This window comes from Serratia sp. YC16 (assembly GCF_009707615.1).
Taxonomy (GTDB): Bacteria; Pseudomonadota; Gammaproteobacteria; order Enterobacterales; family Enterobacteriaceae; genus Serratia; species Serratia surfactantfaciens.
This window is the reverse complement of record NZ_WLYN01000012.1, coordinates 1-57,389: the sequence shown is the minus strand read 5'-3', so window position 1 is coordinate 57,389 and position 57,389 is coordinate 1. Positions and strand designations below refer to the sequence as shown.

Genomic DNA, 57,389 nt, shown 5'->3' with positions numbered 1-57,389 from the left:
GCGGTTGTAGGCATCACCGGCCGTTATCAGGCGGGCTTCTTCCCAATCATGATGTTCGGTCTGCCGGGTGCGGCGCTGGCCATTTATCACTGCGCGCGTCCTGAGAACAAAGCCAAAGTGGCGGGCATCATGCTGGCGGCCGCTTTCGCCGCCTTCTTTACCGGTATCACCGAACCGCTGGAATTCTCCTTCATGTTCGTGGCGCCGGTGCTGTACGTAATCCACGCCGTGCTGACCGGTATCTCGGTGTTCATCGCTGCCAGCATGCACTGGATCGCCGGTTTCGGCTTCAGCGCCGGGCTGGTGGATATGGTGTTGTCGTCCCGCAACCCGCTGGCGACCCACTGGTACATGCTGATCCCGCAAGGCCTGGTGTTCTTCGTTATCTACTATGTGGTGTTCCGCTTCACCATCAATAAGTTCAACCTGATGACCCCGGGCCGCGAACTGGCGGTTGCCGGTGACGAAACCGACGGCTACGACGTCAACGTCGACAGCAACGCCGGTAAAGACGAGAACGAAACCACCACGCTCGCCCGCCGTTACGTCGGCGCGATCGGCGGTTCCGACAACCTGACCGGCATCGATGCCTGCATCACCCGTCTGCGCCTGAACGTGAAAGACTCCGCGCTGGTGAATGACGCATTGGCGAAACGCCTCGGCGCATCCGGCGTTATCCGCCTGAACAAGCAAAGCGTGCAAGTGATCGTCGGCACTCGTGCCGAACTTATCGCCAGCGCGATGCGCAACGTGATCGCGGCCGGCCCGGTAGCGGCAGCGGCGGCTCCGGCGGCTGCGCCTGCAGCGGAAGCCAAACCGCAGGCGGTGCCGAACGCGCCGAAAGCCGCGTTTGAAACGCTGGTGGCACCGGTAACCGGTGAAGTGGTGGCGCTCGATCAGGTGCCGGACGAAGCCTTCGCCAGCAAGGCGGTGGGCGACGGCCTGGCAATTCGCCCGACCGATAGCATCGTCGTGGCGCCGGCTGACGGCACCGTGGTGAAAATCTTCAACACCAACCACGCATTCTGCCTGGAAACCGACAAGGGCGCCGAGATCGTGGTGCACATGGGGATCGACACCGTCGCGCTGGAAGGCCAGGGCTTCAAACGCTTGGTGGAAGAGGGCGCGGAAGTGAAAGCCGGTCAACCGATTCTGGAACTGGATCTGGATTATCTGAACGCCAACGCACGTTCGATGATAAGCCCGGTGGTGGTCAGCAACTCTGACGACTACGCCGGCCTGGCGGCACTGGCCAGCGGCTCGGTGGTCGCCGGTCAGACCAAGCTGTACGAGATCCAGAAATAAGGCTGTTTTTACCTGAGTAGTACCTGGGGCCGGTCACGCATCATGGCGGAGTTTGCCCCGACTTGGCGGGAAGAGAGCGATCTCTTCCCGCTTTTTTTATCCCGTTTCGCCCCACGACGGTGCGCTGCGCGTCGATGGTGCAATGCGCCGCATTTTTCGTGAAACAAACGGTTGTTTCCAGACGTGGCTTGTTGGATCATAGGCGGTTATGTGTAGCGCTTTGCATTGAGGAACAGTGAAATGAGTGAGGCTGAAGCCCGCCCAACCAATTTTATCCGTCAGATCGTCGATGAAGATCTGGCGTCGGGGAAACACACGTCGGTTCATACCCGCTTCCCGCCGGAGCCTAACGGCTACCTGCATATCGGTCACGCCAAGTCCATCTGCCTGAACTTCGGCATCGCCAAGGACTATCAGGGCCAGTGCAATCTTCGCTTCGATGACACCAACCCGGTGAAAGAAGACATCGAGTTCGTGGAGTCAATCAAGCATGACGTGGAGTGGCTGGGCTTTGAGTGGAGCGGCAACGTTCGTTACTCCTCAGACTATTTTGATCAGCTGCACCAGTATGCGGTTGAACTGATCACCAAGGGCCTGGCTTACGTCGACGAACTGTCGCCGGAGCAGATCCGTGAATATCGCGGCACCCTGACCGCGCCGGGCAAAGACAGCCCGTACCGCGGCCGCAGCGTGGAAGAGAACCTGGCGCTGTTCGAGAAGATGCGCAACGGCGAGTTCGCCGAGGGCGCCGCCTGCCTGCGCGCCAAGATCGATATGGCTTCGCCGTTTATCGTGATGCGCGATCCGGTGCTGTACCGCATCAAGTTCGCCGAACACCACCAGACCGGCAACAAATGGTGCATCTACCCGATGTACGATTTCACCCACTGCATTTCCGATGCGCTGGAAGGGATCACCCATTCGCTGTGCACCCTGGAATTCCAGGATAACCGCCGTCTGTATGACTGGGTGCTGGATAACATCACCATTCCTTGCCACCCGCGTCAGTACGAGTTTTCGCGTCTGAACCTCGAATACGCCATCATGTCGAAGCGCAAGCTGCACCAGCTGGTGGCCGAGAAGATCGTCGAAGGCTGGGATGACCCGCGCATGCCGACCGTTTCCGGGCTGCGTCGTCGCGGTTATACCGCCGCTTCGATTCGCGAGTTCTGCCTGCGCATCGGCGTGACCAAGCAAGACAACAACGTTGAAATGATGGCGCTGGAATCCTGCATTCGCGACGATCTGAACGAAAACGCGCCGCGCGCCATGGCGGTGCTGGATCCGGTGAAAATCGTTATCGAGAACATGGGCGACGCGGTGGAAATGGTCACCATGCCAAACCATCCGAACAAGCCGGAAATGGGCAGCCGTGATGTGCCGTTCAGCCGCGAGATCTATATCGATCGCGCCGACTTCCGCGAAGAAGCCAACAAGCAGTACAAGCGTCTGGTGTTGGGCAAGGAAGTGCGTCTGCGCAATGCGTACGTGATCAAGGCCGAGCGCGTCGAGAAAGACGAAGCGGGCGAGATCACCACCATCTTCTGCAGCTACGATGCGGAAACGCTGAGCAAGGATCCTGCCGACGGCCGCAAGGTGAAGGGCGTGATCCACTGGGTGTCTGCGGCGCACGCGCTGCCGGCGGAAATTCGCCTGTACGATCGCCTGTTCAGCGTGCCTAACCCGGGCGCGGCGGAGGATTTCCTCTCCACCATCAACCCGGAATCGCTGGTGATCAAGCACGGCTTCGTCGAGCCGAGCCTGGCGGCCGCACAGCCGGAGAAGGCCTATCAGTTCGAACGTGAAGGCTACTTCTGCGCCGACAGCCGTTACTCTTCGGCCGAACATTTGGTGTTTAACCGCACTGTCGGCCTGCGTGACACCTGGGCGAAAATCGAAGGCTAATCTTAATCGCCTCGAAAATTAATGTATCAGCGCGGCTTAGGCCGCGCTTTTTTATGCCTGCGATTGAGCAAACAACCCATTCCTCTCCCATTTTCTAGCGGGCGCTAAATTAATTACGGCGCGTTAACCAATAAGCTTCTTGATATTGGCCTTAATAGTATTAACTTTTTCTTATATATTCGTGATGCGAATTAATTTCATTTAGAGAGCGCTCTCAGATTTTATCTTCTGACTGACGAATTAGCTCAGGCTGAAACCATTAATCGTCTCTGGTTGACCTTATATCTGTGTTTATTCTGATTTAATTGAATTTTTTATTCGACACCCTCCATGATCACTGGCGTAACAAATTATCACTGATATGTGCTCCTTGTCATACTTTGACAAATCTTCCGCATTTTTCATTTGATAATTCGCGTCGCGAAAAATAGTCTGTCTGTAGCAATTAGTGCTGTGGGAATAACATCTCGTCGGCAATATTTTTTACCCGTTCGGGTTTTTTATTGGCAGTCGTGCAGGGCAGTGGTGAACACAGGCGGCTGCAACTTTTAAGTTAAGTCAAAGAGGAATTTCAATATGGGTACGCACGGTGCTCAGCGTAAAACGCTGGCGCTCGCAGTCGCGGGCGCGCTGTTGGGAACAGGGTTTGCCATGGCGCCTGAGGCGAAAGCCGCAGGGTTTATCGATGATTCCACGCTGACCGGCGGCATCTATTACTGGCAACGTGAGCGCGACCGTAAAGATCTCAATCCGGACAGCAAGGATTACAACCAGTACACCACCAACCTGTCGCACTCTACCGCCAACCTGAGCCTGGATTTCGCCTCGGGCTACGCCTGGGACATGTTCGGCCTGGATGTCGGCGCCTTCACCGCCATCGAACTGGCTGAATCCAGCGCCAGCGGCCACCCGAACGAGATCGCGTTCTCCTCGAAGAACCGTACCTACGACGAAGACTACTCCGGTGACAAAGGCGGCGTCAGCCTGTACAAAGCCGCCGCCAAGTTCAAATATGGCCCGGTCTGGGCGCGCGCCGGCTACATTCAGCCGAGCGGCCAAACCCTGCTGGCACCGCACTGGAGCTTTATGCCGGGCACCTATCAGGGCGCCGAGGCCGGCGCCAAGTTCGACTACGGCGATGCCGGCGCGTTGAGCTTCTCCTACATGTGGACCGACAAATACAAAGCGCCGTGGCATATCGAGATGGACGATTTCCGTCAGAACGATAAGAAAACCCGCGTCTCTTACCTGCACTCGCTGGGCGCCAAGTACGATTTCAAAAACGATCTGGTGCTGGAAGCCGCTTTCGGCCAGGCCCAGGGTTACGTGAATCAGTACTTCACCAAGGCGTCTTACAAATTCGATGTGCTGGGCAACCCGCTGACTACCAGTTACCAGTTCTACGGTGCGGAAGACCGCATCAGCAACAAGAACGATCCGAACAGCATCTACGACGGCCTGGCCTGGCTGCAGGCCCTGACCTTCGGTTACACCACCGGTCAGTTCAACTGGCGTCTGGAAGGCACCATGGTCAAGGCGGAAGGCAATCAGGGCTTCTTCCTGCAGCGCATGACCCCGACCTACGCTTCGTCTAACGGTCGGCTGGACGTGTGGTGGGACAACCGCTCCGACTTTAACGCCAACGGCGAGAAAGCGGTGTACGCCGGCGTGATGTATGACCTCAGCAACTGGAACCTGCCGGGCATGGCGGTCGGCGGCTCTTATGTCTACGCTTGGGACGCCAAGCCGAGCACCAACCCGATCTACGATCAGAGCCAGCGCCTGAAAGAGAGCGCCTGGAGCCTGGACGCGATGTACACCATCCAGGAAGGGCGCGCCAAGGGCACGCTGATCAAGCTGCACTACACCCAGTATGACAACCACACCAACATCCCGAGCTGGGGCGGCGGTTACGGCAACATCTTCCAGGACGAGAAAGACGTCAAGTTCATGGTCATCGCGCCATTCACCATCTTCTGATGCGTTCCCCGGCCTCGCGGCCGGGGGCAGTTAAGGGAATTCAACGATGAAAAAAATCATGCTGATGTTGGCGGCCGCCGCGGCCTTGAGCGCCTGCGCGCAACCCGCCGCGCCGCCGGAAGACGCCAAATTGAAGCAGGCTTACAGCGCCTGCATCAACACCGCCGAAGGTTCGCCGGAGCGTCTGCAGCCCTGCAAGGCGGTGCTGAACGTGTTGAAACAAGAGAAGCAGCACCAGCAGTTCGCCGCGCAGGAAACGGTGCGGGTGATGGATTATCAGAACTGCATTATGGCGGTGCACAGCGGTAACGGTCAGGCTTACGACGCCAAGTGCGGTAAGCTGTGGCAAGAAATTCGCGATAACAATAATTAAGAAGGACGAGAACATGAACGCATTCAAACTGAGCGCGCTTGCCGCCTTGACGGCAACGATGGGATTCCTGGGCGGCATGGGAAACGCCATGGCCGATCAACAGCTGGTGGATCAACTGAGCCAGCTGAAGCTGAACGTGAAAATGCTGGATAACCGCGCCGGCGAAAACGGCGTGGATTGCGCGGCGCTGGGCGCCGACTGGGCCTCTTGCAACCGGGTGTTGTTCACCCTCAGCAACGACGGCCAGGCGATCGACGGCAAGGACTGGGTCATTTATTTCCACAGTCCGCGCCAGACCCTGCGGGTGGATAACGATCAGTTCAAGATAGCCCACCTCACCGGCGATCTGTACAAGCTGGAGCCGACCGCCAAATTCAGCGGTTTCCCTGCCGGCAAGGCGGTGGAAATCCCGGTGGTCGCCGAATATTGGCAGCTGTTTAGAAATGACTTCCTGCCGCGCTGGTATGCCACGTCCGGCGACGCCAAACCGAAAATGCTGGCGAATACCGACACCGAAAACCTGGACCAGTTCGTGGCGCCGTTCACCGGCGATCAGTGGAAGCGCACCAAAGACGACAAAAACATTTTGATGACGCCGGCTTCGCGCTTTGTCAGCAATGCCGAGCTGCAGACGCTGCCCGCCGGCGCGCTGCGCGGCCAGATCGTGCCGACGCCGATGCAGGTGAAGGTCCACGCGCAGGACGCCGATCTGCGCAAAGGGGTCTCGCCGGATCTGAGCACGCTGGTCAAGCCGGCGGCGGACGTCGTCAACCAGCGCTTTGCGCTGCTGGGCGTGCCGGTTCAGGCCAACGGCTATCCGATCAAGACCGATATCCAGCCGGGCAAGTTTAAAGGCGCGATGGCGGTGCCGGGCGCCTATGAGCTGAAGATCGGCAAAAAAGAGGCGCGGGTGATCGGCTTCGATCAGGCCGGGGTATTCTATGGGTTGCAGTCGATCCTGTCGTTAGTGCCGACCGACGGCAGCGGCAAGATCGCTACATTGGACGCCAGCGACGCGCCGCGCTTCCAGTATCGCGGCATTTTCCTCGACGTGGCGCGCAACTTCCATAAGAAGGATGCGGTGTTGCGTCTGCTGGATCAGATGGCGGCCTACAAGCTCAACAAATTCCACTTCCACCTGAGCGATGATGAAGGTTGGCGTATCGAGATCCCCGGTTTGCCTGAGCTGACGGAAGTCGGCGGCCAGCGCTGCCACGATCTGAGCGAAACCACCTGCCTGCTGCCGCAGTACGGCCAGGGGCCGGGCGTCTACGGCGGTTTCTTCAGCCGTCAGGACTATATCGACATCATCAAATACGCCCAGGCGCGCCAGATTGAAGTGATCCCTGAGATCGACATGCCAGCGCACGCCCGCGCCGCGGTGGTGTCGATGGAGGCGCGCTATAAAAAGCTGCATGCCGCCGGAAAAGAGCAGGAGGCTAACGAATTCCGCCTGGTGGATCCGACCGATACCTCCAATACCACCTCCGTGCAGTTCTTTAACCGCCAGAGCTACCTGAACCCGTGCCTGGATTCTTCCCAGCGCTTTGTCGACAAGGTGATCGGCGAGATCGTCCAGATGCATAAAGAAGCCGGGCAGCCGATCAAAACCTGGCACTTCGGCGGCGACGAGGCGAAAAACATCCGCCTGGGCGCCGGCTATACCGACAAGGCGAAACCGGAGCCGGGTAAAGGCGTCATCGACCAGAGCAACGAAGACAAACCGTGGGCCAAGTCGCAGGTTTGCCAGACGATGATCAAAGAAGGCAAGGTGGCCGACATGGAGCACTTGCCGAGCTACTTCGGCCAGGAGGTCAGCAAGCTGGTGAAGGCGCACGGCATCGACAGAATGCAGGCCTGGCAGGACGGCCTGAAAGACGCCGAGAGCGCGAAGTCGTTCGCCACCTCGCGCGTGGGCGTCAACTTCTGGGATACCTTGTACTGGGGCGGTTTCGACAGCGTCAACGATTGGGCCAATAAAGGGTATGAAGTGGTGGTCTCCAACCCGGACTACGTCTACATGGACTTCCCTTACGAGGTGAACCCGGACGAGCGCGGTTACTACTGGGGCACCCGCTTCAGCGACGAGCGCAAGGTGTTCAGCTTCGCGCCGGACAACATGCCGCAGAACGCGGAAACCTCGGTCGATCGCGACGGCAACCACTTCAACGCCAAGAGCGACAAGCCGTGGCCGGGAGCCTACGGGTTGTCCGCTCAGCTGTGGAGCGAAACCCAGCGCACCGATCCGCAGATGGAATACATGATCTTCCCGCGCGCGCTGTCGGTGGCCGAACGCGCCTGGCACCGCGCCGGTTGGGAGCAGGACTATCGCGCCGGCCGCGAATACAAAGGCGGGGAGACCCACTTTGTCGACACCAAGGCGCTGGAGAAAGACTGGCTGCGCTTCGCCAATATCCTGGGCCAGCGTGAACTGGCCAAGCTGGACAAAGGCGGCGTCGCTTATCGTCTGCCGGTGCCCGGCGCACGCGTAGCGGGCGGCAAGCTGGAGGCGAATATCGCGCTGCCGGGATTGGGCATCGAGTACTCCACCGACGGCGGCAAGCAGTGGCAGCGTTATGACGCCAAGGCCAAGCCGGCGGTATCGGGTGAGGTGCAGGTGCGTTCGGTCAGTCCGGACGGTAAACGTTACAGCCGCGCCGAGAAGGTCTAAGCCCGGCGCATCGGCCTGTCGTCATGGCGGCGGGCCGCTTAACGAAGGGGGAATGCGTCCGCCTCTGCGCGTGTCGGCGTGAAGCGGACGTGAAAGTGAGAGCAGTACGTGGAGTCGCAGTGCCGCTGCAATTGTAGTATTTCATGACATGATCTTTCCCCGGCTGGTCCGGGGATTTTTTTGCTCGCCGTTCGGCAAGCATAAAAAAACCGCCTCAGGGTGAGGCGGTTTTTCATAACCGGTCAGGCTTACTTCTTGTCGTGCAGCGTTTCGTCTTCGCGGCAGTCACCGGTTTCACAGTGGCCGTACAGGTACAGGCTGTGGTTGGTGAGCTTGATGCCGTGCTGCTTGGCGATATCACGCTGGCGCACTTCGATGGATTCGTCACTGAATTCGATCACTTTGCCGCAGTCCAGGCAAATCAGGTGATCGTGGTGATGCTGTTGGGTCAGTTCGAACACGGACTTGCCGCCTTCGAAATTGTGACGTGTCACAATGCCCGCATCGTCAAACTGGTTCAGTACGCGATAAACCGTTGCCAGGCCGATCTCTTCGCCCATATCAATCAGTTTTTTGTACAAATCTTCCGCACTGACGTGATGGCATTCCGGATTTTGCAGTACTTCCAGGATTTTGAGTCGCGGAAGCGTGACTTTTAAGCCGGCCTTCTTCAATGCGATGTTGTTGTCGGTCATGCGAATTCAGTCCTGTTACTATGCTAATCAAGTTGAGGCGTACTCGCCTGTGGCATCGGTCGGCACAAAGAGTTAATGCGTCTCATTATAGAACCGGTTGTACTAAATGGAAACCGCCGGTTGTTAACAAAGATATAATTGCACTATTGCATGTTTTGCATGCAACGCCTTGATGGGTGGGATAAACCGATAACTCAGTCTACCTTGACGGGGTGGGAAGTTACAAATCTGTAGCTTCTATCGCAGCAATCCCTGCTGCCGATGATGGCCCTGTGCGCACACTATGCACTTTACAGGGCCTTTGTTCAACCTTTCGCCAGTTGCGGCGTTTAGCCGACGATATCGGCCAGGCTCAGCTCTTCGACGATCTGTTTGACCCAGGCATCGACGCGCTCGTTGGTCAGCTCCGGCTGGCGGTCTTCGTCGATCGCGAGACCAATGAAGTGGTTGTCGTCCGCCAGGCCTTTGGAGGCCTCGAAGTGGTAGCCTTTGGTCGGCCAGTGGCCCACGATGGCCGCGCCGCGCGGTTCAATGATGTCGCGGATGGTGCCCATCGCGTCACAGAAGTATTCCGCGTAGTCTTCCTGGTCGCCGCAGCCGAACAGCGCCACCAGTTTGCCGTTGAAATCGACTTCTTCCAGCGTCGGGAAGAAATCATCCCAGTCACACTGCGCTTCACCGTAGTACCAGGTCGGGATACCCAGCAGCAGGATATCGAACCCTTCCAGGTCTTCTTTGCTGCTTTTAGCGATGTCGTGTACTTCAGAGACGTCGTCGCCAAACTGTTTCTGGAGAATTTTCTGGATCATTTTGGCAATGTTTTCGGTATTGCCAGTGTCGCTGCCAAAGAAAATGCCTACAGTAGCCATATCGCGTATAACCTTTAAATTCAAGTAATTGCATTACTCGATGCCAGCACTGCCGCCGCTGACGCCGATTAAAATGATGCCATGACAAGAGCCTTTCGCCACGGAGGCGGGCGCCGACAGGCGCAGTCTCTTGCCGGTAAATGCGTATCATGCCAGAAAGTGGCGCCGGGGTTTTATCGCATTTATGCGATGCCGGAGAATGAAGAAAAGCGTGGTCGATCCGGCGTTGTCCTTAACGCCGCGCCGCGCGTGCGGCCGAAGAGATCAATGTTCCGGCTGTTCTTCCGCCAGTTGCGCCAACAGCATCTGCTCGATGAGTTCGCTGCGGCTAATGTTGCGCTGTTCCGCCAATTTGTTCAGGGCGTCCACCGCATCCGCGTTGATTTTCAGCTCTACGCGCCGCAATCCACGCACTTTATCGCGCCGTAACTGATTGCGCTTATTGATTCTAAGCTGTTCATCGCGGGAAAGCGGGTTGGTTTTCGGGCGCCCCGGACGGCGTTCATCTGCGAACAGATCCAGCGTCGTGCGATCCGTTTGTTCTTTTGCCATAGGTAGCGGTACTGCAAGGGAGTTTGCATCAAAAAGCGCTCGCACGCTTCCGGAGGCATCGGTTAACACACTTCGGGCCAATAAACCCTAACCCAAATTCACCCCCGAACCGGCGTTCGCGAACGCGCTGGCGCGGCGGCAAAATTATAGCGCGCCATATTACCCCAGCAGATGGAGCGGCGACAATGCCTAACTGCGGGCTAAACGCGCTAAGCCGTTATCTTTAGCGCGTTTTTTCGCCAGATGAGCGTATTTTTCAGGCTTCGTCGAGGAAACGGTGGATGGCGCGCAGCACCGCGTCCGGTTTTTCGGCGTGCACCCAATGGCCGGTGCCGGCGACGACATGGGCGCGGGCCTGCGGGAACTGGCGGGCGATGTCCGCACGATAGCTGTCCTGCACGTACGGCGACAGGCCGCCGCGAATGAACAGCGTCGGGTGCGGCCAGGCCGGCACGTCCTGCCAGCCGGTGATGTCTTCGTAGCGTTCGATCAGCACCGGCAGGTTGAAGCGCCATTCGCCATTGTGGAAGGACTTCAGCAGGAACTGGATCACGCCTTCTTCCTGCAGATAGTCGCGCATCAGCTGGGCGGCCGCCTGGCGTTGGGTGATGCCGGCGGCGCTGACGGCCTTCAGCGCGGCGAAGATCTCATCGTGGCGGCGAGTCTGGTAATCCACCGGCGCCACGTCGATGACGATCAGCTTAGCGATGCGCTCCGGCGCGATGGCGGTCAGCGCCATCGCCGCTTTACCGCCCATCGAATGGCCGATGACGATCGCTTTATCCAGCTGCAGTTCGTCGAGCAGCGCCAGCAGATCCTGCGCCATGGCGGGGTAGTTCATGTCGTCGGCGCGCGGGGAGAGGCCGTGGTTGCGCAGATCGACTTTGATCACGCTGTGCTGCTGGTGCAGATCGCGTGCCAGCACGCCCAGGTTGTCCAGATTACCGAACAGCCCGTGGATCAGCAGCACCGGCAGCGCATCTGACTCGGCGGCCAGCAGTTGATAATGTAATTTCATGGCGAAGTTCATACTGAGAGAGATTCAGATTAGGGTATCATGATTGAATCGCACGATGAATCATGCGGAATTTTCGCGGCGCGGGCTTGGCAGTGCCGGCTATAGGTATTAGTCTGCATTTGCCGTCCGGAGGCACATTGTTGTGTTCGCTCCAGCGCTTTTAACCTTATAATCCCATGGCTTGAATGCAGGATCTGGCTTCAGGTTCTAAGTAGAAAAAACAGTATTGGATAAAGATGAAAACTATTGAAGTCGACGAAGAGCTTTACCGTTATATTGCCAGCCACACGCAACACATCGGTGAAAGCGCGTCCGATATTTTACGCCGCATGTTGAAATTCACCGCCGGTCAGCCGGTGCGCGCGTTGCCTGCCGCCAGTGCGTCGCAGTCCGTCGAGCTGGAAAAGGCGGCCCCGGCGCAGCGTCCGCGCGATCGCGTGCGCGCCATGCGCGAACTGCTGCTGTCGGATGAATACGCCGAGCAGAACAAAGCGGTCAACCGTTTCATGCTGGTGCTGTCCACGCTGTACACCCTCGATGCCGCCGGTTTCGCCGCTGCCACCGAGGCGTTGACCGGCCGTACCCGCACCTATTTCGCCGGCGATCAGCAGACCCTGCTGGCCAACGGCACGCACACCAAGCCGAAGCATGTACCGGGCACCCCTTACTGGGTGATCACCAATACCAATACCGGCCGCAAACGCAGCATGATCGAACACATCATGCAGGCCATGCAGTTCCCGGCGGAACTGATCGAGAAAGTTTGCGGTACCGTCTAATTTAGCGAACAGCCCGTCATGATGGCCGTGCGCGACATATTGCCCGGTCACCGACAGGGATGAGGGAGATATGTCGATGGCGAATAATCCACGTGCCGGGCAGCCCGCCCGCCAAAGCGATCTGATCAACGTAGCCCAGCTGACGTCGCAGTACTATGTGCTGCAACCGGAAGCCGGCAATCCCGCACATGCGGTGAAATTTGGCACCTCCGGCCACCGCGGCAGCGCGCAGCGCCACAGCTTCAACGAAGCGCACATCCTCGCCATCGCCCAGGCGATCGCTGAAGTTCGTCATCAGCAGGGCACCACCGGCCCATGCTATGTGGGCAAGGACACCCATGCGCTGTCCGAACCGGCCTTCATTTCCGTGCTGGAAGTGCTGACCGCCAACGGCGTCGATGTGATCGTGCAGGAAAACAACGGCTTCACGCCAACGCCAGCGGTATCGCACGCCATTCTGTGCCACAACCGCCGTGGCGGCGCGCAAGCCGACGGCATCGTCATTACGCCGTCCCATAACCCACCGGAAGACGGCGGCATCAAGTATAACCCGCCGAACGGCGGCCCGGCCGACACCAACCTGACGTCGGTGATCGAAAAGCGCGCCAACGACCTGCTGGCGCAGCAGTTGAAGGGCGTTCAGCGCCAGTCGCTGGACAAGGCCTGGAACAGCGGCCATCTGCACGCCAAAGATCTGGTGCAGCCTTATGTCGAAGGGCTGGTTGAGGTGGTAGACATGCCGGCCATCCAACGCGCCGGTCTGAAGCTGGGCGTGGATCCGCTCGGCGGTTCCGGCATCGCCTATTGGCAACGTGTGGCGGAGCACTACAAGCTGGATCTGACGCTGGTGAACGATTCCATCGATCAGACGTTCCGCTTTATGCACCTGGACCACGACGGCATCATCCGCATGGACTGTTCGTCCGAGTCGGCGATGGCCGGCCTGCTGGCGCTGCGCGACAAATTCGATCTGGCGTTCGCCAACGATCCGGATTACGACCGCCACGGCATCGTCACGCCAAAAGGCCTGATGAACCCGAACCACTATCTGGCGGTGGCCATCAACTACCTGTTCCAGCACCGCCCGCAGTGGGGCGCCGATGTCGCGGTAGGTAAAACGCTGGTGTCCAGCGCGATGATCGACCGCGTGGTGGCCGATCTGGGCCGCAAGCTGGTGGAAGTGCCGGTCGGCTTCAAGTGGTTCGTGGACGGCCTGTTCGACGGCAGCCTGGGCTTCGGCGGCGAAGAGAGCGCCGGGGCCTCGTTCCTGCGCTTCAACGGCCAACCTTGGTCGACCGACAAAGACGGCATTATCATGTGTCTGCTGGCGGCTGAAATCACCGCGGTAACCGGTGAAAATCCACAGCATCACTATGACGATCTGGCCAAGCGCTTCGGTGCGCCAAGCTACAACCGCATCCAGGCGCCGGCGACGGCGGCGCAAAAAGCGGCGCTGTCCAAGCTGTCGCCGGAGATGGTTAAGGCCAATACCCTGGCGGGCGACCCGATCACCGCGCGTCTGACTGCTGCGCCGGGCAACGGCGCTTCGATCGGCGGCCTGAAAGTGATGACCGACAACGGCTGGTTCGCGGCCCGTCCTTCCGGTACCGAAGAGGCATACAAGATCTACTGCGAGAGCTTCCTCGGGGCGGAACACCGCGAGAAAATCGAGCACGAAGCGGTCGAAATCGTCAGCGAAGTGCTGGCTTCCGCCAAATAATCGCTGTTCTCGTCTGATAAAAAGCGCTGTTTTTACAGCGCTTTTTTTATGCCTGTAATTTAGATATATCTTTTTCTCGGCGCAGGCTTGCGCATTTAGATATATCGATCTAGATTAGCGTTATCGACGCTGTTTAGATATATCTAAACAACCTCGTATTGATGTTCACTGTTAAAGCGAGGTATCACACCATGTTTCATCGATTAGGTTTGCACCGGCATCACCACCACCACCATGAATGCGAAGCAGGCGATGGCCGCCATCATCGCGGCGGGCGCCATCACTTCGGCGGCGACGGCGAAGAGCATGGCCGAGGCGGGCGCGGTGGCCGCGGCGGGCGTCATCGCCTGTTCGAACACGGCGATCTGCGCCTGGTACTGCTGGCGCTGGTGGCGCGCAAGCCCAGCCACGGGTACGAATTGATCAAAGCGATCGAAGAAGCCTCTTCCGGCCTGTACGTGCCGAGCCCGGGGGTGATTTACCCCACGCTGACGCTGCTGGAAGAGCAGGACTTTCTCGAACCGCTCACCACCGGCAACGGCCGCAAAAGCTACCGCATCACCACGGCGGGCGAGGGCGAGCTGCAAAAGCATCAACAGGTAGTTGAAGTCATTCTGGCGCGTCTGGCGGGCGCCGGCCGCGAGCATCATCGGCACGGCAACCTGGCGGAAGGCATTTACGACGCCATGAACCGTCTGCGCAGTCTGCTGCGCGGCAACGTGATGCGCGCCGATCTTACGCCGCAGCAGGTGGAGCGCATCAACGCCGCGCTGTTGACCGCCGTGGCGTCGATCGAAAGCGAAATGCAAATTCAACCCACGCAGCAGGAGAAGAACTGATGCCCGGCCACCGTTTTAACATTACCGTTGAAGCCCTGAGCGATCGCCAGGGCAACCCCGTCGAGAAAACACCGCTGAGTTTTGAGGTGACTAACCACGACGATATTCTCGAGATCGTCGAGCGCATCCGGGCGCGTGACGATCTGAACTTCGGCCCTGAACAGAGCGCGGCCTTCGCCGTAGGATTGAAACTGTTCTCCGAAGTGATGATCGAAAACCGCAAACATCCGGTGTTCGCTCCGCTGCGCGAGGCGTTTAAAGAATTTATGGTTGGCTTGAAGAAGGGCCCGGTGGCGTAAAGGCGCGGCAAACCGCGCCCGTCGGGATTAAGGCATGAAACGGTAGCCGACGCCGGTTTCGGTCAGCAGATGTTTGGGCCGGGCCGGATCGGCTTCCAGCTTCTGTCGCAGATGGCCCATATAGATGCGCAGGTAGTGGCTGTGTTCCACGTAGTTCGGCCCCCAGACATGGCTCAACAGCTGGCGTTGGGTAATCACCTTGCCGGCGTTGGCCAGCAGTTCCGCTAACAGGCGAAACTCTATCGGCGTCAGGTGCAGATCTTCGTCGTTGCGTAGCACCCGGCGGTTGACCAGATCGACGGTGATTTCCGAAAAGCTCACTAGCGGGCTTTCCTGCTGGCTGGCGGAGTGACGGCGCAGCGCGACCCGCACCCGCGCCAACAGTTCGCCGATGCCGAACGGTTTGCTGAGATAGTCGTCGGCGCCGGCGTCCAGCGCGGCGATTTTGTCCTCTTCGGCGTTGCGCGCCGACAGCACGATCACCGGAATGGCGCTCCACTGCCGCAGATCGCGGATGTAGCTCAGCCCGTCGCCATCCGGTAAGCCCAAATCAAGGATGATCAGATCCGGTTTGCGCGTACCGGCCTCAATCAGCCCGCGTTGCAGGGTTTCACTTTCAAACACCCGCAGGCCTTCGCTCTCCAGCGCGGTGCGCACGAAGCGGCGGATCTCTTTTTCATCTTCAACAATCAGAATGTTGGTTGGCGTTATGCTCACGTTTCCCCTGCGTTGATTACAGATCGAAGGCGTCGCCGTCGATCTCGGGCGGTTTTTCCAGCGGCAGCACGAAGCGGAAGCTGGCGCCGCCGTTGGCGCCGTTTTCCGCCCAGATGCGGCCATCATGCACTTCAATAATGGCACGGCAAATGGCTAACCCCAAGCCGACGCCGGGGATCGCCGACTCTTTATTGCCGCGTGAAAACTTGTCGAAAATCAGCTGCAGCTGATCGGCCGGGATGCCGGGGCCGTTATCCCAGACCTCGACTTCCAGCCACTCGGGCAGCGTGCGCGCGCGAATGCCGATGGTGGCCTCGGCGCCGGCGTATTTATTGGCGTTTTCCAACAGGTTGGTGAACACCCGTTCCAGCAGGCTGCCGTCGCAGTTGACCAGGATCTGTTCCGGCGGCAGCTCGACCACGATCGGATGCTGGCTGAGCAGCGGCTCCAGCATGTGCAGCGAGGCGCCGACGATCTCTTCCAGCGACTGCCACTCTTTACGCAGGCTGAAACCGCCGGATTGGATGCGCGCCATATCCAGCAGGTTGTTCACCAGCCGGGTGGTACTCAGCACCTGCTGGCGGATCTGACTGGCCTGGGTGGCGTGATTGGAACCTTCGGCCGCCAGGTCCAGCGTGAGAATTTCCGCCTGGCCGAACAGCACCGTCAGCGGCGTGCGCAGATCGTGCGACAGCGCCGCCAGCAGCGAGTTGCGCAGCTGTTCGCGTTCGGCGTCCAGCTTGGCTTCTTCGGCGCTGCGCGCCAGGTGCAGCCGCTCCAGCGCGCTGGCGATCAGCACCGCGAAAGTCTGCAGCAGCCGCTGCTGTTCCGGCACCATCAGCTGGCGCAGGTTGTTGGGCTCGATCGCCAGCAGGCCGAAGGTCTGCTTGGGGGTATTGAGCGGCAGCAGCTGATAAGGCACGCCGGGCAGGGTGTCGGTGCCGGCGCCGGCCGGCAACCCCTTGTCGAAGCTCCAGCGCGCGATGGCCTCGTCTACCGACAGCAGGCCGCCTTCTTCGCCGACCATTTGCTGCAGCCGGCCGTCCTCCTGCGGCAGCAGCAGTACGGTTTTCGCCTGGAAGCTGCTGGAGAGGAAGTGGCGGCTGGTATTGGCGATGTCGGCCACGGTCAGCGCGCGGCTCAGCCCGCGCGACATTTCGTACAGGTGGCGCGCCCGCTGCTCGCGGTAGCGCGCTACCCGGGCCTGATAACGCACCCCGGCGGTCAGGTTGCCGATGATGATGCCGACGGCGAGCATCACGCCGAAGGTCAGCAGATATTGCATATCGCTGACGGCGAACGACCATTCGGGCTGGACGAAGAACAGATCGAAACTGGCGACGTTGATCACCGCCGCCAGCACCGATGGCCAACGGCCGAAGAACAGCGCGACGATCGCCACGCCGAGCAAATAGACCATCACCAGGTTGGCCTGATCGAAGCCCGGCAGCAGCCACTGGGAGAGCAGGGTAATCAGCGCGCACAGCGCCACGGCGACCGCGCAACCGCGCAGCTGCATGCGCCATTTCTCGTTGAAGCCGCGGCCGTCGTGCTCTTTGCCCGGCGGCGGCTGTGCGTTGTCGCTTTCCAGCGCGACGATCACCAGATCGAGATCCGGACCCAGCCGGCCGAGGCGATCGGCGAAGCTGCCGCGCAGCTTCCAGCGCTGCTCGCTGCGGCGGCCGATGATGATTTTGCCGAGGTTATGCTCGCGAGCGTAGCGCAGCACCGCCCGCTCTTCGGACGGATCGGCCAGGGTGGCGGTTTCAGCGCCCAGCTCCTGCGCCAACCGCAGCGCGCGCAGAATGGCGCGGCGCTGGTTTTCCGGCAGCCGGTGCAGCTTGGGGGTTTCCACATAGACTGCATGCCAGTGGCAGCCTAGCCGCGCCGCCAACCGGGCGGCGATGCGCACCAGCTTTTCGTTGCCGCTGTTGTGGCCGACGCACAGCAGAATGCTGTCGCGGGTGTGCCACACTTTCTCGCGCCCTTGCGTATCGCGAAACTCGCGCATCTGGTCATCGACCCGATCGGCGGTGCGACGCAGTGCCAACTCACGCAGGGCGATCAGGTTGCCTTTACGGAAGAAATGCTCGATGGCGCGCTCGGCCTGGCCGGGAATGTACACTTTGCCTTCGTGCAGCCGCCGGCGCAGATCGTCCGGCGGCAGATCGACCAGCACCACTTCGCTGGCCTCGTCAAACACGTGGTCAGGCACCGTTTCGCGCACCCGCACGCCGGTCACGCCGCCCACCACGTCGTTAAGGCTTTCCAGATGTTGTACGTTGACGGTCGTCAGCACGTCGATGCCGGCGTCCAGCAGTTCTTCCACATCCTGCCAGCGTTTGGGGTGACGCGAGCCGTGGGCGTTGCTGTGCGCCAGTTCGTCCATCAGGATCAGCGCCGGGTGGCGCGCCAGCGCGGCGTCGAGATCGAATTCATGCACCAGTCGGCCGCGATGCTGAATGCGTTTTTGCGGCAGCAGCGCCAGGCCGTCGAGCAGGGCGGCGGTCTCGCTGCGGCCGTGGGTTTCCACCACGCCGACCAGCACGTCCAGCCCCTGAGCGCGTAAGCGCTGGGCCTCCTGCAGCATGGCGTAGGTTTTACCCACGCCGGCGCAGGCGCCGAAGAATACCTTCAACCGTCCGCGCGGTTTTTCATTGGCCAGCGCCAGCAGGCTGTCGGGATCGGGACGCTGCTGTTCTTCTTCGACCATGACAATTCCTTGTGTTACCAAGCAAAAAGGGGTTCGGCACGCCGAACCCTATCACTATGCTGAATCCGACGCGTTACTTCAACGCATCCAGCGCCAGGTTCAGCTTCAGTACGTTGACCACCGATTCTCCCATGAAGTTGGGCGTGGCCCGATCGACGTTGTCGTCGATCAGTTTGGCGACCTGCTCCGGCGGCAGATGGCGCGCCGCCGCGACCCGCGCCAGCTGATACTGTGCGGCGGCGATCGAAATCTGCGGATCCAACCCGCTGCCGGAGGCGGTCAGCAGATCCACCGGGATCGGGCCGCTCATCGCCGGATTGGCCTGGCGCAGCTGCGCCGCGCGTTCGGCGATAGCCTTATCCAGCGCCGGGTTGGTGGCCGCCAGGTTGCTGCCGGCAGAGGCCAGTGGATTATAGGCCGAATCACCGGTGGCCGAAGGACGGCCCCAGAAATAGTCGGCGCGCGTGAAGTTCTGGCCGATCAGCGCGGAGCCGACCGCCTTGTCATCCCGGTACAGCAGCGAACCGTTGGCCGCGCCCGGAAACAGCAGCTGCGCCAGCCCGGTGGTCAGCAGCGGATAGGCGATGCCGGTGATCAGCGTCAGCAGGATCAGCATCACCAGCGCAGGTCGTAAATAAGTCATGTTCATTTCCCTCAATGGTTAACCGGCGACGTGCAGCGCGACCAGGATCAGGTCGATCAGTTTGATGCCGATGAACGGCACCAGCAGACCGCCGACCCCATACAACCACAGGTTGCGGCGCAGCAGGGCCGCGGCGCTCATCGGTTTGTAGCTCACCCCTTTCAGCGCCAGCGGGATCAGGAACACGATCACCAGAGCGTTGAAGATCACCGCCGACATGATGGCGGAGGCCGGGGAGTGCAGGTGCATCACGTTCAGCGCGTTCAGCTGCGGATAGGTGGCCGCGAACGCCGCCGGAATGATGGCGAAGTATTTGGCCACGTCGTTGGCGATGCTGAAGGTGGTCAGCGAGCCGCGCGTCATCAGCATTTGCTTGCCGATGTGTACCACTTCGATCAGCTTGGTCGGGTTGGAATCCAGATCGACCATGTTGCCCGCCTCTTTGGCGGCCTGGGTGCCGGAGTTCATCGCCACCGCCACATCGGCCTGCGCCAGCGCCGGGGCGTCGTTGGTGCCGTCGCCGGTCATCGCCACCAGGCGGCCTTCCGCCTGATACTGGCGGATCAGCGCCAGCTTGGCTTCCGGCGTGGCTTCCGACAGGAAGTCGTCCACCCCGGCTTCGGCGGCGATCGCCGCTGCGGTCAGCGGGTTATCGCCGGTGATCATCACCGTTTTGATGCCCATCTTGCGCAGCTCATTGAAGCGCTCCTTGATGCCGCCCTTGACGATATCCTTCAACGCCACCACGCCCAGCACCCGTGCGCCTTCCGCCACCACCAGCGGCGTGCCGCCGGTGCGGGCCACGCTTTCCACCAGATCGTCCACCGCCCGCGGGAAGTGCCCCTGATTGGATTCGACGTGGCGGCGAATGGCGTCCACTGCGCCTTTACGGATCATACGCTCCTGCACGTTGACGCCGCTCATGCGGGTCTGGGCGGAGAAGGGCACGAAGGTGGCATTCAGCGCCTGCAGATCGCGTTCGCGCAGGTTAAAACGCTGTTTGGCCAGCACCACGATGCTGCGGCCTTCCGGCGTTTCGTCCGCCAGCGAGGCCAGTTGCGCGGCGTCCGCCAGTTCCTGTTCTTTCACGCCCGGCGCCGGCAAAAACTCCGAGGCCTGACGGTTGCCCAGCGTGATGGTGCCGGTTTTATCCAGCAGCAGCACGTCCACGTCGCCGGCGGCTTCCACCGCGCGCCCGCTGGTGGCGATCACGTTGGCGCCGAGCATGCGGCTCATCCCGGCCACGCCAATGGCGGACAGCAGGCCGCCGATGGTGGTGGGGATCAGGCAGACCAGCAGCGCGACCAGCACGGTGATGGTGACCACGCTGCCGCTGCCGGCCGCTTCGACGCTGTACTGCGAGAACGGGAACAGGGTGGCGGTGGCCAGCACGAACACGATGGTCAACGCCACCAGCAGAATGGTCAGCGCGATCTCGTTCGGCGTTTTGCGGCGCTTGGCGCCCTCCACCATGGCGATCATGCGATCGAGGAACGTTTCCCCCGGATTGACGCTGCACTGCACCACCAGCCAGTCGGACAGCACGCGGGTGCCGCCGGTGACCGAGGAGAAGTCGCCGCCGGACTCGCGGATCACCGGCGCGGATTCGCCGGTGATGGCGCTTTCATCCACCGAAGCGCCGCCTTCCAGCACCTCGCCGTCGCATGGGATGGTGTCACCGGCTTCCACCAGCACGATATCGCCTTTGCGCAGGCTCTCGGCGGCCACTTTCTCCGTGGCACCGTCGCGGCGCGGGCCGGCCAGCTTTTTCGCCCAGCTGGTTTTCTTGGTGCCCTTCAGGCTTTCCGCCTGGGCCTTGCTGCGGCCTTCGGCCAGCGCTTCGGCGAAGTTGGCGAACAGCACGGTGAACCACAGCCACAGGGAGACGCTGCCGGTAAAGGCGGCGGCGCCGTCGGTCTGGCCGGTGAGGATCGCCAGCCAGATGGCGGTGGTCAGAATGCTGCCGATATACACCACGAACATCACCGGATTGCGCCATTGAACGCGAGGGTCCAGTTTTTTCAGCGCATCGATCAGCGCGGTGCGCACCAGAGCCGGTTCAAACAGCGCGCGTTGTTTGCGAGTCATCTCTTATTCTCTCTCTGTGACGTCGGTTAGTTTGCCAACCAAAGTTGCAAATGCTCGGCCACCGGGCCCAGCGCCAGCGCCGGCACGAAGGTCAGCGCCCCCACCAGCAGCACGGTGCCGATCAGCAGGCCGATAAACAGCGGCCCATAGGTCGGCAGGGTGCCGTTGCCCGCCGGCTGACGTTGCTTGGCGCTCAGTGAACCGGCGATCGCCAGCACCGGCAGGATCACCCCGAAGCGGCCGACGAACATGGCGAAGGCCAGCAGCAGGTTGTAGAACGGCGTATTGACGCTCAACCCGGCGAAGGCGCTGCCGTTGTTGTTGGCGGCGGAAGACAGGGCGTACAGCACTTCGCTGAAGCCGTGAGCGCCCGGGTTGAGGATGCCGGCGCGGCCCGCGTCGGTGCCGATGGCCAGCGCACTGCCCAGCAATACCAGCGTCGGCGTGACCAGGATCGCCAACGCGGTCATCTTCATGTCATAGACGTCGATTTTCTTGCCCAGGTATTCCGGGGTGCGGCCGATCATCAGACCGGCGATAAACACCGTCAGCATCACGAACAGCAGCATGCCGTACAGACCGGAGCCGACGCCGCCGAACACCACTTCACCGATCTGCATCAGCCACATCGGCACCATGCCGCCCAGCGCGGTGAAGGAGTCGTGCATGGCGTTGACCGCCCCGCAGGACGCGGCGGTGGTCACCACCGAGAACAGGCTGGTGGCGAGAATGCCGAAGCGCGACTCTTTGCCTTCCATATTGATGTTGCTGTCGGCGCCCAGCGCGCTCAGGTGCGGGTTGCCCGCCAGCTCGGCATACATCACCACCACCACCGCCACCACGAAGATCAGCGCCATCGCCCAGATCAGCGCATGGCCCTGGCGGTTTTCACCGGCCAGCTGGCCGAAGGAGAAGCACAGCGCGCAGGGGATCAGGAAGATGGCCAGCATCTGCACGAAGTTGGTCAACACGGTTGGGTTTTCGAACGGATGCGCCGAGTTGGCGCCGAAGAAGCCGCCGCCGTTGGTACCGAGCATCTTGATCGCTTCCTGCGAGGCCACCGGCCCCATCGGCAGCGTCTGCTGCGCGCCTTCCAGCGTGGTGACGTGCAGGTAAGGCAGGAAGTTTTGCAGCGTGCCCTGGCTGACGAAGAACAGGGCGATCAGCAGCGCGATCGGCAGCAGCACGTACAGCGTGATGCGGAACAGATCGGCCCAGGCGTTGCCGACGGTCTTGCCGGCGCGGCGGGTAAAGGCGCGGATCAGCGCAAAGGCCACGGCGATGCCGGTGGTGGCGGAGACGAAGTTCTGCACCGCCAGCCCGGCCATTTGGCTGAAATAGCTGAGGGCGCTTTCGCCGCTGTAGGCCTGCCAGTTGGTGTTGGTGACGAAGCTGACGGCGGTGTTGAGCGCCAGATCCCAGGAGAGGCCCGGGAAGCCTTGCGGGTTGAGCGGCAGCGAGCCCTGCGTCATCAGCAAGGCGAACAGCAGCGCCAGGCCGAGCAGGTTGAACGCCAGGATCGCCAGCGCGTACTGCCACCAGTTCATCTCGGTGGCGCGAATGCCGCAGGCACGCCAGACGCCGGCTTCCACCCCGCGTAGCGCAGGCAGCGGCTCACCTTCGATCAGGCGCGCCATAAAGCCGCCCAGCGGCCGGGCCAGCAGCAGAAGCACCAGCAGGAAGCTGGCGATCAGTAAAAAGGCTGAAGCCGCCATCAGAAATCCTCCGCGTTAAACAGGGCGTAGACCAGATAGGCCAACAGCAGCAGAACCAACAGCGCACCACCAATAACGCTGAAACTCACGGGACACCTCCAGAGGTGTTGTTTTTGATAGAGGCAGTGTAGGGAGAGGGGTAGAAAGAAGATGAAAAAATCGCGCGGGCGGGTGTAAAAAAAGTATAAAAATGGCTGAAATTTCAGCGGAAATTGGGCGTTTCAGGCATCAGGCTCGCGGCGAGATTGCGCCTGATACCTGAATGAGAACGGGCAGAGGTGGGAAATAACGAACCAGGAAATAACCACAATGTAACCCATGTTTAGTTAAAAATTAACTTGGCTGTAACAAAATTACGGATCACTGAGGTGATTAGCGATTTTTTGTGCGATTTAGTGGTCGGATGAGTAGTAAACTTTCATCAAGTGCGCTAAAATTTTGTCCAGTTACCAAATTACCGATTGTTCATTTGATACGCCGACGCCGTTTTCCCTGACAAATCAACGGCAGGCGTTTTTAAGGAGGTTCGCATGTCTACTACCTATCACGCTTATTCACTGCATCGGATTCTCCTGCGCCGCAGCGCAGTGGTCATCGCGGGCATTTTGGCCCTGCCGGTGATGCTGTTCCGCAGCGATCGCGGGCGTTTTTACAGCTACCTGCACCGCGTCTGGTCAAAAACCAGCGACAAGCCGGTCTGGCTGCAGCAGGCGGAATTGGCGTCCTGCGATTTCTACTGAGTCACTGCCGATTCACGAAAAACCCTCGCCCTGCGGCGGGGGTTTTTTTATGCCTCTGGCCGCCCCTACCCAACGTAAGGTCGTATTCGGCAAGCCGTTCTTCTACACTTTCCTCATCGGCCAACAACACGGGAGAGCGGTATGAGCGACAAGATCCCTATCGGCATCAGCGCCTGTTTACTGGGCGAGACGGTGCGTTTCGACGGTGGCCACAAGCGGCTGGCCTTTGCGGTGGAACAGTTGGCGCCCTATGTGCGCTTTGAGCCTGTTTGCCCGGAAATGGCGATCGGCCTGCCGACGCCGCGCCCGGCGCTGCGCCTGGTGAAGCAGACGCAGCCCTGGCCGGCGATGCGTTACAGCAATGACGCGAGCGTGGATCTGACCGAGGAGATGCGCCGCTTCTCCGCACAGTGCGTGGCGGCGCTGCAGCATCTGTGCGGCTATATCGTCTGCGCCAAGTCGCCGAGCTGCGGCCTGGAGCGAGTGCGGGTCTACAGCGAAAACGGCAAGGACTCGCGTAAAAACGGCGTCGGGCTGTTTACCGCTGAACTGCTGCGTCAGATGCCGTGGCTGCCGGTGGAAGAAGACGGACGATTGCAGGATGCGGCACTGCGGGAAAACTTCATTGAACGGGTGTACGCGCTGTACGAGCTGAATATGCTGTGGCGTCAGGGGCTGACCCGCGGCGGGCTGATCGCGTTTCACAGCCGCTACAAGCTTTCACTGCTGGCGCATTCGCAGCCGGCGTATCGCGAGCTGGGGCGCTTCGTCGCCGATATTCACCGCTGGGACTCGTTGGAAGCCTTCGCTGTGGAATACCGCAGCCGCCTGATGGCGCTGTTGGCGCACAAGGCGACGCGCCGCAACCACACCAACGTGTTGATGCACGTGCAGGGCTATTTCCGCCGTCAGCTCAGCGCGGCGCAACGCCAGGAGCTGGCGCACCTGATCGACCGTTATCGGCAGGGCATGCAGCCGCTGTTGGCGCCGATCGCGCTGCTTAAACATTACATGGCGGAATACCCCGACCGCTATCTGGCGGAACAACGCTATTTCGAACCTTACCCGGAGGCGCTGCGTTTGCGTTACGGCCATTGATTGACAAGGAGTTTTATGACCACTCATCTGGTCTGGTTGCGTAACGATCTGCGTATCACCGACAACAAAGCGCTGCACGCTGCCTGCAGCGATCCCGAAGCCCGAGTGTTGGCGGTGTTTATCGCCACCCCGCAGCAGTGGCGGCAACATGAGATGGCGCCGCGGCAGGCGGCGCTGATCCATGCCAGCCTGCGGGCGGTGCAGCAGGCGCTGGCGCAAAAAGGCATTGCGTTGCATTGCCATGCCGGCACGGATTTTGCCGCTTCGATCGACTGGCTGGCGGACTATTGCCGGCGGGAGCAGGTGGATGCGCTGTTTTACAATCGCCAGTACGAACTGAATGAACGGCGACGCGATGCGCGGCTGGAGCAGCAGTTGAATGGGCGGGTAAGGTGCCACGGTTTTGATGACAGCCTGCTGTTGCCGCCGGGCAGCGTGCAAACCGGCGGCGGGGAGATGTACAAGGTCTATACGCCGTTTCGCAACGCCTTCATTCATCGCCTGACCGAGTCCGATCTCAACTGCTTGCCGGCACCGAAAACCCGTGCCGGTGGCGCGTTGCCTGTGCCTGAGGCGCCAGCGGCGTTCGATTACCCTACGGCAGACATCGGGGATGGCTATCCCGCCGGCGAGGAGACCGCGCTGCAGCGGCTGCGCGCCTTTTGCCGCGAGCAGGTGCAGGATTACCTTCGCCAGCGCGATCTGCCGGCCCTCGCCGGTACCAGCAGCCTGTCGCCCTATCTGGCGATCGGCGCGCTGTCGCCGCGCCAGTGCTTCAACCGCCTGCGTGCCGAATGCCCGCAGTTGCTGGAAGATCGCGAGAGCGGTGCCTTCGCCTGGCTCAACGAGCTGATTTGGCGCGAGTTCTACCGCCATCTGCTGGTGGCCTATCCCGAGCTGTGCCGCCATCGGCCGTTTATCGCCTGGACGGACAAGGTGCGCTGGTGCGATGACGCGGAGAAACTGCAGGCCTGGCAGCGGGGCGAGACCGGTTACCCGATCGTCGATGCCGCCATGCGCCAGCTGAACGCCACCGGCTGGATGCACAACCGGCTGCGCATGATCAGCGCCAGTTTCCTGGTGAAGGACCTGCTGATCGACTGGCGGGCCGGTGAGCGTTATTTCATGTCGCAATTGCTGGACGGCGATCTGGCGGCCAACAACGGCGGCTGGCAGTGGGCGGCTTCCACCGGCACCGACGCCGCGCCGTATTTCCGCATCTTCAACCCGACAACGCAGGGTGAACGTTTTGATCCACAAGGCACTTTTATCCGTAAATGGTTGCCGGAACTGGCGGATGTGCCCGACAATGACATCCATCATCCTCACCGTTGGGCGGAAAAACAGCCATGCGTGCTGAATTACCCGCTGCCGATCGTCGATCATAAGCAAGCCCGTCTGGAGACGCTGGCGGCGTTCGAGGCGGCGAAACGGGGAGAGTCTTGAGGCAACTGCAAGGAGCGACGCAATGATGAAAAAGGTGTTGGCCCTGTGCCTGAGCGGCTATTCCGCGCTGGCGATCGCCGGCTTTGACGTGGTGGCGCTGGGCGTCGATGGCGGCGTCAGCGACGGCAACCTGACTTCCTACCTGATCCGCAGCGACAATCAGCCGCAGTATGTGGCGCTGGACGCCGGTTCGCTGCTGCCGGGCATCGCCAAAGGACTGGAGAAGGGCAGCTTCCCGCAGGTGTCGCCCGAGCTGGCCGCGCCTTATACGCCGCAGGGCTATGTGTTCCGGCAGTTGATCGGCAGCTACTTTATCAGCCACGGCCATCTGGACCACGTGGCGGGGCTGATCGTCGGCTCGCCGGAAGACAATAAAAAAACCGTTTACGCCCAGGCGGACACCGTGCTGACCTTGCGTAATCACTACTTTAACTGGAAGGCCTGGCCGAACTTTACCGACGCCGGCAACGGTGCGCGGCTGGGCACCTACCGGCTGCAAACGGTGCGGCCGCAGCAGCGGTTTACCCTCGGCCTGACCGGGTTGACCGGCGTGATGTACCCGCTCAGCCACGATCGCTACCCGTCGTCGATGCTGCTGATTTCCAACGGCAAGGAGTTCTTCGCCTATTTCGGCGATACCGGGCCGGATAAGGTGGAGCAGTCGCGCGATCTCGATACCGTCTGGCGCACGCTGGGGCCGCTTGTCGAGCAGAAAAAGCTCAAAGGCATGATTATCGAAACCTCTTATCCCAACGGGGTGGAGGACAAACATCTGTACGGCCATTTGACGCCGGCCTGGCTGCTGAAGGAGCTGAAAAACCTGACGCAGTACAGCGGCGGCGAAGGCTCGCTGAACGGTCTGCCGGTGGTCATCAGCCACATCAAGCCCAGCCTGAAGCAGGGCGAAGACGCGCGCGCCGCCATTGCGCAGCAGCTGGCGCAGGGCAACGATCTGGGGGTGAAATTCATCCTGATGGCGCAGGGCGACCGACAGACATTTTGACTATGAAGAGAGAAGAGAATGCGTAACCTCGATCTGGAACAACTGATCAACACGGAACTGAACGCTGCGGCGTTTCAGGACTACGCCCCCAACGGTTTGCAGGTAGAGGGGCGTGCGCATGTACAGCGTATCGTGACCGGCGTCACCGCCTGTCAGGCGCTGCTGGACGCCGCGGTGGCGCATCAGGCCGACGCGATTATCGTACACCACGGCTATTTCTGGAAAAACGAGGCGCCGGCGGTACGCGGCATGAAACGCAATCGCCTGAAAACGTTGCTGACCCACGACATCAACCTGTACGGCTATCATTTGCCGCTGGACGCGCATCCGGTGCTGGGCAACAACGCGCAGCTGGCGCAGGCGTTGGGCATTCGGGTGATTGGCGAAGTCGAGCCGCTGGTGCCGCACGGCGAATTTGAACAGCCGCTGACCGGCGAAGCGCTGCAGCAACGTATCGAAAGCCGGCTGGGGCGCGCGGTGTTGCACTGCGGCGATAACGCGCCTGAGCACATTCGCCGGGTGGCCTGGTGCACCGGCGGCGGCCAGGGCTTTATCGACAGCGCGGCGCGCTTTGGCGTCGATGCTTTTATCAGCGGTGAAGTCTCTGAGCAGACCATCCACAGCGCGCGCGAAATGGGCGTTCACTTCTTCGCCGCCGGTCACCACGCCACCGAGCGCGGCGGCGTGAAAGCGTTGGGAGAGTGGCTGGCTCAGCACCACGGCTTTGATGTGACCTTTATCGATATCCCGAATCCCGCCTGATTTCTTCTTCCCCGGATCCAGCCCGGCCTGTGCGCCGGCTGAATCCTTTTACTGCGCTATTTCCTTATTTTCCCTATGGTTGCGTTCTATTGACAGCCGGGGCCGCGTCACGCATAACTGGTGTGTTTTTCATCGCGATAATAATAAGGAGAATAAGGGTGCAACAAGCACGATGTTACCTGTTGGGTGAAAGAGCGGTGGTGCTTGAACTGTCGCCGCCGGTGACGCTGCCCAGTCAGCGGCGCATTTGGGCGCTGGCGGAAAAGCTGAATCACCATCCCGACGTGCGGGAAGTGGTGCCGGGGATGAATAACCTGACGCTGTTGCTGCATACGCCGCAGGCCGACGCCGAAGCGATGCTGGCATTGCTGCAGCAGGGGTGGGAGAGCAAAGAGAGCCTGACGCCGGAGTCGCGTCAGGTGGATATTCCGGTTATCTACGGCGGGGAACAGGGCCCCGACCTGGATGAGGTGGCGCGTCATACCGGCATGACGCCGCAACAGGTGGTGGAATGCCACGCGGCGGCGGCCTATGTGGTCTATTTCCTCGGCTTTCAGCCGGGCTTCTCCTATTTGGGCGGCATGCCGGAACAGTTGGCGACGCCGCGCCGTGCTGAACCGCGTCTGGCGGTGGCGGCCGGCTCCGTCGGCATCGGCGGTGGCCAGACCGGCATCTATCCGCTGGTGACGCCCGGTGGCTGGCAGCTGATTGGCCGCACGCCGCTGGCGCTGTTCAATCCGCATGAAATGCCGCCGACGTTGCTGCGCCCGGGCGATAACGTACGCTTCGTGCCACAGAAGGAGGGCGTATGCTGATTATTCTGCGTGCCGGCATCTATACCACGGTGCAGGATTTGGGCCGCGAGGGATTCCGCCGTCTGGGCATCAGCACCGGCGGAGCGCTGGATCAACCGGCGCTGAAGATAGCCAACCTGCTGGTGGGCAATACGCCGGAGGCTGCCGGGCTGGAGATCACCCTCGGCCAGTTCAGCGCCGAGTTTACCCGCTCTGGCTGGATCGCCCTGACCGGCGCCGGCTGCGACGCGCAGCTGGACGGCAAACCGCTGTGGACCGGCTGGCGCTATCCGGTGAGAAAGGGGCAGCGGCTGGCGCTGGGCACGCCGAAACGCGGCATGCGCAGCTACCTGGCGATCTCCGGCGGCATCGCCGTGCCGGAAATGCTGGGCTCGCGCAGCACCGATATGAAAGCCGCCTTTGGCGGATGCGAGGGGCGTAATCTGAAGGACGGCGACCGGTTGCCGCTCGGCAAATCTGCCGCTCAACCGCAGCATTCCTGCGGCGTGAAGCAACTGCTGTTCACCAACCGCATCCGCACGTTGCCGGGGCCGGAGTACGCCGAATTCAGCGAAGAGGCACAGGAGACGTTCTGGCGTGCCGCCTGGCAGCTCAGCCCGCAGAGCAACCGCATGGGTTACCGTCTGCACGGCGGCACGCCGCTGGAGCGCACCACCGACCGCGAGATGCTGTCGCACGGCCTGTTGCCCGGCGTGGTGCAGGTGCCGCACAACGGCCAGCCGATCGTGCTGATGGCCGATGCGCAAACCACCGGCGGTTACCCGCGTATTGCCTGCGTGATCGAAGCCGATCTCTACCATTTGGCGCAGATCCGACTCGGCGAACCGATCCACTTCGTTCTCTGCTCACTGGCGGAGGCGCAGCGCGCCAAGGCCGAGCAAGATCTCTTCCTTCGACAGATTGCCTGGGGGCTACATGATCGTTGATTTGAACGCCGATCTCGGCGAAGGCTGCGCCAACGACCAGGCGCTGCTGCAATTGGTGAGCTCGGCCAACATCGCCTGCGGCTTCCACGCCGGCGATGCGCAGACCATGCGTCAGTCGGTGCGCTGGGCATTGGAGTACGGCGTGGCGATCGGCGCCCACCCGAGTTTTCCCGATCGGGAGAACTTCGGCCGCACCCGCATGCAGCTGCCGCCGGAAACGGTGTACTCGCAGGTGGTGTATCAGCTCGGGGCGCTGGCGGCTATCGCCCGCGCCGAGGGCGGAGTGATGGTGCACGTCAAGCCGCACGGCATGCTGTACAACCAGGCGGCGGTTGAGCCGGCGCTGGCGGAAGCGATCGCCCGGGCGGTGCAGGCGGTCGATCCGGCGCTGCGGCTGGTGGGGCTGGCCGGCAGCGAGCTGATCCGCGCCGGGGAAAAGCTCGGTCTGACCACCCGGCAGGAGGTGTTCGCCGATCGCGGCTACCAGGCCGATGGCACACTGGTGCCGCGCGGCTTGCCGGGGGCGCTTATCGAGGACGACGAGCAGGCGCTGGCGCAAACGCTGGAGATGGTGCGCCATCACCGGGTGCGCAGCGTGGATGGCGTCTGGACCGCGGTTCAGGCGGAAACCGTCTGCCTGCATGGGGATGGCGAGCATGCGCTGGCGTATGCGCGCAGGCTGCGGGACAGTTTTGTTCAGCAGGGGATCCGCGTCAGCGCGGAGCAGTAAAGCAAGACACAACATCACAAGCAAAAAACTATTAGAAAATATCGAGGGAAGACTATGGAACAGGCCGTGAATCTCTGGCCACTGATCGGCATCGCCGCTATCGTGGTCGGGTTTGTATTGCGTTTCAACCCGGTGCTGGTGGTCATCGCCGCCGGCATCATCACCGGTCTGGCGGCGCTGATGCCGCTGGACGTCATTCTGGAAAAGCTCGGCGAAGGCTTTCTCAACACCCGTAACCTGCCGCTGATCCTGCTGCTGCCGCTGGCGGTGATCGGCCTGCTGGAGCGCCACGGGTTGAAAGAGCGGGCGCAGGCGTGGATCGCCAAGATCAAAAGCGCCACCGCCGGCCGGCTGCTGATCGTGTACCTGTTCGTGCGCGAGATTACTGCGGCGATGGGCTTGACCAGCCTGGGCGGGCACCCGCAGATGGTGCGGCCACTGCTGGCGCCGATGGCGGAAGGGGCGACGGAAAACCGCTACGGCGAGCTGCCGGAGCGCACTCGCCACCGCCTGCGCGCCATGTCGGCCGCCACCGACAACGTCGGGCTGTTCTTCGGCGAAGATATCTTCGTGGCCTTCGGCGCGATCATCTTCATGCACAACTTTATGCTGGAGTCCGGCGGCATTCAGACCGAGCCATTGCATATCGCGCTGTGGGGCATTCCGACCGCCATTTTCGCTTTCCTGATCCACGCTTTCCGGCTGTATCGGATGGATAAACAGCTGAGCGCCGAGCTGGCGCAGCTGAATCAGGCGGCGCTGCAGGCGAAGGGGGAAGCACGATGAACTTCCAGCAACAATATCTCTACTGGCTGGCCGGCGCGGTGCTGCTGATTGTGGCGGTGATGTCCTTCCGCGATCGCGCCAACCCGCGCCGCATCACCACCGGGCTATTTTGGGGGCTGTACGGCCTGGTGTTCCTGGTCGGCGACTGGACTTACCGCCTGCTGGGCGATGTGCTCGGCGAAGGCAGCAACGAGAAACGCATGCTGCACATCATCGTTGGCGTGGTGGTGGTGGTGATGGCCCTGATCGCCGGCTTCGGCGGCGTGCGCCTCGGCAGCTATCATCAGCGAACGCCGCAGGAGCGCGAGGCCAGCGCCAAGCGGTTGGGCAACAGGCTGTTTATCCCCGCCCTGGCGATCCCGGTGGTGACGGTGATCGGCGTGCTGCTGTTCAACAACATTCCGGCGTTGCAAAGCGCAGTGTTCGGCAGCGGTAACCACGCGACGCTGATCACGCTGTTCTCGATGACCGTCGGCTGCCTGATTGGCCTGGCGATCGCGGTGAAAATGACCCATGAGAAGGCGTTGCAGCCGGTGCAGGAAGCGCGGCGCCTGCTGGATTCGATCGGCTGGGCGTTCATTCTGCCGCAGATCCTCGCCACGCTGGGCCTGCTGTTTACCGTCGCCGGCGTCGGCACCGCGATCTCGCATTTAACCCAGGAGTATCTGGCGGTGGATAACCGCTTTATCGCCGTGGCGGTCTACGCTATCGGTATGGCGGTGCTGACCATGGTGATGGGCAACGCCTTCGCCGCGTTCCCGATCGTCACCGCCGGCATCGGCATTCCGATCCTGGTGCTGCAACACGGCGGCAACCCGGCGGTGATGGCGGCGATCGGCATGTTCTCCGGCTATTGCGGCACCCTGATGACGCCGATGGCGGCGAACTTCAACATTGTGCCGGCGGCGCTGCTGGAGCTGCCGGACAAGAATGCGGTGATCAAGGCGCAGGTGCCGACCGGCGTGCTGCTGCTGTTGGTTAACGTGTTCCTGCTGTATTTCCTGATGTTCCTGTAGGAGTAAGGATGCAAAAAGTATTGATTACCGGCTTCGAGCCGTTTGGCGGTGAGCGCCTCAACCCTTCCTGGGAAGTGGTGAAGCAGCTCAACGATCTGGAACTGGTCGGTACGCGCATTGTGGCGCGCCAGCTGCCGTGCGTGTTCGGTGCGGCGCTGGAGGCGCTCAACGCGGCGATCGATGAGGTGCAGCCGCTGATGGTGTTGGCTGTCGGCCAGGCCGGCGGCCGCACCGATATCACGATTGAGCGGGTGGCGATCAACGTCGACGATGCGCGCATTCCCGACAATCAGGGGCAGCAGCCGGTGGACGAGCCGATCGTCGCCGGCGGCCCGGCGGCCTATTTCAGCACCTTGCCGATCAAGGCGATGGTCAGTTCGATGCGCGAGGCCGGCATTCCGGCCTCCGTTTCGCAGACCGCCGGCACCTACGTGTGCAACCATGTCATGTATGGCTTGTTGCACCGGCTGAGCGGCCAGCGCGAGGTGAAGGGTGGGTTTATTCATATCCCGTACCTGCCGGAACAGGCGGCGGCGCACCCCGGCGCGCCGAGCATGGCGGCCTCGACGGTGCTGTTTGCGCTGGAGCTGGCCGTTTCCATCGCTTTGCAGGTGGAGCACGATCTGAAAGTGGCGGGCGGTGCAACGCATTAAGCCTGATAATCCCCGGCGCATCGGGCTGCGCCGGGTCTATGTAAGGAGTGGTCTATGCCGGAAGGACCGGAGATTCGCCGGGCGGCGGACAAACTGGCGGCGGCGGTGATCGATCAGCCGCTGACCGCCGTCGATTTCGCTTTTCCTCAGCTGAAACATTATCGCCAGCGTTTGCTCGGCGAGCGCATCGTCGCCATCGAGCCGCGCGGCAAGGCGCTGTTGACCCACTTTTCCAACGGGCTGACGATGTACAGCCATAACCAGCTGTACGGCGTGTGGAAAGTGGCGGCGGCGGGGGAGACGCCGGACACCAAGCGCGATCTGCGGGTGCGGCTGGAAACCGCCCACCGCGCGATATTGCTCTACAGCGCTTCCGATATTACCGTCGGGCCGCGCGAGGAAATAGAGCAACACCCGTTTTTGCAACGCATCGGCCCCGATGTGTTGGACATGTCGCTGACGGTAGACGATGTGGTGGAGCGGTTGCTGACGCCGCGTTTTCGCCGCCGGCAGCTGAGCGGCATGCTGCTCGATCAGGCGTTTCTTGCCGGATTGGGCAACTATCTGCGCGCCGAAATCCTGTGGCAGGCCGAACTGGCGCCGCAGCACAAACCGCAGGATCTGACGCCAGAGGCGCTGTGGCGCCTGGCGGAGGCATTGCTGGCGGTGCCGCGCCTTTCCTACCAGACGCGCGGGCAGGCGGATGACAACCGTCATCACGGCGCGCTGTTTCGCTTCAAGGTGTTTCATCGCAGCGGCGAGTCGTGCGAACGCTGCGGTGGGATGATCGTGCGCACCGAGCTGTCGTCGCGGCCGTTCTATTGGTGCCCGGGCTGCCAGAAATAGCCAAAAAAAAACGCCGCCCGAAAGGGCGGCGCTGTACGTTTCAGCCGGGAAGGCGGCTTACTTGTTTTTCAGCTGGGATTTGAAATCACGCTCGGCATAGCCGGTGTACAGCTGACGCGGACGGGCAATTTTGATGCCTTCGTCGTGCATTTCGTTCCAGTGGGCGATCCAGCCGATGGTGCGCGCGATGGCGAAGATCACGGTGAACATGGAAGAAGGAATGCCCATCGCCTTCAGGATGATGCCGGAGTAGAAGTCGACGTTCGGGTACAGTTTCTTCTCGATGAAGTACGGGTCGTTCAGCGCGATGTGTTCCAGCTCCATCGCTACCTGCAGCAGGTTGTCGTCCTTCTTGTTCAGCTCTTTCAGCACTTCGTGACAGGTTTCGCGCATCACGGTGGCGCGCGGATCGTAATTCTTGTACACGCGGTGGCCGAAGCCCATCAGGCGGAAGGAGTCGTTCTTGTCCTTGGCGCGCTTGATGAACTCTGGAATGTGCTCGACGGTCTTGATCTCTTCCAGCATTTTCAGCGCCGCTTCGTTGGCGCCGCCGTGCGCCGGTCCCCACAGGGAGGCGATGCCGGCCGCGATGCAGGCGAACGGGTTGGCGCCGGAAGAGCCGGCGGTGCGCACGGTCGAGGTGGAGGCGTTCTGCTCATGGTCGGCGTGCAGGATCAGGATGCGATCCATGGCGCGCTCCAGCACCGGGTTCACCACGTACTCTTCGCACGGGGTGGCGAACATCATATGCAGGAAGTTGCCGGCATAGGACAGATCGTTGCGCGGATAAACGAACGGCTGGCCCAGGGAGTATTTGTAGCACATCGCCGCCACGGTCGGCATTTTGGACAGCAGACGGAACGCGGTGATTTCACGGTGACGCTCGTTGTTAACGTCCAGCGCATCGTGGTAGAACGCCGCCAGCGCGCCGGTCACGCCGCACAGCACCGCCATCGGGTGCGAGTCGCGACGGAAGCCACGGAACAGATGGGTGATCTGGTCGTGGATCATGGTGTGGCGGGTCACGGTGGTCTTGAAGGTTTCGAATTCTTCCGGCGTTGGGGTCTCGCCGTACAGCAGGATGTAGCACACTTCCAGGTAGGAAGATTCTTTCGCCAGCTGCTCGATAGGGAAGCCGCGGTGCAGCAGCACGCCTTTGTCGCCGTCGATGAAGGTAATCTTGGATTCGCAAGAAGCGGTGGAGGTAAAGCCGGGATCAAATGTGAAATAACCTTTGGAACCCAGAGCGCGGACATCGAGGACATCGGGGCCCAGTGTCGGTGTCAATACGCCCAGTTCGATCGGAGCTTCGCTGTCATTAATGGTTAGCGTCGCTTTCTTATCAGTCATTTACTGTCTCCTTAGCGCCTTATTTTAAAAACCACTAACAACTGAAATACCTTAAATCTCTGCAGGTTGCCCGCAAAAAAATGGTGCGGACGCTAACTCTGTGAGCGACTGCGCAACTGTGCGCGGGTAGGGTACAGAGTGCTGACCAGGCGAACGAGACGGGTGACCAGTTGTTAACGATTCATAGTAATTCGTTATAGTCTGTTAATCTTACCTATGAGCTGTTCGAAGAGATGTGAACCTATCCCAATAATCTGTTTTTATGTGCTTTATTTGCTTTTGACGCCGGCAAACTCGAGCGGGAAACAACGGCTATTGGGATAGGTTCGCCAAATACACTGTTGCATAACTCGAACCCGGGAGGAAGTGTATCTGCTGACCCATAGCGCATCATAGGACCGTTTGTGCCCCTATATGTAATGGAAATGTTGATCTCTTGTCAAATCAGATAATTAATTTTGCACTAATTGTGAAATCCGTGATCTGAATCACTGTTCGGGGGAAATGTTATCAAAGCGGTTGTATGAGAATTGTAATCAGAATGTGATCCTCCTATACTGCCGCCAGGTCTCCGGATTACCCTGAAGTAGGAGCACCCAGCGTTATAAATGCGCGCCGTTTGAGCACAGAGGATGTTGATGTTTGAGCGCGTGACGTGTAAGGGTTTTAGGCTCTTAACGCTGTCTGATCCCCGCCCAGGCCCGGAGGAAGGAAAATAATAAGAGCTGTGTGGGCAAATACGTGAAAAAACAACGACCTGTCAACTTGGATCTGCAAACGATCCGGTTCCCCGTAACTGCGATAGCGTCTATCTTACACCGAGTCTCTGGCGTAATTACCTTCGTTGCCGTGGGTATCCTCCTCTGGCTGCTGGGCCTGTCACTCTCTTCCCAAGAGGGGTTCCTGCAGGCGGCCGCCATCATGAATAGCTTCATCGTCAAATTCATATTCTGGGGCATCCTCACGGCGCTGGCCTATCACATTTGCGGTGGCATCCGTCACTTGTTAATGGATTTTGGCTATATCGAAGAGAGTTTGGCCGCCGGCACCCGTTCCGCCCAGGTGGCGATCGGTCTGACCGTCGTGCTGTCAGTTCTGGCTGGAGTCCTCGTATGGTAAACAACGTTTCTGCATTAGGGCGCAACGGCGTGCACGATTGGCTGCTGCTGCGCGCTTCCGCTATCATCATTACCCTGTACGTCCTGTATATCCTGGGCTTTTTCGTCACGGCTCCGGAACTCACTTATGACATCTGGCGCGGTTTCTTCGCCACTTCCATTACGAAAGTGTTCACTCTGCTGACCTTGCTGTCGATTCTGGTGCACGCCTGGATCGGGCTGTGGCAGGTGCTGACGGACTACGTCAAGCCGCTGGCGGTTCGCCTGGTGTTGCAGCTGGCTGTCGTGGTCGCGTTGCTGGTCTATTTACTGTACGGAACAATCGTAGTGTGGGGTGCTTAAATGAAACTGCCAGTCAGAGAGTTTGATGCCGTCGTAATCGGCGCCGGCGGTGCGGGCATGCGTGCCGCGCTGCAAATTTCCCAAGCGGGCTCGACCTGTGCCCTGCTGTCCAAAGTTTTCCCGACCCGTTCCCATACCGTGTCCGCACAGGGCGGCATCACCGTCGCGCTGGGCAACAGCCACGAGGACAACTGGGAATGGCATATGTACGACACGGTGAAAGGTTCCGACTATATCGGTGACCAGGACGCCATCGAATATATGTGTAAAACCGGCCCGGAAGCGATTCTGGAACTGGAACACATGGGGCTGCCGTTCTCTCGTCTGGACGACGGTCGCATCTATCAGCGTCCGTTCGGCGGCCAGTCGCTGAACTTCGGCGGCGAGCAGGCGGCGCGTACCGCAGCCGCAGCCGACCGTACCGGCCATGCGCTGCTGCACACCCTGTACCAACAGAACCTGAAAAACCACACCACCATCTTCTCCGAGTGGTATGCGCTTGATCTGGTGAAAAACCAGGACGGCGCGGTGGTCGGCACCACGGCTATCTGCATTGAAACCGGTGAAGTGGTTTACTTCAAAGCCAAGGCCACCGTGCTGGCGACCGGCGGCGCAGGCCGTATTTACCAGTCCACCACCAACGCCCACATCAACACCGGCGACGGTGTCGGCATGGCGCTGCGCGCCGGCGTGCCGGTACAGGACATGGAAATGTGGCAGTTCCACCCGACCGGCATCGCCGGCGCGGGCGTGCTGGTGACCGAGGGTTGCCGCGGCGAAGGCGGTTACCTGCTGAACAAACACGGCGAGCGCTTCATGGAGCGTTATGCGCCGAATGCCAAAGATCTGGCGGGCCGCGACGTGGTTGCCCGTTCGATCATGATCGAAATCCGCGAAGGCCGCGGCTGTGACGGTCCTTGGGGCCCGCACGCCAAGCTGAAGCTGGATCACCTGGGTAAAGAGGTGCTGGAATCCCGTCTGCCGGGCATTCTGGAACTGTCCCGCACCTTCGCGCACGTCGATCCGGTGAAAGAGCCGATCCCGGTTATCCCAACCTGTCACTATATGATGGGCGGCATTCCGACCAAGGTGACCGGCCAGGCGCTGACCGTGAACGAGAAAGGCGAAGACGTGGTGATCCCGGGGCTGTTCGCCGTGGGCGAAATCGCCTGCGTATCGGTGCACGGCGCCAACCGTCTGGGCGGCAACTCGCTGCTCGACCTGGTGGTGTTCGGCCGTTCCGCCGGTATGCACCTGCAGGAATCGCTGGAAGAGCAGGGCGTGAGCCGTGACGCCAGCGACTCCGACGTGGAAGCCTCGCTGGACCGTCTGAACCGTTGGAACAACACCCGTTCCGGCGAAGACCCGGTTGAAATTCGCAAAGCGCTGCAGTCTTGCATGCAGCACAACTTCTCGGTATTCCGCGAAGGCGATGCGATGGCCAAGGGCCTGGAAGAACTGAAAGTGATCCGTGAACGTCTGAAGAACGCACGCCTGGACGATACCTCCAGCGAGTTCAACACCCAGCGCATCGAGTGTCTGGAGTTGGATAACCTGATGGAGACTGCGTATTCCACCGCCGTGTCGGCCAATTTCCGTACCGAGAGCCGTGGCGCACACAGCCGCTTCGACTACCCGGAACGCGATGACGCCAACTGGCTGTGCCATTCGCTGTATCTGCCGCAATCGGAAAGCATGACGCGCCGCGAAGTGAACATGCAACCGAAGCTGCGCCCGGCATTCCCGCCGAAAGTGCGTTCTTACTAATTGCGGAGATCGACAGATGAAACTCGAATTTTCCATTTATCGCTACAATCCGGATGTCGACGACGCCCCGCACATGCAGGACTACACCCTGGAAGCGGAAGAAGGCCGTGACATGATGCTGCTGGATGCGTTGATCCAGCTGAAAGAAAAAGACCCGACCCTGTCGTTCCGTCGCTCATGCCGCGAAGGCGTGTGCGGTTCCGACGGCCTGAACATGAACGGTAAAAACGGCCTGGCGTGCATCACCCCGGTTTCGTCGCTGCGCAAAGGCAACGGCAAGATCGTGATCCGTCCGCTGCCGGGCCTGCCGGTGGTGCGCGATCTGGTGGTGGATATGGGCCAGTTCTATACCCAGTATGAAAAGATCAAGCCTTACCTGCTGAACGATGGCAAGAACCCGCCGGCGCGCGAGCACCTGCAGTCGCCGGAGCAGCGCGCCAAGCTGGACGGTCTGTACGAGTGCATTCTGTGCGCCTGCTGCTCGACCTCTTGCCCATCGTTCTGGTGGAACCCGGACAAGTTCATCGGCCCGGCCGGTCTGCTGGCGGCGTATCGCTTCCTGATCGACAGCCGTGACACGGAAACGCAAGAACGTTTAGATGATCTGGACGACGCTTTTAGTGTTTTCCGCTGCCATAGCATTATGAATTGTGTCAGTGTATGTCCTAAAGGCTTGAACCCGACGCGTGCTATCGGGCATATCAAGTCCATGCTGCTGCAACGCGGCGCATAAACGGAATGAGATGCTGCGCCGGGCTCTTTTCCGGCGCACGTCCCATAGGGGAGGGAACCTCTAAAAACTGACCCGCGGCTGCGGCGCTATGCAGCCTGGTTCTTCCGCCGGTTTTTAGAGGTTCCTTGTAAGGGACCGCAAGGTCCATAACAGAACGTATCGGGCCGTCATGGCCGCAAGTACGTCGAGTGAACCGTTTTACGGCAAACCGTATTCATCACGGTAATTATGTTAACCACGGCGAAAACTAAAGCTTCAAAGCTTAAGGGATCATGATGCAGAACGGCGCAATGAAGGCCTGGCTGGATTCCTCCTATCTGGCGGGCGCGAACCAGTCTTACATAGAGCAGCTCTATGAAGACTTCTTAACCGATCCGGGTTCCGTTGAAGATAGCTGGCGTTCCATTTTTCAACAGCTACCAACCGCGGGTGTCAAACCCGATCAGCTTCACTCTCAAACGCGCGATTACTTCCGCCGCCTGGCGAAAGACTCCGCGCGTTACAACACCACCATCACCGATCCGGAAACCGACGCCAAACAGGTCAAGGTACTGCAGCTGATCAACGCCTTCCGCTTCCGCGGGCATCAGCATGCCAACCTCGATCCGCTTGGCCTGTGGCAGCGCGAGCAAGTTCCTGACCTTGATCCCGCTTACCACAACCTGACCGAAGCCGATTTCCAGGAAACCTTCAACGTGGGCTCTTTCGCCATCGGCAAAGAAACCATGAAGCTGGGCGATCTGTACGCCGCGCTGAAGCAGACCTACTGCGGTTCGATAGGTGCGGAATACATGCACATCACCAACACCGAAGAGAAACGCTGGATCCAGCAGCGCATCGAATCGGTGGTGGGGCGCGCCAGCTTTACCGCCGACGAAAAACGCCGTTTCCTGAACGAGCTGACCGCGGCGGAAGGCCTGGAACGTTACCTGGGCGCCAAATTCCCCGGTGCCAAACGCTTCTCGCTGGAAGGCGGCGACGCGCTGGTGCCGATGCTCAAAGAGATGGTGCGCCACGCCGGTAAGAACGGCACGCGCGAAGTGGTGTTGGGCATGGCCCACCGCGGCCGTCTGAACGTGCTGATCAACGTGCTGGGCAAAAAGCCGGCCGATCTGTTCGACGAATTCGCCGGCAAGCATAAAGAACACCTCGGCACCGGTGACGTGAAATATCACCAGGGCTTCTCCTCCGACGTGGAAACCGAAGGCGGCATGGTTCACCTGGCGCTGGCGTTCAACCCGTCGCACCTGGAGATCGTCAGCCCGGTGGTCATGGGATCGGTACGCGCCCGTCGCGATCGTCTGGACGAAGCGCGCAGCAACATGGTGCTGCCGATCACCATCCACGGCGACGCCGCCATCACCGGCCAGGGCGTGGTTCAGGAAACCCTGAACATGTCTCAGGCTCGCGGCTACGAAGTGGGCGGCACCGTGCGCATCGTCATCAACAACCAGGTTGGTTTCACCACCTCCAACCCGCTGGATGCGCGCTCTACCGAATACTGCACCGACATCGCCAAAATGGTTCAGTCGCCGATCTTCCACGTTAACGCGGACGATCCGGAAGCCGTGGCCTTCGTCACCCGTCTGGCGTTGGATTTCCGTAACACCTTTAAGCGTGACGTGATGATCGATCTGGTCTGCTACCGTCGCCATGGGCACAACGAGGCCGACGAGCCGAGCGCCACCCAGCCGGTGATGTATCAGAAGATCAAGAAACACCCTACGCCGCGCAAAATCTACGCTGACGTTCTGACCGAGCAGAAAGTGGCCAGCCTGGAAGATGCCACGGAAATGGTCAACCTGTACCGCGACGCGCTCGACCGCGGCGATTGCGTGGTTGAAGAGTGGCGTCCGATGAACCTGCACTCCTTCACCTGGTCACCGTACCTGAACCATGAGTGGGACGAAGAGTACCCGAGCAAGGTTGAGATGAAGCGTCTGCAGGAACTGGGCCGCCGCATCAGCACCGTGCCGGAAGCGATCGAAATGCAGTCGCGCGTGGCGAAAATCTACGCTGACCGCGCCGAGATGGCCGCAGGCAACAAGCCGTTCGACTGGGGCGCCGCCGAAACGCTGGCCTACGCCACCATGGCGGATGAAGGCATTCCAATCCGCATCTCCGGCGAAGACGCCGGCCGCGGCACCTTCTTCCACCGTCACGCAGTGGTGCACAACCAGAAAAACGGTTCGGTCTACGTTCCGTTGGCGAACATCCACAGCGGCCAGGGAGAATTCAAAGTCTGGGACTCCGTGCTGTCTGAAGAAGCGGTGCTGGCGTTCGAATACGGCTACGCGACGGCAGAACCGCGCACGCTGACCATCTGGGAAGCGCAGTTCGGCGACTTCGCCAACGGCGCACAGGTCGTTATCGACCAGTTCATCAGCTCCGGCGAGCAAAAATGGGGCCGTATGTGCGGCCTGGTGATGCTGCTGCCGCACGGCTATGAAGGTCAGGGCCCTGAGCACTCTTCCGCGCGTCTGGAACGCTATCTGCAGCTGTGCGCAGAGCAGAACATGCAGGTGTGCGTCCCGTCCACGCCGGCGCAGGTTTACCATATGCTGCGTCGCCAGGCGCTGCGCGGTATGCGTCGTCCGTTGGTGGTGATGTCGCCGAAGTCGCTGCTGCGTCACCCGCTGGCGATTTCTTCGCTGGACGAGCTGGCCAACGGCACCTTCCTGCCGGCGATCGGCGAGATCGACGACTTGGATCCGAAAGCGGTCAAGCGCGTCGTGCTGTGCTCCGGCAAGGTCTACTACGACCTGCTGGAACAGCGTCGCAAGAACGAGCAGAAAGACGTGGCCATCGTGCGCATCGAGCAGCTGTATCCGTTCCCGCATCAGGCCGTTCAGGCCGTGCTGGAGCAATACTCGCACGTGCATGATTTCGTCTGGTGTCAGGAAGAGCCGCTGAACCAGGGCGCCTGGTACTGCAGCCAACACAACTTCCGTGAAGTGGTGCCGTTCGGGGCTTCTTTACGTTACGCAGGACGTCCGGCCTCCGCTTCTCCGGCGGTGGGCTATATGTCCGTACACCAGAAGCAGCAGCAGGCTCTGGTGAACGACGCGCTGAATATTGACTAATGTTCGCTCGCTTGCCGGCCGAGGGGCCGGCAAGCAGATGATAAAAAACTTAAGGGAAAGCTAAATGAGTAGCGTAGATATTCTGGTTCCTGACCTTCCTGAATCGGTTGCCGATGCGACCGTAGCCACCTGGCACAAAAAACCGGGCGACAGCGTGCAGCGTGATGAAGTCCTGGTTGAAATCGAAACCGACAAAGTGGTGTTGGAAGTGCCGGCCAGTGAAGCGGGTATTCTCGATGCTATTGTGGAAGAAGAGGGCGCGACCGTACTGTCTCGCCAACTGCTCGGCCGCATCCGCCCAGGCGACAGCTCCGGCAAGCCGACCGCCGAGAAGAGCCAGGAGAAAGAATCCACTCCTGCACAGCGCGCTACCGCGAGCCTGGAAGAAGAAAGCAATGACGCGCTCAGCCCGGCGATTCGCCGCCTGATCGCCGAACACGACCTCGATGCCGGCGCCATTAAAGGCACCGGCGTAGGTGGCCGCATCACCCGTGAAGACGTGGAAGCGCACCTGGCCAAAGGCGGCGCCGCTGCCAAACCGGCCGCCGCCGCTGAAGCCGCACCGCAGCCTGCTCTGGCCGGCCGCAGCGAAAAACGCGTGCCGATGACCCGCCTGCGCAAACGCGTCGCCGAGCGTCTGCTGGAAGCGAAGAACAGCACCGCGATGCTGACCACCTTCAACGAAATCAACATGCAGCCGATCATGGACCTGCGCAAGCAGTACGGCGAAGCCTTCGAGAAACGCCACGGCGTGCGTCTGGGCTTCATGTCCTTCTACATCAAGGCGGTGGTTGAAGCGCTGAAGCGCTTCCCGGAAGTGAACGCGTCGATCGACGGTTCCGATGTGGTTTACCACAACTACTTCGACATCAGCATCGCGGTTTCTACCCCGCGCGGCCTGGTGACGCCGGTACTGCGTGATGTGGACGCCATGAGCATGGCTGACATCGAGAAGAAAATCAAAGAGCTGGCCGTTAAGGGCCGCGACGGCAAACTGACCGTGGAAGAGCTGACCGGCGGTAACTTCACCATTACCAACGGCGGCGTATTCGGCTCGCTGATGTCCACCCCGATCATCAACCCGCCGCAGAGCGCCATCCTGGGCATGCACGCCATCAAAGATCGCCCAATGGCGGTCAATGGTCAGGTGGTGATCCAGCCGATGATGTATCTGGCGCTGTCTTATGACCACCGCCTGATCGACGGTAAAGAATCCGTCGGTTATCTGGTGACGGTCAAAGAGATGCTGGAAGATCCGGCTCGTCTGCTGCTGGACGTCTAGTAACCCTTGCCGGGCGCGGCGTGCCGCGCCCGCACTCTGTGCTATGTGGCCGGAAAACCATGCGGTTTGCCGCGGAATAATGGTCCGGCTAAAAACCTTCAGAACTGAATGGATAGAACATCATGAATTTACACGAATATCAGGCAAAACAGCTGTTTGCTCGGTATGGCATGCCGGCACCAACCGGTTACGCCTGTACCACTCCGCGTGAAGCAGAAGAAGCCGCATCCAAAATCGGCTCCGGCCCGTGGGTGGTGAAATGTCAGGTTCATGCTGGCGGCCGCGGTAAAGCGGGCGGCGTTAAAGTCGTCAACAGCAAAGAAGATATCCGTGCTTTCGCGGAAGCCTGGTTGGGCAAGCGTCTGGTGACTTATCAGACTGACGCGCTGGGCCAGCCGGTTAACCAGATCCTGGTTGAAGCGGCGACCGACATCGATAAAGAACTGTACCTGGGCGCCGTCGTAGACCGCGCGACCCGTCGCATCGTATTCATGGCGTCTACCGAAGGCGGCGTGGAAATCGAGAAAGTGGCGGAAGAAACCCCTGAACTGATCCACAAAATGACCATCGATCCGCTGGCGGGTCCACAGCCTTATCAGGGCCGTGAGCTGGCCTTCAAACTGGGCCTGACCGGTAAGCAAGTCAGCCAGTTCGCCAAGATCTTCATGGGTCTGGCGACGCTGTTCCTGGAGCGTGACCTGGCGATGGTTGAGATCAACCCGCTGGTGATCACCAAGCAGGGCGATCTGGTGTGCCTGGACGGTAAACTGGGCGCCGACGGCAACGCCCTGTTCCGTCAGCCGGAACTGCGTGAAATGCGTGACCCTTCTCAGGAAGACGAGCGTGAATCCCGTGCGGCTCAGTGGGAGCTGAACTACGTTGCCCTCGACGGCAACATCGGTTGCATGGTTAACGGCGCCGGTCTGGCGATGGGCACCATGGACATCGTTAAACTGCACGGCGGCGAACCGGCCAACTTCCTGGACGTGGGCGGCGGCGCGACCAAAGAGCGCGTGACCGAAGCGTTCAAAATCATCCTGTCCGACGACAAGGTGAAAGCGGTTCTGGTTAACATCTTCGGTGGTATCGTACGTTGCGATCTGATCGCCGACGGCATCATCGGCGCAGTGGCTGAAGTGGGCGTTAACGTCCCGGTCGTTGTGCGCCTGGAAGGGAACAATGCCGAACTGGGCGCCAAGAAACTGGCGGACAGCGGCCTGAATATCATTGCTGCGACCAGCCTGACTGATGCGGCTCAGCAAGTTGTTGCAGCAGTGGAGGGTAAATAATGTCCATTTTAATCGATAAGAACACCAAAGTAATTTGCCAGGGCTTCACCGGTAGCCAGGGGACTTTCCACTCCGAACAAGCTATCGCTTACGGCACCAAAATGGTTGGCGGCGTAACTCCGGGCAAAGGCGGCACTCAGCACCTGGGTCTGCCGGTGTTCAACACCGTGCGCGAAGCGGTTGAAGCGACCGGCGCGACCGCCTCGGTCATCTACGTTCCAGCACCGTTCTGCAAAGACTCCATCCTGGAAGCGATCGATGCCGGCATCAAACTGATCATCACCATCACCGAAGGCATCCCGACGTTGGACATGCTGACCGTGAAAGTGAAGCTGGACGAAGCCGGCGTGCGCATGATCGGGCCGAACTGCCCAGGCGTTATCACTCCGGGCGAGTGCAAAATCGGCATCATGCCTGGCCATATCCACCTGCCAGGCAAAGTGGGTATCGTTTCCCGCTCCGGCACCCTGACCTATGAAGCGGTGAAACAAACCACCGATGCCGGTCTGGGCCAGTCCACCTGTGTGGGCATCGGCGGCGACCCGATCCCGGGTTCCAACTTCATCGATATCCTGAAGATGTTCCAACAGGATCCGCAGACCGAAGCGATCGTGATGATCGGTGAGATCGGCGGCAGCGCTGAAGAAGAAGCGGCGGCTTACATCAAAGAACACGTCACCAAACCGGTTGTCGGCTACATCGCCGGCGTCACCGCGCCGAAAGGCAAGCGTATGGGCCACGCGGGCGCCATCATCGCCGGCGGCAAAGGCACGGCGGACGAGAAGTTTGCTGCGCTGGAAGCAGCGGGCGTGAAAACCGTTCGCAGCCTGGCGGACATCGGCGACGCGGTAAAAGCGGTGCTGAAGCGCTAAGAGTTTAGTACGAAATAACAATATCTCGACATGTTTGGCCACCCATTGGGTGGCCTTTTTTATGGGCGAAGATCAGAACTCGTTGAGCGCCTTGATCAGCGCGATCCGATCCTGCAGGCGGCGCTGTTGCACCGGATCCGCCGCGGTCTGCCGCTGCTGATCCAGCGAGGTGAGGGCGGCGCGGCAATCGTCGGCGTTGCTGAACAGCGCCTCTTTGACGTTGATCGACGCAACGTTGGTGTAGCGGCCGTCGTCGGTGGTCGGCACCTGGATAACGCCCTCATTGAGCAGCCGTTTGACGATCGCCCGCTGCGGTTCGTATCCCTCCATGCCGATCAGTTTCCAGCGCTGCGGCGTCACGCCCTGATAGTGGCCGTGTTTCACTTCCGTCAGGTAGCGCAGTGTCAGGTGGCGAATGGTGCCTTCTTCTTCACCGTAATGCGCTTTGCTGTCGAACAGCACCGGGAAGGATTGCCCCTCCAGCGCGCCGCCTTTTTGCGTCAGATGGCCCATGCGGTAACTGTTCATGCCCAGGCGGATCGGCATGTCGTCGGTGACCGGCGTGCCGTCTGCCAGGCGCAGATCGACGATGCGTGAACCGGCGGGTTGGCGCAGATCGATGGTGTAAGTGACGCCGTCGAAGAAATCGTTGGTGGAATATTTGGACGAACGTCGCGCCGGGTTAAAGCTGTAGGTGACGTCGCCCGGCTGCAACTGATTGAAGTAGTCGGCGGACCATTCCATGTAGCGTTTAAGCGCTTTACCGTTGAGTTGATAAACGGTGATCTCGCCGCCGGCGTATTGGTAGTTAAAGGCGATATCTTTGGCCTTGATATCGCCGACGTCCAGCTTGGCGCGATCGTTGTCGATCTGCAGGGCGATCACCTGCGCCAGCGGCGCATAGTGCCGGGCGGCCTGCTGGAACAGCGCGCTGATGCCGGTATCCTGCACGTGCACCTGAGGAATGCCGCGGAACTCGTCGGCAGGCACCAGATCGCTGCCGCTCAGCTTCGCCACCACCCGATTGGCGTTGGCGCGCAAAATGTCGTGATACGGCTGGTAGAGCGCCTGCATGGCGCTGTCCGGCGTCAGCCCTTTGATGGGGTAGGTGTAGCTGTTTTTGTCGATCAGCGTGAATTTGCCGTCGCGGCGTTCAAATTGCAGATCGATGCGCGACAGCGCGCGGCCGTATTTATCCGGTTCGGTGATGATGACACCGTTGACCACCGCTTTGTCGATCTTCACATGCATGTGGCCGGCGACGATCGCCGCCAGCTCCGGGTTGGCGTTAGCGATGTCGGCCACGCCGGTGCCCGGGCGCTGGTTCTCGTTGTCGATGCCCATGTGCGCCACCAGCACGATGGCGTCGACCTGGCCGTCAATTTGCCTGATGACCTGTTTCACCGCCTGCACCGGATCGGTGAAGTTCAGCCCTTTGATGCGGTCGGTGCCTTTGGCGAATTCGGCGGTCATCGGCGTGTCCATGCCGATAATGCCGATCTTCACGCCCTGGCGTTCAACGATGGTGTAAGCGGGCAGGTAGGGTTTGCCGCTGTCCCAGACGATATTGCCTGCCAGCGCCGCGCCCTTGAACTGTTTGAGCGGCGTAGCCAGCACCGGCAGACCGAAGTCGAATTCGTGGTTGCCCATCACCCAGACATCGTAATTGAGCGCGTTGAGGCCCAGCATCATCGGGCTGACGGCTTCATGCTTGAAGGTTTCGACGAAGTTGCCCTGGATAGTGTCGCCGGCGTCCACCAGAATCAGGTTGGGCTGTTCGGCGCGCACCTTTTTGACCTGGGTGGCTATCTGGCTCAGGCTGCCCGCCAGGTTTTCCGTATCGCTGGCGTAGTCCCAGGGCACGAAGGTGCCGTGCAGATCGGAGGTGCCCAATAGGGTGATGTTTACCGTGTCGGCGGCCATGACGTTTCCCGAAAGTCCCAAGACAGAGGCAAAGATGATTTTTTTCATAACGTATTGTCGCTCAATGCAATTTTAACATAAGTGGTCATTTTGCTACAAAATCGCAACCTTTACGATCCAATAGCGAGAAATAGACTAATATAGGAGGGAGATTTGTTGTTTTGTGACTGCAATCACTGTCACGACTTAATGGAAATAAAAGGTTAATTATGTCGCAGAATAAGCGCGTAATAATACAATGGCGGCTCTTTTAAATTACATTTATTTAACACAAAAATATCATTAAAAAACAATTAAACCATTGCGCAACATGACCCTAAGAAAATTATGCGAAATGTGCTGATGAATATGGAAATAATATGCGGATAGGCTTAAATTGTCTCAGATCAAATTAGGCCGAAGTACCTCTTTCGGCTAAGATTTGACCTGTAACCAAAAGTCCAACCCACGTCACGTAAAAACCTATTTATTGTGTGGGATTGGGCGAGTATCATCCATGTTGTGATTATGGATGGTTGATCTTGTTGCATTTGTTACCCGTTGTCGGTTTTCAGTGGCGCGCTTGTCGACGGCCCGAGAGGCTATTGGCCGAGTGTGCGGTTGAAAGCGGAGAAGCTGGATCAAATTTGTTGTGTTTAAGGGCATTCACTGCGGGGCGTTACTGGCGGCTTTGAAAGAAGCGTGCCGATAACCGCGTGTCGGAGTCTTCCTGCGAGGAGCAAGGAGTCAAGATGTTTGATATTGTCGAACTGTCGCGCTTACAGTTTGCTTTAACGGCGATGTACCATTTCTTATTTGTCCCATTAACGCTCGGTATGGCGTTCTTGCTGGCAATTATGGAAACGGTATATGTCCTGTCTGGCAAACAAATCTATAAAGACATGACCAAATTCTGGGGCAAGTTATTTGCGATTAACTTTGCTCTGGGTGTGGCCACCGGTTTGACCATGGAGTTCCAGTTCGGGACTAACTGGTCGTATTTCTCTCACTACGTCGGCGATATCTTCGGGGCCCCATTGGCTATCGAAGGTCTGATGGCGTTCTTCCTTGAATCGACGCTGGTCGGCCTGTTCTTCTTCGGCTGGGATCGTCTGAGCAAGGTGCAGCACATGGCGGTAACCTGGTTCGTGGCCCTCGGCTCCAACCTGTCCGCGCTGTGGATCCTGGTCGCCAACGGCTGGATGCAGAACCCGATCGCGTCGGATTTCAACTTCGAAACCATGCGCATGGAGATGGTCAGCTTCTCCGAGCTGGTGCTTAACCCGGTTGCGCAGGTGAAATTCGTTCACACCGTGGCTTCCGGCTACACCTGTGGCGCGATGTTCGTTCTGGGCATCAGCTCCTACTATCTGCTGAAAGGCCGCGACATCGCCTTCGCCAAGCGCTCCTTCGCCATCGCCGCCAGCTTCGGTATGGCTGCCATTCTGTCCGTTATCGTTCTGGGTGATGAATCCGGTTACGAAATGGGCGACGTGCAGAAAACCAAACTGGCCGCCATCGAAGCGGAGTGGGACACTCAGCCGGCGCCGGCATCCTTCACCCTGTTCGGCATTCCCGATCAGGACAAGATGGAAAACTCCTTCTCTATTCAGATCCCGTATGCGCTTGGCCTGATCGCCACCCGATCCACGGACACTCAGGTCACCGGCCTGAAAGATCTGATGGCGCAGCATGAAGTGCGTATCCGCAACGGCATGAAAGCCTACCAGCTGCTGGAAGAGCTGCGTGGCGGCAACACCGATCCTGCAGTGCGCGCCGAATTCAACAAAACCAAGCAAGACCTGGGCTACGGCATGCTGCTGAAGCGCTATACCCCGAACGTCACCGACGCGACGGAAGCGCAGATCCAGCTGGCGACCAAGGACTCCATTCCGCGCGTGGCGCCGCTGTACTTCGCCTTCCGCATCATGGTGGCCTGTGGCGTAATCATGCTGTTGATCATCGGCCTGTCGTTCTGGAACGTGATCCGCGGCCGCATCGGCCAGAAAAAATGGCTGCACCGCGCGGCGCTGTACGGTTTGCCGCTGCCTTGGATCGCGATCGAGTCCGGTTGGTTCGTGGCGGAATACGGCCGTCAACCGTGGGCGATTGGTGAGGTGCTGCCGACGGCGGTCGCCAACTCTTCGCTGACCGCGGGCGACATTCTGTTCTCGATGGGGCTGATCTGCGGCTTGTACACCCTGTTCCTGGTGGCTGAATTGTACCTGATGTTCAAGTTTGCACGTCTGGGTCCAAGCAGCCTGAAAACCGGCCGCTATCACTTTGAACAACCGACTGCCGCCGTGCAGGAAGCGCGCTAAACAGGAGTCCACGTATGTTTGACTATGAAGTACTGCGATTTATTTGGTGGGTCCTGGTTGGCGTACTGCTGATCGGCTTCGCCGTCACCGACGGTTTCGACATGGGCGTCGGCATTCTGGTGCGCATCATCGGGAAAACCGATACCGAGCGCCGGGTGATGATCAACTCCATCGCCCCGCACTGGGACGGTAACCAGGTATGGCTGATCACCGCCGGCGGCGCGCTGTTCGCCGCCTGGCCGATGGTGTACGCAGCGGCCTTCTCCGGCTTCTACGTCGCGATGATCCTGGTGCTGGCCGCCTTGTTCTTCCGCCCGGTCGGTTTCGACTACCGTTCCAAGCTGGAGAGCAGCCGCTGGCGCAACATGTGGGACTGGGGCATCTTCATCGGCTCCTTTGTGCCGGCAGTGGTGTTCGGCGTGGCGTTCGGCAACCTGCTGCAGGGCGTGCCGTTCCACATGGACGAGTACATGCGTCTGTTCTACACCGGCAACTTCTTCCAACTGCTGAATCCGTTCGGTCTGTTGGCGGGCGTGGTCAGCCTGACCATGCTGGTCACTCAGGGCGCGACCTATCTGCAAATGCGCACCACCGGCGAGATCCACCTGCGTTCACGCGCCGCGGCACAGATCGCGACGCTGATCATGGCAGTGTGCTTCCTGCTGGCGGGCGTATGGCTGGTGAAGGGCATTGACGGCTTCGTCGTGACTTCGGCTCTGGACACCCTGGCGGAATCCAACCCGATGCGTAAAGAAGTGGCGCATCAGGCCGGCGCATGGTTGATCAACTTCAACAAGTATCCGCTGCTGTGGGCGTTGCCTGCACTGGGCGTGGTGCTGCCGTTGTTCACCATCCTGTTCTCGCGTCTGGAGAAAGGCGCGCTGGCGTTCGTCACCTCGTCGCTGACCATCGCCTGCGTCATCCTCACCGCCGGGGTCACCATGTTCCCGTTCGTGATGCCTTCCAGCACCGTGCCGAACGTCAGCCTGACCATGTGGGACGCGACCTCGAGCCTGTTGACGCTGAAAGTGATGACCGTTGTGGCGGCGATCTTCGTGCCTATCGTTTTGGCGTACACCAGTTGGTCGTACTACAAAATGTTCGGTCGCCTCGACAAGAACTACATCGAAAACAACAAGCATTCGCTGTACTAAGGATAAGGAGCTAAACCATGTGGTATTTTGCCTGGATTCTCGGAACGCTTCTTGCCTGCGCCTTCGGCATCATCACGGCGCTGGCGCTTGAGCAGAGCGAAGCGACCAAAGCTCAGCAAGACGGTAAGTGATGAGCTCGTCCGTGATTGACAAGCTGTACGCTGTCACCGACAAGGGCCCGATCCGGGCCCTTTCCCTGGTGCTGGCGTTGATTTTGGCGGGGTGCGTGTTCTGGGATCCGACGCGTTTCGCCGCCAAAACCAGCTCGCTGGAGATTTGGGAAGGGCTGCTGCTGATTTGGGCAGTGTGCGCCGGGGTGATTCACGGTTTCGGATTCCGCCCGCAGCGCAGCGTCTGGCGTGCCTTTTTTGCGCCGCTTCCCGCAATTGTGATCTTGTGCGCAGGATTACTTTACGTTTCTTTATAATCTCCCTGATGTCCCCACGTTATGGGCCCTCACGGCCCATAATTATTTTCATTCCCATCTTGTAACCCATTCCCAACCCGATCCGTCTTGCGTATAGTAGCAGCGTTAAATTGCATTGCTGGGAAGTAGAGTGAGTAATACGTTGTTTCGATGGCCGGTTCGCGTTTACTACGAGGATACCGATGCCAGTGGTGTGGTCTATCACGCCCGCTACGTCGCCTTTTTTGAAAGAGCGCGCACAGAGATGCTGCGTCAGCACAACTTTCATCAACAGCAGCTGCTCAGTGAACAAGTCGCTTTTGTCGTCCGGCGCATGACGGTGGATTATCTGGCTCCGGCTCGTCTCGACGAGCAACTGGAGGTCCAGAGCGAAATCACCTGTCTGCGCGGGGCTTCTCTCACGTTTGCTCAACGCATTGTCAATTCTGACGGGGCCCTACTGAGCCAGGCAGATGTCCTGATTGCCTGTATTGATCCACACCAAATGAAGCCAAGAGCGCTTCCTAAGTCTATTGTCGCGGAGTTTAAGCAGTGACTGACATGAACATCCTAGATTTATTCTTGAAGGCGAGCCTGCTGGTTAAGCTTATCATGTTGATTTTGATATGCTTCTCGGTGGCCTCTTGGGCGATCATCATTCAGCGTACCCGCATCCTCAATGCGGCGACGCGCGACGCCGAAGCCTTTGAAGACAAATTCTGGTCCGGTATCGAGCTTTCCCGTCTGTACCAGGAAAGTCAGGCGCGTCGCGATAGCCTGACCGGTTCCGAGCAGATCTTCCATTCCGGGTTCAAAGAGTTCGCCCGCCTGCACCGCGCCAACAACCATGCGCCGGAGTCGGTGATCGAAGGGGCGTCGCGCGCGATGCGCATCTCGATGAACCGCGAGCTGGAAACGCTGGAAACCCATATTCCGTTCCTCGGCACCGTCGGTTCGATCAGCCCGTATATCGGCCTGTTCGGCACCGTGTGGGGGATCATGCACGCCTTTATCGCGCTGGGCGCGGTGAAGCAAGCCACGCTGCAGATGGTGGCGCCGGGTATCGCCGAAGCGCTGATCGCCACCGCGATCGGTCTGTTCGCCGCAATCCCGGCGGTTATGGCCTATAACCGTCTCAACCAGCGCGTCAACAAGCTTGAGCAGAATTACGACAACTTTATGGAAGAGTTCACCGCTATTCTGCATCGTCAGGCCTTCTCCAGCGACAGCAAATAAGTAGGAGGTAGCATGGCGAGAGTACGTGGGCGTAGTCGGCGCGAGCTGAAGTCCGAAATTAACATCGTTCCGCTGCTCGACGTGTTGCTGGTGCTGCTGCTGATCTTTATGGCAACCGCGCCAATCATCACGCAGAGCGTGGAGGTTGACCTGCCGGACGCCACCGATTCCAAAACGGTGTCCAGCGATGACAATCCGCCGGTGATCCTCGAAGTTTCCGGCGTAGGTCAATACACCCTGGTGGTGGATCACAACCGTATGGAGCTGCTGCCGCCTGAGCAAGTCGCGGCCGAGGCCAAGTCGCGTTTGGCGGCTAACCCGAAAACGGTCTTTTTGATCGGCGGTGCGAAGGAAGTCCCTTACGATGAGATTATCAAGGCATTGAATATTCTCCATCAGGCGGGCGTGGCTTCCGTGGGGCTGATGACCCAGCCGATCTGACCGTAAGGCGAACGGCAACCCGGTTCCTGCGCTGCGGCCCAGGAACCCCGTATAAGCAACACCAGTTTTTGGGAATCTATTTTGGTAAAGGCAACTGAGCAAAACGATAAGCTGAACCGCGCCGTTATTGTTTCGGTCGTTCTGCACTTCATATTGATTGCCCTGCTGATTTGGGGATCGCTGCAGGAAAAGGTCGACATGGGCGCCGGCGGCGGTGGCGATGGCACCGTGGTGGGTGCGGTGATGGTCGATCCCGGCGCGGTGGTGGAGCAGTACAACCGCCAGCAGCAGCAGAGCAACGATGCGCAGCGTGCCGAAAAGCAGCGCCAGAAAAAAGCGGAGCAACAGGCCGAAGAGCTTCAGCAGAAGCAGGCGGAGCAACAGCAGCGCCTGAAAGAGCTGGAGAAAGAGCGTTTGGCGGCGCAGGAGAAAGCCGCGCAGGACGCCAAGGCGCAGGCTGAACAACAGCAGAAGGCGGCGGAGCAGCAGAAACAGGCTGCCGAGCAGCAAAAAGCGGCGGAAGCCGCCGCAGCCAAGGCCAAAGAGCAACAGAAGGTCGCCGAAGCCGCCGCCGCCAAGGCGAAAGCCGAAGCGGAAAAGATAGCGAAGGCGCAGGCGGACGCGCAGAAGAAAGCTGAAGCGGAAGCCAAGAAAGAAGCGGCCGCCGCTGCCGCCGCCAAGAAACAGGCGGAAGAGGCGAAGAAAGCCGCGGCCGCCGCCGCAGAGCAAAAGGCAGCAGAGGCCGCAGAGAAGAAAGCGGCCGCTGAAGCCGAGAAAAAAGCCGCAGCGGAAGCCGAGAAGAAGGCCGCCGCCGAGGCAGAGAAGAAAGCTGCGGCCGAGAAAGCGGCAGCCGCCAAAAAAGCCGCTGCGGACGCCAAGAAGAAGGCTGCCGCTGAGGCTGCGAAACAATCGGAGGAAGTTAGCGATCTGTTTGGCGGCCTGGCGGATGGCAAGAACGCGCCGAAGGGCGGCGGTGCCAAATCGAAAGGTGATGGTAAACCGGCCGGGCAGGGCAATGCCAAGGCGGCAGGCGCCAGCGGGGCGGATATCAGCGGTTATATGGGGCAGATTCAAGGGGCGATTCAGAGCAAGTTCTATGACGCCAGTTCGTTCGCCGGCAAAACCTGCGACCTGCGTATCAAGCTGGCGCCGGACGGCCTGCTGATAAGCGTACAAGCGGCAGGGGGCGATCCTGCTCTGTGTCAAGCAGCGGTGTCTGCCGCCAAGTTGGCACACATACCGAAGCCGCCGAGCGATGCCGTTTATCAGCACTTTAAGAATTCTATACTTGAATTCAAGCCGCAATAACGGTTGATTGAGTGAGTGATATCACAGGGATGTACTAAGGTAACCAACAGGGATTATGTAGTTTTACGTGAGTTGGTTTGTTAAAATTCTGCTAATTTATCGCAGGCATCCCGCCTGGATAAGGGAGATGAGATGAAGCAGGCATTTCGAGTAGCGCTAGGTTTTTTAATTCTGTGGGCGTCCGTGCTGCACGCGGAAGTTCGCATTGAAATCACCCAAGGGGTCGACTCCGCTCGCCCGATTGGCGTGGTGCCGTTTAAATGGGCGGGCCCAGGCACGCCGCCGGAAGATATCGGCAAGATTGTCGGTGCGGATCTGCGCAACAGCGGCAAATTCAACCCGATCGACGTGGCGCGTATGCCGCAGCAACCGACCTCCGCGTCTGAAGTGACGCCGGCGGCCTGGACTGCATTAGGCATCGACGCCGTGGTTGTCGGCCAGGTTCAACCTGGTGCCGACGGCAGCTACCTGATCTCCTACCAGCTGGTGGACACCTCGGGTTCGCCGGGCACCGTATTGGCGCAGAATCAGTATAAAGTGACCAAACAGTGGTTGCGTTATTCTGCTCATACCGCCAGCGATGAAGTGTTCGAGAAGCTGACCGGCATCAAGGGCGCATTCCGTACCCGTATCGCCTATGTCGTACAGACCAACGGCGGGAAATTCCCGTACGAGCTGCGCGTAGCGGATTACGACGGTTACAACCAGTTCACGGTGCACCGTTCGCCTGAGCCGCTGATGTCACCGGCCTGGTCGCCGGACGGCAGCAAACTGGCTTACGTGACCTTCGAGAGCGGCCGTTCCGCGCTGGTGGTGCAGACCCTGGCTAACGGCGCTATCCGCCAGATCGCTTCGTTCCCGCGCCACAACGGTGCGCCGGCGTTCTCGCCGGACGGCAGCAAGCTGGCCTTCGCGTTGTCCAAGAGCGGCAGCCTGAATCTGTATGTGATGAACCTCGGCTCCGGCCAGATCACGCAGCTGACCGATGGCCGCAACAACAACACCGAACCGACCTGGTTCCCGGATGGCCAGTCTCTGGCGTTTACCTCCGACCAGGGCGGGCGTCCGCAGATTTATAAAATCAGCGCCAGCGGCGGTGCCGCACAGCGTCTGACGTGGGAAGGCTCTCAGAACCAGGATTCTGAAGTCAGCTCCGATGGTAAATTCCTGGTGATGGTGAGCACCAACAGTGGTGCACAACACATCGCCAAACAAGATCTTGGATCGGGCGCCGTTCAGGTTTTGACCGGCACCTTCCTGGATGAAACGCCTAGTATTGCGCCAAACGGCACCATGGTGATCTATAGCTCCACGCAAGGTATGGGCTCCGTGTTGCAGTTGGTGTCAACTGATGGGCGTTTCAAAGCGCGTCTTCCGGCAACTGATGGACAGGTCAAATTCCCTGCCTGGTCGCCGTATCTGTGATGCATGTGTAAATATGTATGGCAAACTATAAAAGGATCAAAGAAATGCAACTGAACAAAGTGCTGAAAGGGCTTCTGCTGGCACTGCCAGTTCTGGCTGTAGCAGCTTGTAGTTCTAACAAAAGCGCAAACAACGACCAATCTGGTATGGGCGCTGGCACTGGTATGGAAAACGGCAGCAGCAACCTGTCTTCCGAAGAACAAGCTCGTCTGCAGATGCAAGAACTGCAGAAGAACAACATCGTTTACTTCGGTCTGGACAAGTATGACGTAAGCTCCGAATTCGCTCAGATGCTGGACGCGCACGCTGCATTCCTGCGTAACAACCCGTCTTACAAAGTGACCGTTGAAGGCCACGCTGACGAACGCGGCACGCCGGAATACAACATCGCTCTGGGTGAGCGCCGTGCTAACGCCGTTAAAATGTACCTGCAAGGTAAAGGCGTTTCCGCTGACCAGATCTCTATCGTTTCTTACGGTAAAGAAAAACCAGCAGTACTGGGCCACGACGAAGCGGCTTATGCTAAAAACCGTCGTGCCGTTCTGGTTTACTAAGAGAATCGCATGAACAGTAACTTCAGACGTCACCTGTTGAGTCTGTCGTTACTGGTTGGCGTAGCGGCCCCCTGGGCCGCTACTGCCCAAGCGCCAATCAGTAATGTCGGCTCCGGCTCGGTCGAAGACCGCGTCACTTCACTTGAGCGTATCAGCAATGCTCAAGGCCAGCTTTTAAACCAACTCCAGCAACAACTCTCTGATAACCAACGCGACATTGATTCTCTCCGTGGGCAAATCCAGGAAAGCCAGTATCAGTTGAATCAGGTCGTTGAACGCCAGAAGCAAATCTATCAACAGATGGATAGCCTCGGCCAGAGCGGCGCTCAGAGCGCCTCTGCGGCGGCGGGCGCTGCCAGTGGGGCAGCCGCAGGCGCATCTTCCGATGCGGGCGGCAGCACGCCTGCGGCCGCTTCTGCGACGCCGAGCGGTGGTGATGAGAACAGCGACTACAACGCCGCTGTTTCTCTGGCGCTGGAAAAAAAACAGTATGACCAGGCGATTTCCGCCTTTCAGTCCTTCGTAAAACAGTACCCGAAGTCTACCTATCAGCCCAACGCCAACTATTGGCTGGGTCAGTTGTTCTACAACAAGGGTAAAAAAGACGACGCGGCCTACTATTTTGCGGTGGTGGTGAAGAATTACGCTAAATCACCGAAGGCGCCGGACGCCATGTACAAGGTGGGTATCATCATGCAGGAGAAAGGGCAGGCCGATAAAGCCAAAGCCGTGTTCCAGCAGGTGATTAAACAATACCCAACCAGTGCGGCGGCCAAACAGGCGAAAAGTCGCGTAGGCGGTTAATAGTCAGAAAAATGAGCCCAGAAGTTAGTCGATTTGACCGATTTCTGGGCTCATTCGCGTGAAGAACAAGCAGTTGAACGCATCAGTAAAAAATTTAGGTTGCGCTGCCAAGATAAATTAGTAATATATGCCGCCGTTGCCAAGACATCTTGCAAGATGTTAAAGCGGCAGGGAAATTGGGTCGTTAGCTCAGTTGGTAGAGCAGTTGACTTTTAATCAATTGGTCGCAGGTTCGAATCCTGCACGACCCACCAATTTCTGAAGTAGCAGTAACCACAACAGTGGGTGATTAGCTCAGTT

The 57,389-nt window shown here is 59.7% G+C and carries 52 protein-coding genes and 1 tRNA gene (1 of these 53 running past the window's edge); 41 read left to right on the top strand and 12 right to left on the bottom strand.

The window, feature by feature from the left end; genetic code table 11:
* The 5 genes from nagE to GKN89_RS21605 all read left to right on the top strand — a co-directional run.
* Window positions 1–1,305, top strand: the 3' portion of a protein-coding gene (gene nagE / locus GKN89_RS21625) for an N-acetylglucosamine-specific PTS transporter subunit IIBC (RefSeq protein ID WP_025160040.1). 732 nt of this gene lie to the left of the window's left edge; only the last 1,305 of its 2,037 coding nucleotides appear in the window; its start codon lies beyond the left edge, outside the window; its stop codon occupies window positions 1,303–1,305.
* 240 nt (window positions 1,306–1,545) lie between these two features.
* Window positions 1,546–3,210: a glutamine--tRNA ligase gene (gene glnS / locus GKN89_RS21620; RefSeq protein WP_019454061.1), complete on the top strand. Its 1,665-nt coding sequence runs from the start codon at window positions 1,546–1,548 to the stop codon at window positions 3,208–3,210.
* A gap of 576 nt (window positions 3,211–3,786) precedes the next feature.
* A complete protein-coding gene (locus tag GKN89_RS21615) occupies window positions 3,787–5,190 on the top strand; it encodes an OprD family outer membrane porin (protein WP_019454060.1) in 1,404 nt (467 codons plus the stop codon).
* 46 nt (window positions 5,191–5,236) lie between these two features.
* Window positions 5,237–5,563: a ChiQ/YbfN family lipoprotein gene (gene chiQ / locus GKN89_RS21610; RefSeq protein ID WP_004939944.1), complete on the top strand. Its 327-nt coding sequence runs from the start codon at window positions 5,237–5,239 to the stop codon at window positions 5,561–5,563.
* Window positions 5,564–5,576: 13 nt separating this feature from the next.
* A complete protein-coding gene (locus GKN89_RS21605; protein WP_154747746.1) occupies window positions 5,577–8,234 on the top strand; it encodes a beta-N-acetylhexosaminidase in 2,658 nt (885 codons plus the stop codon).
* 248 nt (window positions 8,235–8,482) lie between these two features.
* Here the strand turns inward: GKN89_RS21605 and fur are convergent, their stop codons facing one another.
* From fur to ybfF, 4 genes are all read right to left on the bottom strand, one after another.
* Window positions 8,483–8,929 (bottom strand): ferric iron uptake transcriptional regulator, encoded by a 447-nt coding sequence (gene fur, locus GKN89_RS21600; RefSeq protein WP_019454058.1) that lies wholly within the window; start codon window positions 8,927–8,929, stop codon window positions 8,483–8,485.
* A 329-nt stretch (window positions 8,930–9,258) separates the two neighbouring features.
* Complete coding sequence (gene fldA / locus GKN89_RS21595; protein ID WP_004939938.1) at window positions 9,259–9,798, bottom strand: flavodoxin FldA; 540 nt, start codon at window positions 9,796–9,798, stop codon at window positions 9,259–9,261.
* Window positions 9,799–10,062: 264 nt separating this feature from the next.
* On the bottom strand, window positions 10,063–10,350 hold the full coding sequence (gene ybfE / locus GKN89_RS21590) for a LexA regulated protein (protein ID WP_004939936.1): 288 nt from the start codon (window positions 10,348–10,350) through the stop codon (window positions 10,063–10,065).
* 256 nt (window positions 10,351–10,606) lie between these two features.
* Window positions 10,607–11,380: an esterase gene (ybfF, locus tag GKN89_RS21585; RefSeq protein ID WP_019454057.1), complete on the bottom strand. Its 774-nt coding sequence runs from the start codon at window positions 11,378–11,380 to the stop codon at window positions 10,607–10,609.
* 224 nt (window positions 11,381–11,604) lie between these two features.
* Between ybfF and seqA the strand changes: the two genes are divergently transcribed.
* The 4 genes from seqA to GKN89_RS21565 all read left to right on the top strand — a co-directional run bounded on the left by seqA (window position 11,605) and on the right by GKN89_RS21565 (window position 15,005).
* Window positions 11,605–12,147 (top strand): replication initiation negative regulator SeqA, encoded by a 543-nt coding sequence (seqA, locus tag GKN89_RS21580; protein WP_019454056.1) that lies wholly within the window; start codon window positions 11,605–11,607, stop codon window positions 12,145–12,147.
* A 76-nt stretch (window positions 12,148–12,223) separates the two neighbouring features.
* Window positions 12,224–13,867 (top strand): phosphoglucomutase (alpha-D-glucose-1,6-bisphosphate-dependent), encoded by a 1,644-nt coding sequence (gene pgm, locus GKN89_RS21575; RefSeq protein WP_063919580.1) that lies wholly within the window; start codon window positions 12,224–12,226, stop codon window positions 13,865–13,867.
* Window positions 13,868–14,058: 191 nt separating this feature from the next.
* A complete protein-coding gene (locus tag GKN89_RS21570) occupies window positions 14,059–14,706 on the top strand; it encodes a PadR family transcriptional regulator (RefSeq protein WP_154747745.1) in 648 nt (215 codons plus the stop codon).
* Window positions 14,706–15,005, top strand: a complete 300-nt coding sequence (locus GKN89_RS21565) for a DUF3861 domain-containing protein (protein ID WP_154747744.1) — start codon at window positions 14,706–14,708, stop codon at window positions 15,003–15,005. The genes GKN89_RS21570 and GKN89_RS21565 overlap by 1 nt, the downstream gene beginning before the upstream one ends.
* A 27-nt stretch (window positions 15,006–15,032) precedes the next feature.
* Here GKN89_RS21565 and kdpE read toward each other — a convergent pair whose 3' ends face one another.
* From kdpE to GKN89_RS24545, 6 genes are all read right to left on the bottom strand, one after another.
* A complete protein-coding gene (kdpE, locus tag GKN89_RS21560) occupies window positions 15,033–15,722 on the bottom strand; it encodes a two-component system response regulator KdpE (protein WP_019454051.1) in 690 nt (229 codons plus the stop codon).
* A 16-nt stretch (window positions 15,723–15,738) separates the two neighbouring features.
* Entirely contained in the window at window positions 15,739–18,435 is a 2,697-nt protein-coding gene (gene kdpD / locus GKN89_RS21555; protein ID WP_074055157.1) for a two-component system sensor histidine kinase KdpD, read from the bottom strand.
* A 73-nt stretch (window positions 18,436–18,508) separates the two neighbouring features.
* Window positions 18,509–19,078: a potassium-transporting ATPase subunit KdpC gene (kdpC, locus tag GKN89_RS21550; RefSeq protein WP_025160037.1), complete on the bottom strand. Its 570-nt coding sequence runs from the start codon at window positions 19,076–19,078 to the stop codon at window positions 18,509–18,511.
* An 18-nt stretch (window positions 19,079–19,096) separates the two neighbouring features.
* Entirely contained in the window at window positions 19,097–21,166 is a 2,070-nt protein-coding gene (gene kdpB, locus GKN89_RS21545) for a potassium-transporting ATPase subunit KdpB (RefSeq protein ID WP_019454048.1), read from the bottom strand.
* 26 nt (window positions 21,167–21,192) lie between these two features.
* Window positions 21,193–22,881 (bottom strand): potassium-transporting ATPase subunit KdpA, encoded by a 1,689-nt coding sequence (gene kdpA / locus GKN89_RS21540; RefSeq protein WP_154747743.1) that lies wholly within the window; start codon window positions 22,879–22,881, stop codon window positions 21,193–21,195.
* Window positions 22,881–22,970 carry a K(+)-transporting ATPase subunit F gene (locus GKN89_RS24545; RefSeq protein ID WP_016928742.1) on the bottom strand — a complete coding sequence of 30 codons (90 nt, stop codon included), beginning with the start codon at window positions 22,968–22,970 and terminating at the stop codon, window positions 22,881–22,883. Before GKN89_RS24545 ends, kdpA begins: the two co-directional genes overlap by 1 nt.
* Before the next feature lie 441 nt (window positions 22,971–23,411).
* Between GKN89_RS24545 and GKN89_RS21530 the strand changes: the two genes are divergently transcribed.
* The 12 genes from GKN89_RS21530 (at window position 23,412) to nei (ending at window position 33,702) form a co-directional block, all read left to right on the top strand.
* Window positions 23,412–23,621 carry a YbfA family protein gene (locus GKN89_RS21530; RefSeq protein WP_004939916.1) on the top strand — a complete coding sequence of 70 codons (210 nt, stop codon included), beginning with the start codon at window positions 23,412–23,414 and terminating at the stop codon, window positions 23,619–23,621.
* A 141-nt stretch (window positions 23,622–23,762) separates the two neighbouring features.
* A complete protein-coding gene (locus GKN89_RS21525) occupies window positions 23,763–24,719 on the top strand; it encodes a DUF523 and DUF1722 domain-containing protein (protein WP_154747741.1) in 957 nt (318 codons plus the stop codon).
* A 15-nt stretch (window positions 24,720–24,734) separates the two neighbouring features.
* Window positions 24,735–26,165, top strand: coding sequence for a deoxyribodipyrimidine photo-lyase (phrB, locus tag GKN89_RS21520; protein ID WP_154747740.1), 1,431 nt, complete (start codon window positions 24,735–24,737; stop codon window positions 26,163–26,165).
* A gap of 22 nt (window positions 26,166–26,187) precedes the next feature.
* Complete coding sequence (locus GKN89_RS21515) at window positions 26,188–27,168, top strand: MBL fold metallo-hydrolase (protein ID WP_154747739.1); 981 nt, start codon at window positions 26,188–26,190, stop codon at window positions 27,166–27,168.
* A gap of 18 nt (window positions 27,169–27,186) precedes the next feature.
* Window positions 27,187–27,930 (top strand): type 2 GTP cyclohydrolase I, encoded by a 744-nt coding sequence (locus tag GKN89_RS21510; RefSeq protein WP_019454043.1) that lies wholly within the window; start codon window positions 27,187–27,189, stop codon window positions 27,928–27,930.
* Between the two features lie 158 nt (window positions 27,931–28,088).
* The gene (gene pxpB, locus GKN89_RS21505) at window positions 28,089–28,745 is read left to right on the top strand and encodes a 5-oxoprolinase subunit PxpB (RefSeq protein ID WP_025160036.1); all 657 of its coding nucleotides are present in this window, start codon (window positions 28,089–28,091) and stop codon (window positions 28,743–28,745) included.
* A complete protein-coding gene (pxpC, locus tag GKN89_RS21500) occupies window positions 28,739–29,671 on the top strand; it encodes a 5-oxoprolinase subunit PxpC (RefSeq protein ID WP_154747738.1) in 933 nt (310 codons plus the stop codon). Before pxpB ends, pxpC begins: the two co-directional genes overlap by 7 nt.
* Complete coding sequence (gene pxpA / locus GKN89_RS21495; RefSeq protein ID WP_063918907.1) at window positions 29,661–30,401, top strand: 5-oxoprolinase subunit PxpA; 741 nt, start codon at window positions 29,661–29,663, stop codon at window positions 30,399–30,401. Before pxpC ends, pxpA begins: the two co-directional genes overlap by 11 nt.
* A gap of 54 nt (window positions 30,402–30,455) precedes the next feature.
* A complete protein-coding gene (locus GKN89_RS21490; RefSeq protein WP_016928734.1) occupies window positions 30,456–31,187 on the top strand; it encodes a DUF969 domain-containing protein in 732 nt (243 codons plus the stop codon).
* A complete protein-coding gene (locus tag GKN89_RS21485) occupies window positions 31,184–32,203 on the top strand; it encodes a DUF979 domain-containing protein (protein ID WP_019454039.1) in 1,020 nt (339 codons plus the stop codon). Before GKN89_RS21490 ends, GKN89_RS21485 begins: the two co-directional genes overlap by 4 nt.
* Before the next feature lie 8 nt (window positions 32,204–32,211).
* Window positions 32,212–32,856, top strand: coding sequence for a pyroglutamyl-peptidase I (gene pcp / locus GKN89_RS21480; protein WP_019454038.1), 645 nt, complete (start codon window positions 32,212–32,214; stop codon window positions 32,854–32,856).
* 54 nt (window positions 32,857–32,910) lie between these two features.
* A complete protein-coding gene (gene nei, locus GKN89_RS21475; RefSeq protein WP_154747737.1) occupies window positions 32,911–33,702 on the top strand; it encodes an endonuclease VIII in 792 nt (263 codons plus the stop codon).
* A gap of 57 nt (window positions 33,703–33,759) precedes the next feature.
* Here the strand turns inward: nei and GKN89_RS21470 are convergent, their stop codons facing one another.
* A complete protein-coding gene (locus GKN89_RS21470) occupies window positions 33,760–35,052 on the bottom strand; it encodes a citrate synthase (RefSeq protein WP_016928730.1) in 1,293 nt (430 codons plus the stop codon).
* 729 nt (window positions 35,053–35,781) lie between these two features.
* On the opposite strand from GKN89_RS21470, the gene sdhC reads away from it, so the two are divergent.
* The 8 genes from sdhC to sucD all read left to right on the top strand — a co-directional run bounded on the left by sdhC (window position 35,782) and on the right by sucD (window position 45,538).
* The gene (gene sdhC / locus GKN89_RS21465; protein WP_004939893.1) at window positions 35,782–36,171 is read left to right on the top strand and encodes a succinate dehydrogenase cytochrome b556 subunit; all 390 of its coding nucleotides are present in this window, start codon (window positions 35,782–35,784) and stop codon (window positions 36,169–36,171) included.
* Window positions 36,165–36,512 (top strand): succinate dehydrogenase membrane anchor subunit, encoded by a 348-nt coding sequence (gene sdhD / locus GKN89_RS21460; protein WP_004939891.1) that lies wholly within the window; start codon window positions 36,165–36,167, stop codon window positions 36,510–36,512. Before sdhC ends, sdhD begins: the two co-directional genes overlap by 7 nt.
* A complete protein-coding gene (gene sdhA / locus GKN89_RS21455; protein ID WP_015376974.1) occupies window positions 36,513–38,279 on the top strand; it encodes a succinate dehydrogenase flavoprotein subunit in 1,767 nt (588 codons plus the stop codon).
* A gap of 16 nt (window positions 38,280–38,295) precedes the next feature.
* Window positions 38,296–39,012: a succinate dehydrogenase iron-sulfur subunit gene (locus GKN89_RS21450; protein WP_015376975.1), complete on the top strand. Its 717-nt coding sequence runs from the start codon at window positions 38,296–38,298 to the stop codon at window positions 39,010–39,012.
* A gap of 275 nt (window positions 39,013–39,287) precedes the next feature.
* Window positions 39,288–42,095: a 2-oxoglutarate dehydrogenase E1 component gene (gene sucA / locus GKN89_RS21445; RefSeq protein ID WP_004939884.1), complete on the top strand. Its 2,808-nt coding sequence runs from the start codon at window positions 39,288–39,290 to the stop codon at window positions 42,093–42,095.
* Window positions 42,096–42,159: 64 nt separating this feature from the next.
* Window positions 42,160–43,377 carry a 2-oxoglutarate dehydrogenase complex dihydrolipoyllysine-residue succinyltransferase gene (gene odhB, locus GKN89_RS21440; protein WP_015376977.1) on the top strand — a complete coding sequence of 406 codons (1,218 nt, stop codon included), beginning with the start codon at window positions 42,160–42,162 and terminating at the stop codon, window positions 43,375–43,377.
* Window positions 43,378–43,499: 122 nt separating this feature from the next.
* Complete coding sequence (sucC, locus tag GKN89_RS21435) at window positions 43,500–44,666, top strand: ADP-forming succinate--CoA ligase subunit beta (protein WP_015376978.1); 1,167 nt, start codon at window positions 43,500–43,502, stop codon at window positions 44,664–44,666.
* A complete protein-coding gene (gene sucD / locus GKN89_RS21430; protein WP_004939878.1) occupies window positions 44,666–45,538 on the top strand; it encodes a succinate--CoA ligase subunit alpha in 873 nt (290 codons plus the stop codon). The genes sucC and sucD overlap by 1 nt, the downstream gene beginning before the upstream one ends.
* A gap of 72 nt (window positions 45,539–45,610) precedes the next feature.
* Here the strand turns inward: sucD and GKN89_RS21425 are convergent, their stop codons facing one another.
* The gene (locus tag GKN89_RS21425) at window positions 45,611–47,509 is read right to left on the bottom strand and encodes a bifunctional UDP-sugar hydrolase/5'-nucleotidase (RefSeq protein WP_025160035.1); all 1,899 of its coding nucleotides are present in this window, start codon (window positions 47,507–47,509) and stop codon (window positions 45,611–45,613) included.
* Window positions 47,510–48,192: 683 nt separating this feature from the next.
* On the opposite strand from GKN89_RS21425, the gene cydA reads away from it, so the two are divergent.
* The 12 genes from cydA to GKN89_RS21365 all read left to right on the top strand — a co-directional run bounded on the left by cydA (window position 48,193) and on the right by GKN89_RS21365 (window position 57,343).
* Window positions 48,193–49,761, top strand: coding sequence for a cytochrome ubiquinol oxidase subunit I (gene cydA, locus GKN89_RS21420; RefSeq protein ID WP_019454034.1), 1,569 nt, complete (start codon window positions 48,193–48,195; stop codon window positions 49,759–49,761).
* Window positions 49,762–49,775: 14 nt separating this feature from the next.
* Window positions 49,776–50,915, top strand: coding sequence for a cytochrome d ubiquinol oxidase subunit II (gene cydB / locus GKN89_RS21415; RefSeq protein ID WP_019454033.1), 1,140 nt, complete (start codon window positions 49,776–49,778; stop codon window positions 50,913–50,915).
* 17 nt (window positions 50,916–50,932) lie between these two features.
* On the top strand, window positions 50,933–51,046 hold the full coding sequence (cydX, locus tag GKN89_RS21410; RefSeq protein ID WP_004939868.1) for a cytochrome bd-I oxidase subunit CydX: 114 nt from the start codon (window positions 50,933–50,935) through the stop codon (window positions 51,044–51,046).
* Complete coding sequence (gene ybgE, locus GKN89_RS21405; protein ID WP_019454032.1) at window positions 51,046–51,342, top strand: cyd operon protein YbgE; 297 nt, start codon at window positions 51,046–51,048, stop codon at window positions 51,340–51,342. Before cydX ends, ybgE begins: the two co-directional genes overlap by 1 nt.
* A 130-nt stretch (window positions 51,343–51,472) precedes the next feature.
* The gene (gene ybgC / locus GKN89_RS21400) at window positions 51,473–51,877 is read left to right on the top strand and encodes a tol-pal system-associated acyl-CoA thioesterase (protein ID WP_025160034.1); all 405 of its coding nucleotides are present in this window, start codon (window positions 51,473–51,475) and stop codon (window positions 51,875–51,877) included.
* Window positions 51,874–52,557 carry a Tol-Pal system protein TolQ gene (tolQ, locus tag GKN89_RS21395; RefSeq protein ID WP_004939862.1) on the top strand — a complete coding sequence of 228 codons (684 nt, stop codon included), beginning with the start codon at window positions 51,874–51,876 and terminating at the stop codon, window positions 52,555–52,557. The genes ybgC and tolQ overlap by 4 nt, the downstream gene beginning before the upstream one ends.
* A 12-nt stretch (window positions 52,558–52,569) precedes the next feature.
* Entirely contained in the window at window positions 52,570–52,998 is a 429-nt protein-coding gene (gene tolR / locus GKN89_RS21390; protein ID WP_004939859.1) for a colicin uptake protein TolR, read from the top strand.
* Window positions 52,999–53,079: 81 nt separating this feature from the next.
* Entirely contained in the window at window positions 53,080–54,306 is a 1,227-nt protein-coding gene (gene tolA / locus GKN89_RS21385; RefSeq protein ID WP_019454030.1) for a cell envelope integrity protein TolA, read from the top strand.
* Between the two features lie 132 nt (window positions 54,307–54,438).
* Complete coding sequence (gene tolB / locus GKN89_RS21380; protein WP_004939856.1) at window positions 54,439–55,731, top strand: Tol-Pal system beta propeller repeat protein TolB; 1,293 nt, start codon at window positions 54,439–54,441, stop codon at window positions 55,729–55,731.
* Between the two features lie 44 nt (window positions 55,732–55,775).
* Entirely contained in the window at window positions 55,776–56,285 is a 510-nt protein-coding gene (pal, locus tag GKN89_RS21375; protein WP_025160033.1) for a peptidoglycan-associated lipoprotein Pal, read from the top strand.
* A gap of 9 nt (window positions 56,286–56,294) precedes the next feature.
* Window positions 56,295–57,089 carry a cell division protein CpoB gene (gene cpoB, locus GKN89_RS21370; RefSeq protein WP_063918913.1) on the top strand — a complete coding sequence of 265 codons (795 nt, stop codon included), beginning with the start codon at window positions 56,295–56,297 and terminating at the stop codon, window positions 57,087–57,089.
* Between the two features lie 178 nt (window positions 57,090–57,267).
* Window positions 57,268–57,343: transfer RNA gene (locus tag GKN89_RS21365), tRNA-Lys, on the top strand.
* Window positions 57,344–57,389 lie beyond the last annotated feature (46 nt).

What these genes read in the sequence shown, in the direction of transcription:
- GKN89_RS21485 (WP_019454039.1), top strand. Translation starts at nt 31,184, where the DNA reads ATGAACTTCCAGCAACAATATCTCTACTGGCTGGCCGGCGCGGTGCTG.
- GKN89_RS21525 (WP_154747741.1), top strand. Translation starts at nt 23,763, where the DNA reads ATGAGCGACAAGATCCCTATCGGCATCAGCGCCTGTTTACTGGGCGAG.
- cydA (WP_019454034.1), top strand. Translation starts at nt 48,193, where the DNA reads ATGTTTGATATTGTCGAACTGTCGCGCTTACAGTTTGCTTTAACGGCG.
- pcp (WP_019454038.1), top strand. Translation starts at nt 32,212, where the DNA reads ATGCAAAAAGTATTGATTACCGGCTTCGAGCCGTTTGGCGGTGAGCGC.
- cpoB (WP_063918913.1), top strand. Translation starts at nt 56,295, where the DNA reads ATGAACAGTAACTTCAGACGTCACCTGTTGAGTCTGTCGTTACTGGTT.
- nei (WP_154747737.1), top strand. Translation starts at nt 32,911, where the DNA reads ATGCCGGAAGGACCGGAGATTCGCCGGGCGGCGGACAAACTGGCGGCG.
- GKN89_RS21570 (WP_154747745.1), top strand. Translation starts at nt 14,059, where the DNA reads ATGTTTCATCGATTAGGTTTGCACCGGCATCACCACCACCACCATGAA.
- kdpA (WP_154747743.1), bottom strand. Translation starts at nt 22,881, where the DNA reads ATGGCGGCTTCAGCCTTTTTACTGATCGCCAGCTTCCTGCTGGTGCTT.
- tolR (WP_004939859.1), top strand. Translation starts at nt 52,570, where the DNA reads ATGGCGAGAGTACGTGGGCGTAGTCGGCGCGAGCTGAAGTCCGAAATT.
- GKN89_RS21470 (WP_016928730.1), bottom strand. Translation starts at nt 35,052, where the DNA reads ATGACTGATAAGAAAGCGACGCTAACCATTAATGACAGCGAAGCTCCG.
- ybgE (WP_019454032.1), top strand. Translation starts at nt 51,046, where the DNA reads ATGAGCTCGTCCGTGATTGACAAGCTGTACGCTGTCACCGACAAGGGC.
- GKN89_RS21605 (WP_154747746.1), top strand. Translation starts at nt 5,577, where the DNA reads ATGAACGCATTCAAACTGAGCGCGCTTGCCGCCTTGACGGCAACGATG.
- ybfE (WP_004939936.1), bottom strand. Translation starts at nt 10,350, where the DNA reads ATGGCAAAAGAACAAACGGATCGCACGACGCTGGATCTGTTCGCAGAT.
- sucC (WP_015376978.1), top strand. Translation starts at nt 43,500, where the DNA reads ATGAATTTACACGAATATCAGGCAAAACAGCTGTTTGCTCGGTATGGC.
- seqA (WP_019454056.1), top strand. Translation starts at nt 11,605, where the DNA reads ATGAAAACTATTGAAGTCGACGAAGAGCTTTACCGTTATATTGCCAGC.
- glnS (WP_019454061.1), top strand. Translation starts at nt 1,546, where the DNA reads ATGAGTGAGGCTGAAGCCCGCCCAACCAATTTTATCCGTCAGATCGTC.
- pxpC (WP_154747738.1), top strand. Translation starts at nt 28,739, where the DNA reads ATGCTGATTATTCTGCGTGCCGGCATCTATACCACGGTGCAGGATTTG.
- kdpD (WP_074055157.1), bottom strand. Translation starts at nt 18,435, where the DNA reads ATGGTCGAAGAAGAACAGCAGCGTCCCGATCCCGACAGCCTGCTGGCG.
- sdhA (WP_015376974.1), top strand. Translation starts at nt 36,513, where the DNA reads ATGAAACTGCCAGTCAGAGAGTTTGATGCCGTCGTAATCGGCGCCGGC.
- chiQ (WP_004939944.1), top strand. Translation starts at nt 5,237, where the DNA reads ATGAAAAAAATCATGCTGATGTTGGCGGCCGCCGCGGCCTTGAGCGCC.
- fur (WP_019454058.1), bottom strand. Translation starts at nt 8,929, where the DNA reads ATGACCGACAACAACATCGCATTGAAGAAGGCCGGCTTAAAAGTCACG.
- kdpC (WP_025160037.1), bottom strand. Translation starts at nt 19,078, where the DNA reads ATGACTTATTTACGACCTGCGCTGGTGATGCTGATCCTGCTGACGCTG.
- GKN89_RS21450 (WP_015376975.1), top strand. Translation starts at nt 38,296, where the DNA reads ATGAAACTCGAATTTTCCATTTATCGCTACAATCCGGATGTCGACGAC.
- GKN89_RS21565 (WP_154747744.1), top strand. Translation starts at nt 14,706, where the DNA reads ATGCCCGGCCACCGTTTTAACATTACCGTTGAAGCCCTGAGCGATCGC.
- cydB (WP_019454033.1), top strand. Translation starts at nt 49,776, where the DNA reads ATGTTTGACTATGAAGTACTGCGATTTATTTGGTGGGTCCTGGTTGGC.
- sucA (WP_004939884.1), top strand. Translation starts at nt 39,288, where the DNA reads ATGCAGAACGGCGCAATGAAGGCCTGGCTGGATTCCTCCTATCTGGCG.
- GKN89_RS21425 (WP_025160035.1), bottom strand. Translation starts at nt 47,509, where the DNA reads ATGAAAAAAATCATCTTTGCCTCTGTCTTGGGACTTTCGGGAAACGTC.
- GKN89_RS21615 (WP_019454060.1), top strand. Translation starts at nt 3,787, where the DNA reads ATGGGTACGCACGGTGCTCAGCGTAAAACGCTGGCGCTCGCAGTCGCG.
- tolB (WP_004939856.1), top strand. Translation starts at nt 54,439, where the DNA reads ATGAAGCAGGCATTTCGAGTAGCGCTAGGTTTTTTAATTCTGTGGGCG.
- ybfF (WP_019454057.1), bottom strand. Translation starts at nt 11,380, where the DNA reads ATGAACTTCGCCATGAAATTACATTATCAACTGCTGGCCGCCGAGTCA.
- kdpB (WP_019454048.1), bottom strand. Translation starts at nt 21,166, where the DNA reads ATGACTCGCAAACAACGCGCGCTGTTTGAACCGGCTCTGGTGCGCACC.
- fldA (WP_004939938.1), bottom strand. Translation starts at nt 9,798, where the DNA reads ATGGCTACTGTAGGCATTTTCTTTGGCAGCGACACTGGCAATACCGAA.
- pal (WP_025160033.1), top strand. Translation starts at nt 55,776, where the DNA reads ATGCAACTGAACAAAGTGCTGAAAGGGCTTCTGCTGGCACTGCCAGTT.
- odhB (WP_015376977.1), top strand. Translation starts at nt 42,160, where the DNA reads ATGAGTAGCGTAGATATTCTGGTTCCTGACCTTCCTGAATCGGTTGCC.
- cydX (WP_004939868.1), top strand. Translation starts at nt 50,933, where the DNA reads ATGTGGTATTTTGCCTGGATTCTCGGAACGCTTCTTGCCTGCGCCTTC.
- GKN89_RS21515 (WP_154747739.1), top strand. Translation starts at nt 26,188, where the DNA reads ATGATGAAAAAGGTGTTGGCCCTGTGCCTGAGCGGCTATTCCGCGCTG.
- sucD (WP_004939878.1), top strand. Translation starts at nt 44,666, where the DNA reads ATGTCCATTTTAATCGATAAGAACACCAAAGTAATTTGCCAGGGCTTC.
- sdhD (WP_004939891.1), top strand. Translation starts at nt 36,165, where the DNA reads ATGGTAAACAACGTTTCTGCATTAGGGCGCAACGGCGTGCACGATTGG.
- GKN89_RS21530 (WP_004939916.1), top strand. Translation starts at nt 23,412, where the DNA reads ATGTCTACTACCTATCACGCTTATTCACTGCATCGGATTCTCCTGCGC.
- pxpA (WP_063918907.1), top strand. Translation starts at nt 29,661, where the DNA reads ATGATCGTTGATTTGAACGCCGATCTCGGCGAAGGCTGCGCCAACGAC.
- pgm (WP_063919580.1), top strand. Translation starts at nt 12,224, where the DNA reads ATGGCGAATAATCCACGTGCCGGGCAGCCCGCCCGCCAAAGCGATCTG.
- phrB (WP_154747740.1), top strand. Translation starts at nt 24,735, where the DNA reads ATGACCACTCATCTGGTCTGGTTGCGTAACGATCTGCGTATCACCGAC.
- GKN89_RS21510 (WP_019454043.1), top strand. Translation starts at nt 27,187, where the DNA reads ATGCGTAACCTCGATCTGGAACAACTGATCAACACGGAACTGAACGCT.
- GKN89_RS21490 (WP_016928734.1), top strand. Translation starts at nt 30,456, where the DNA reads ATGGAACAGGCCGTGAATCTCTGGCCACTGATCGGCATCGCCGCTATC.